Raw genomic sequence first — 45,753 nt, 5'->3', positions numbered from 1 at the left:
AGGAGGACCGGCGCAGCCGGTCCGGGGGACATTCGCGGAACAGAGCGCCCTGGCGCCCGATCCTCGCGAAGCAGCCGCCTGAACCGCGAACGCGAACGACAACCGCTAGCGAAACACAGGGGGCGGTCAGCCCATCCTCTCCCGCATCCAGACAACGCACCGATCCGCGTTCAACCCCGGCACCGCCACCGGTTCCACGTGAAACACGTCAATCGTGGGCGGCAGGGCCAGCAACTCATCCAGGGGATGCTTGCCCTTCAAGGCCATCCACATGCCCCCGATCTGGAGCGCCGACCGTGACCACTGAACGAAGTCGGACAGGGAAGAAAACGCGCGCGACGTCACGACGTCGTAGCCTTCCTCCCCCCGCCCCCGACTCAAGGACTCCACCCGCGCGTGCAGTCCGTGCAGATTGACCAGCCCCAACTCCGCCGACACCTGCCGCAAAAACGCCGCCTTCTTGGCCACCGTGTCCACGCAGGTCACCTCGATCTGCGGACAGGCGATGGCGATCACCACCCCCGGCAGGCCGGCGCCCGAGCCCACGTCGAGCAGCCGCACCGGTCGGCCATCCGTCTCCCTCAGCAAGGGGCCGACCACCGCCAGGCTGTCGAGCAGGTGGTGGGTCAGCATCTCCGTCGGCTCGCGCACCGCTGTCAGGTTGTAGACCTTGTTCCACTTCTCGATGAGCGCCAGGTAGGCCAGCAACATGTCCACCTGCTCATCGTCGAGCGACAACTCCAGCGCCTGCAGGCCGATCTGCAGTTCGTTCCGCAAGCCATCCGTCATGGCGTCTCAGCCGTGGCGCGGGCCGAGGCCAGGCCGCCGTAGCCACCCTTCTTCAAGTGGATCAGCAGGAGCGAAATGCTGGCAGGCGTGATGCCCGAGATGCGCGAGGCCTGGCCCAGGGTTTCTGGCCGGTGCTTGGCCAGCTTCTGCCTCGCCTCGAAGGACAGGGAAGAGACCTTCAGGTAGTCGATGTCCGGCGGCAGCTTCATGTGCTCGTAGTGGGCGGCTCGCTCCACCTCGGCCTTCTGCCGGTCGATGTAGCCGCTGTACTTGGCCGCGATTTCCACCTGCTCGATCACGGGCTCGGCCAACTCGCCCAGGGTTTCACGTGAAACCGTGTCGCTGACGAAAGCGCCGCCGTTCATGCCGACGAGGGAGGCATAGTCCACCCCGGGCCGGCGCAGCAGATCGAACAGGTTGTGCTCGTGCTCGATGGCCTTGCCCAGCACACGCTCACCCTCCTCCGCCGACAGGATTTTCGGGTTCACCCAGACCGATTTCAGGCGCTCGGTTTCACGTGAAACCGCATCGCGCTTGCGGCTGAAGGCGTCCCAGCGCGCGTCGTCGATCAGGCCCAGGCGGCGGCCGTCCTCGGTGAGGCGCATGTCGGCGTTGTCCTCGCGCAGCTGCAGGCGGTACTCGGCGCGGCTGGTGAACATGCGGTAGGGCTCGGTCACGCCCTGGGTGACCAGGTCGTCCACGAGCACGCCCAGGTAGGCCTGGTCGCGCGAGGGCAGCCAGGCCGCTTCGCCCCGGCACTGCAGGGCGGCGTTGATTCCGGCAAACAGGCCCTGGGCCGCAGCCTCTTCATAGCCGGTGGTGCCGTTGATCTGCCCCGCGAAGAACAGGCCGCCGATCTGCTGGGTTTCGAAGCTGTTGCGCAGCGAGCGCGGGTCGAAATAGTCGTATTCGATGGCGTAGCCCGGGCGCAGGATGTGCGCGTTCTCCAGCCCGGGCATGCTGCGCACCAGCGCGTATTGGATGTCAAAGGGCAGGCTGGTGGAAATGCCGTTCGGATAGACCTCGTGCGTGGTGAGGCCCTCGGGCTCCAGGAAGATCTGGTGGCTGTCCTTGTCGGCGAAGCGGTTGATCTTGTCTTCCACGCTGGGGCAGTAGCGCGGGCCCACGCCCTCGATCTTGCCGGTGAACATCGGGCTGCGGTCAAAGCCGCTGCGGATGATGTCGTGCGTGCGCTCGTTGGTGTGCGTGATCCAGCAGGAAATCTGCTGCGGGTGCAGGCCGGCATGGCCCATGAAGCTGAACACCGGCACCGGGTCCAGGTCGCCCGGCTGCTCGGTGCATTTCGACCAGTCGATCGTGCGCCCGTCCAGGCGCGGGGGCGTGCCGGTCTTCAGCCGGCCTTGCGGCAGTTTCAACTCCTTGAGCCGCGCCGAGAGCGACACGGCCGGCGGGTCGCCCGCGCGCCCCGCGCTGTAATTGTTCAGGCCCACGTGGATCTTGCCGTCCAGGAAGGTGCCCGCCGTCAGCACCACCGCGCGGGAGCGGAAGCGAATCCCCACTTGCGTCACGGCGCCCACCACCCGGTCGCCCTCCACCATCAGGTCGTCCACCGCCTGCTGGAACAGCCACAGGTTCGGCTGGTTCTCCAGCCGGCGGCGGATGGCCGCCTTGTAGAGCACGCGGTCGGCCTGGGCGCGCGTGGCGCGCACGGCGGGGCCCTTGCTGCTGTTGAGGGTGCGGAACTGGATGCCACCCTCGTCCGTGGCGATGGCCATGGCCCCGCCCAGCGCATCCACCTCCTTCACCAGATGGCCCTTGCCAATGCCACCGATGCTGGGGTTGCAGCTCATCTGGCCCAGGGTCTCGATGTTGTGGGTGAGCAGCAGCGTGGCGCAGCCCATGCGGGCGGCGGCCAGCGCGGCCTCCGTCCCAGCGTGGCCGCCGCCAACGACGATGACATCGAATTCCTGGGGGTACAGCATCTTGAAGAACTCCAAAGCCCGCGGCGGCACGGAACCGGCGCAGGCAAGCCCGCGATTGTCCCATCAAGGGGGAAGTCCTGCGCGAGCGCGGGCACCCCACCCCGCTCACGCAGAAATCCGGCGCGGGGGCGGTGCCAGAATCCGCCCCATGAGCACGCCGACCCCCCTCCTCGTTTTCGCGGGCAGCACCCGCGCCCAGTCCCACAACCGCAAGCTCGCCCGCATCGCCGCCGAACTCGGCCGCGCCGCCGGGGCCCAGGTCACGCACCTGGAACTGGCCGACTTCGAGCTGCCGCTCTACAACGCCGACCTCGAAGCGCGCGGCACGCCCGAGGCCGCGCGCCGGCTCAAGGCCATCTTCCACGCCCACCCGGCCTGGGTCATCTGCTCGCCCGAGTACAACGGCAGCTACACCGGCCTGCTCAAGAACACCATCGACTGGGTGTCCAGCCCCATCAAGGGCGACCCGGAATGGTCCAGTGGCAGCAAGCCCTTCGCGGACAAGGTGGTCGGCCTGCTCAGTGCGTCGCCCGGCGCCCTGGGCGGGCTGCGCAGCCTGTCGCACCTGTCGCCGCTGCTCCTGAATCTGCAGTGCTGGCTGACGCCGAAGCAGTACGCGCTGAGCAAGGCCGGTGAGGCCTTCGACGACCAGGGTCAACTCATCAGCGGCCTCGCCCAGGCCGCCGTGCAAGGCGTCGTGGAGCAGGCGCTGCGCGGCGCGCGCAAGCTCCACGCACCGGATTGAGCATGGACTGCCGCCCCGGCTGCGCGGCCTGTTGCACCGCTCCCTCCATCAGCAGCCCCATGCCCGGCCTGCCCCAGGGCAAACCGGCCGGCCGGCCTTGCCCACACCTGGACGCGGCCCTGCGCTGCCGCCTGTTCGGTCGACCCGATCGACCCGCTGTGTGCGCCTCCCTCAAGCCGAACCTGGAGATGTGCGGCAGCGAGCGCTCACATGCCATTCACTGGCTCGAGCGCCTCGAGCGGGCGACAGCTCCCTGATCTGGATCAAGGCCGGCGCGCGGCACCCGACGTCCAATGGCGGGGAACATCATCGTTCACTGATGGAGACCACCATGACCCGCAACGTCGGCACCATCGACCGGGGCCTTCGCATCCTCGTCGGCCTTGTCCTCATCGCCCTGGCCGCCACCGGCACCGTCGGCTGGTGGGGCTGGCTGGGCGCCCTGCCCCTGCTCACCGGCCTGATGGGCTGGTGCCCGCCCTACGCCCTGTTCGGCATCAGCACTTGCAAGACGCGCAGCTGAACGCGCCGGCTTGTCGCTGGTCGGACAGCGCAGGCCGTGTCCCAGCGCCTAGAGTGCGTGTCACGCCGCCCCTGAGAGGCGGCGCCGGAGACACGCCATGCACATCCCCTCCCTGAAAGAAGTCGTCAGTGCCGAAGAATGGGCGCTGCGCTGCGACCTTGCCGCCTGCTACCGCCTGGTGGCGGCCTATGGCTGGAGCGACCTCGTCTTCACCCACATCAGCGCCAAGCTGCCGGACAGCGTCACCGGCGGAGAACACCACTTCCTCATCAACCCCTACGGGCTGATGTTCGACGAGATCACCGCCAGCAGCCTGGTGAAGGTGGACATGGCCTGCAACAAGCTGCACGACACGCCCTTCCCCGTGAACCCGGCGGGCTTCGTCATCCACAGCGCCGTGCACGAGGCGCGCCCCGAGGCGCAGTGCGTGCTGCACACCCACACCCGCGCGGGCGTGGCGGTCAGCGCGCAGAAGCAGGGCATCCTGCCGATCAGCCAGCAGAGCAGCTTCGTGCTGGCCTCGCTCGCGTACCACGCCTACGAAGGCGTGGCCTTCCGTCCGGACGAGAAGCCGCGCCTGCAGGCCGACCTGGGGAAGGCCAACTACCTGGTGCTGCGCAACCACGGCCTGCTCACGGTAGGCCGCTCCATCGCCGACGCCTTCCTCTCCATGTACACCTTCGAGAACACCTGCCGCATCCAGATCGACGCGCTGGCCGGCGGCGGCGAACTCACCCAGGTGGACCCCCGCATCCTCGCGGGCATGGCCGACGTCATGCGCGTGGCCACCGCCGGCCAGGGCGCGCAGATCGCCTGGCCCGCGCTGCTGCGCAAGCTCGAGCGCATGGATCCGTCGTACAGGACCTGAGGGCGCGCCTCAGCGCGCGGCCACGAAGGCCGCCATGCCTTCAAGCACCGTGCGCAGGCGCATCAGCTCGCGCGAGGTGTCGAGCCGGCGCGACCAGGCCGCGATGCGCGAGACGCGCTGCAGGCGCGGCAGCAGGTGGGCGATGAAGTCGCGCAGCGCGCGGGCCTGTGACTCGTTCACGTCGGCGTAGGCGTCCAGCACGGCGTGCACGGCCGACGGGCCCAGCGGCTCGATGAGCCGCGCCAGCGAAAGCAGCAGCTGCAGCACGTCGTAGCGCTGCACCATGTCGAGCGCCAGCCCGGGCACCAGGGGCTCCTCGAAGTCCAGGCGCGCGAAGCGCTCGCCGTCCCAGGTGATGTTGCGCGCCTGAGCGCCGCCGTGCCATTGGCCGCGCGCATGGAAGCCCGCCAGGTCGGCGGCGGCTGCGCGCATCAGCGGCAGGCGCTCCCCGGGCGCGCGCTGAAACAACAGGTGATCCAGCGTCGGTCCCACGTCGCTGGTGACCAGGGTGTCGCCATCGAAGCCGATCACGTGCGGCACATGCTCGCCCACGGCGGCCAGGGCCAGCAGGCGCTCGTGCTCGTGCGCCAGCAGGGCGCGCGGATCGGTCTGGCGCGCGGCCGCCCAGGGGATGGGCACGCCAACGAAGTGCGCGAAGAGCCACACACCCGCCGACTTGCGCCAGCTTCGCAGCGGGCGGTCGGTGGTCTTGGTCCAGGTCCGGGTGCCGTCGAGGGTGGTGCTTGGGGAACTCACGCGCGCGATTATCCCGATCGGGCCGCCCTCCCCCGGATCAGGCGTCGGCGTAGCGCGCGAGTTCCCAGGCACTCACCTGCGCGTGGTACTCCGCCCACTCGGCGCGCTTGAGCATCAGGTACTGCTCGAGCAGCGGCTCCCCCAGAGCGGCGCGCAGCGCGGCATCACCCTCCAGCGCCAGCAGCGCGTCGTGCAGGTCGCGCGGCAGGCACTCGGGCAGCGGCTCGCCGCGCGCGTGGCGTTCGTACAGGTCGTCCTTGCAGGGCCTGGGCGCCACCAGGCCCTGATCGATGCCATCCAGCCCAGCCGCCAGCGTGGCCGCCAGCGCCAGGTAGACGTTGCAGCTCGGGTCCGGCAGGCGCCACTCCAGCCGCCCCGCCACCGCGCGCAGCAGGCAGGTGCGGTTGTTCTCCCCGATGGCCTTCCACACCGGCGACCAGGTGGTGCCCGACGCGCTGCGGCTCGCGGCCAGGCGCTTGTAGCTGTTGACCGTGGGCGCGCACAAGGCGGCCAATGCGTCGGCGTGATGCAGCAGGCCGGCCGCGAAGCGCCAGCCCGTTTCGCTCAGGCCCAGGGCGCCCGCGCCGTCGGCCATCAGCGGTACGCCGCTCCCATCCGTCAGACTCACATGGAAATGCAGTCCACTGCCCGGCGCGCCCGCCAGCGGCTTGGGCATGGTGGAGAACACGCTGCCATGGCGCTCGGCCACGGCCTGCGCCGTGAGCTTGAAGAGCTGGTAGCGGTCGGCCGCGGCGAGCGCGTCGTCGTGGCGGTAGTTGATCTCGTACTGCCCGACGGCGTCCTCGTGGTCCATCTGCTGCAGCTCGAAGCCCAGCGCCGTGAGCGCCTGGCGCATGTCATCGAGGAACCCCAGGTTGCGGCCGATGGACCGCAGGTCGTACGAGGGCTTGGCCAGCGTGTCCTGCGCATCGGCCACGCCCCAACCGCCGTCCGCCCCGCGCTTCAACAGGAAGAACTCGGGCTCGATGCCGACCCACAGCGTCCAGCCGCGCTCGCGCAGCCGCGCCACCTGGCGCTTGAGGGCGCCGCGCGGGTCGGTGTCCAGCGGCTCGCCGCCCGCGAAGCCATCGCACACCGCGTGCGCCACGCCGGGCATGAAGGGCAAGGGACGCAGCGTCTCGGGCAGCACGCGGCCGAAGTACTCGCTGCGCGCGCCCATGCGCGGCAGTCCGGTGCCCACGATGCTGGGACCCGCGAAGCCCGCGCCCACGGCCACCGCGTCGGCCAGGCCTTCCAGCGGCACCAGCTTGCCCTTGGGCGTGCCCAGCAGATCGGTGAAAGTGGCCAGCACCGAATGCACGCCCTGGGCCCGCAGTTCGGCCGCGCGCGACTCCAGCGCATCAAGCGCCCGGCCCAGGCGCGCCGCGCTGTCGTTCAAGCGGCCACCTCGGCCAGGGCGGCATCGAAGACCGACAGCCCCTCTTCGAACACCGCGTCCTCGATGGTCAGCGGGAACAAGAAGCGGACCACGTTGGCATTGACGCCGCAGGTGAGCAGCAGCAGGCCACGCTTCAACGCCGCCATCTGCACGTTCTTCGTCGTCTCGGCGTCGGGCGCGCCAGTCTTCGGGTCCACGAACTCGCAGGCCACCATGGCGCCCAGGCCGCGCACGTCACCGATGCGCTTGTGCACGGCGCGCTTGGCGGCGAGGTAGGCGATGAGCTTGTCGCCCAGGTGCTGGGCGCGCTCCACGAGCTTTTCCTCCGCCATCACGTCCAGCACCGCGTGCGCCGCCGCGATGGCCAACGGGTTGCCCGCGTAGGTGCCGCCCAGGCCGCCGGGCGCGGGCCCGTCCATCACGGCCGCCCGGCCGCACACCGCCGACAGCGTGGTGCCGCCGGCCATGCTCTTGGCCAGCGTCATCAGATCGGGCTTCGCGCCGAAGTGCTCCATCGCGAACATGCGCCCGGTGCGCCCGAAGCCGGTCTGCACCTCGTCGGCGATGAGCAGGATGCCGTGCGCGTCGCACAAGTCGCGCAGCCACTTCACCGCCGCGGGCAGGACGGGGTTGAAACCGCCCTCGCCCTGCACCGGTTCGAACACGATGGCGGCGACCCGCCGGGGCTCGATGTCGGCCTTGAACAGGTGCTCCATGGCCTGCTTCGCCAGCTCGAAGGAATCGGCGTGCATGGGGAAGGGCACGTGGTAGACCTCGGGCGCGAAGGGCCCGAAGCCGGCCTTGTAGGGCTGCACCTTGCCCGTGAGCGACACCGCAAACAGGCTGCGCCCGTGGAAGGCGCCACCGAAGGCGATGATGCCGCTGCGCCCCGTGGCCGCGCGCGCGATCTTCATCGCGTTCTCGATCGCCTCGGCACCGGTGGAGAAGAAGGCCGTCTTCACCGGCCCGTCGATGGGCACGATGGCGTTGATGCGCTCGGCCAGCGACACGTACTCGGCGTACGGCACCACCTGGTAGCAGCTGTGCGTGAAGCGCTGCAACTGCGCCGCGATGGCGGCCTGCACCTTGGGGTGCACGTGGCCCGTGTTGAGCACCGCGATGCCGCCCGCGAAGTCGATGAAACGGCGGCCCTCGATGTCCCACAGCTCGGCGTTCTTCGCGCGCTCGATGAAGAAATCGCCGAACACCCCCACNNGAACACCCCCACGCCGCGCGGCGTGGCCGCGAGCCGGCGCTGATGCCAGGCGGCGTTGGTGTGCGGGGCGTTCAGGGTCTCGGGCTTCTGCGGGGCGTTCATGGCGCTCTCCTCAAATAGGGCTGTCGATCCGTATCCACGTGGTTTTCACTTCGGTGTACTTGTCGAAGGCGTGCAGCGACTTGTCGCGGCCCACGCCGCTCTGCTTGAAGCCACCGAAAGGCACGGTGATGTCGTCCTCGTCGTACTGGTTCACGTGCACCGTGCCCGCGCGCAGCGCGCGCGCCACGCCATGCGCCTTGTTGATGTCGCGCGTCCACACCGCCGCCTGCAGGCCGTAGATGTTGCTGTTGGCCTGCTTCACCACCTCGGCCGCGTCGGTGAAAGACAGCACCGACAGCACCGGGCCGAAGATCTCCTCGCGTGCAATGGTCATGTCGTTCTTCACGCCGTCGAAGATGGTGGGCAGCACGTAGCAGCCACCCTTCACGGGCTCGGCCGCCTCGCCGCCTGCCAGCAGCTTCGCGCCCTCCTTCTTGCCGCTGTCGATGTAGCGCAGCACGGTGTCCATCTGCGTCTTGTCGACGATCGCGCCCATCACCGTGGCCTTCTCCAGCGGGTTGCCCGGCTGGTACTGCGGCACCAGCTTCAGCGCCTTCTCGAGAAAGGCCTCCTTGATGGACGCTTCCACGAACAGGCGCGAGGGCGCGTTGCAGCTCTCGCCCTGGTTGAAGAAGATGCTGCCCACCGCGGCCTCCACGGCCTTGTCGATGTCGGGACAGTCGGCGAACACGATGTTGGGCGACTTGCCGCCCAGTTCCGTCCAGGCGCGCTTGAGGTTGCTCTGCCCCGCCATCACGTGGATCTGCTTGCCCACGCGCGTGCTGCCGGTGAAGGCGATGCAGTCCACGTCCATGTGCAGCGCCAGCGGGCTGCCGGCCTCGGGGCCGAAACCCGGCACCACGTTGAACACGCCCGGCGGAATGCCGGCGGCCAGCGCGAGTTCGGCCAGGCGCAGCGCCGTCAGCGGGCTCTTCTCGCTGGGCTTCAAGACCACCGAATTGCCCGCGGCCAGGGCCGGCGCGATCTTCCAGGCCGCCATGATCATGGGGTAGTTCCAGGGCACGATCACGCCCACCACGCCCAGGGGCTCGCGCGTGATCAGCGCCAGCGCCGTGTCGGGCGTGGGCGCGATCTCGTCGTACACCTTGTCGACCGCCTCGCCGTACCAGCGGATGCAGTTGGCCGCGCTGTTCACGTCCACGGCACGCGCGTAGCGAACGGGCTTGCCCATGTCCAGCGTCTCGGTCAGCGCGAGTTCGTCGGCGTGCTGCTGGATCTGGTCGGCGAAGGCCTGCATCACGCGCTTGCGTCTGGCCGGCGGCAGGCCGGCCCAGCGGCGGTCCTCGAAGGCCTCGCGCGCGGCCGCCACGGCGGCATCGATGTCGGCGGCCTGTCCGCGCGCCACGGGGGCCAGCAGGCGCCCGTCCACGGGCGAAAAGCAGTCGAAGGTCTGGCCGTCGCGCGCGGCAACGCGCTCGCCGTTGATGAAGGCGCGGCCGTCGAGGGACAGGGAGGGGGCTTGGAGCGAGGTGGTGGTCATGGCGAGGGGCGCGCAGGGAACAACAGTGGTCCCATGCTACGCCCCTTGGTCGTTGGCGTGAACAGCCACTTTGCGCAGGGGCTGGCCGTCCACTGGGTCGCTCAACCCCGGATCGCCGCCGCCATCTCCCGCTCGCGCTTGCGCGTGGCGCGCGCCACCCACACCGCGTAGGCCACCACCACGATGGTCACGGTCACGATGAGGATCGTGGCCGCCGCGTAGATCGTCGGGTTGATGCCCCGGCGTGCGTAGCCGAAGATCACCTGCGGCAAGGTGCTCACGCCCGGGCCGCTCAGGAATTCGGTGATCACCACGTCGTCGAACGACAGCGTGAAGGCCAGCAGGAAGGCCGCCAGGATGGCCTGGAAGATGTTGGGCAGCGTGACCAGGAAGAACACCTGGTGCGGCCGGGCGCCCAGGTCCATGGCCGCCTCCTCGATCGAGCGGTCCATCTCCAGCAGGCGGCTCTGGATCACCACCATGCCGTAGGCCATGCCCAGCAGCGTGTGGCCCAGGACGATGGTGAGCATGCCGCGCTGCGGCCAGCCGAAGAGGTTCTGCGCCCCCACGAACAGCAGCAGCAGCGACAGGCCGGTGATCACCTCGGGCATCACCAGCGGCGCGTTCACCATGCCGCTGAACACCGTGCGGCCCAGGAAGCGCCGGTAGCGCACCAGCACGAAGGCCGCGAAGGTGGCCAGCACCGCCGACAGCAGGCCCGTGACCGCGGCGATCTTGAGCGAGAGGAAGAAGCCGTCGACGATCTTGCTGTCGTTGAGCAGGGCCTCGTACCAGCGCATCGAGAAGCCGGTGAAACGCGCGTCGGTGCGCGTGCTGTTGAACGAGAACAGCACCATGAAGGCCAGCGGCAGGTACAGGAAGCCGAAGACCACCAGCAGCCAGACCTTGCCGAAGTGCTTTTCGAGGACGGGTTTCATGCGTGTGCCTCCTCAGCGTTTCTCGGCCTGCTCGCCCGCGTACTTGTAATAGAACGCCAGCGGAATCACGATGATGGCGATCATCACCACAGCCAGCGCGGTGGCCTTGGGCCAGTCGTTGGCGGTGAACATCTCGTCCCACACCACGCGGCCGATCATGTAGTTCTCGGGTCCGCCCAGCAGCGAGGGGATCACGAATTCGCCCACGCAGGGAATGAACACCAGCATGAAGCCCGCGATGATGCCGGCCTTGGACAGCGGCACCGTGACGAGCCAGAAGGCCTTGAACGGCGTGGTGCCCAGGTCGTATGCGGCCTCCAGCAGGCGGAAGTCCATCTTCACCAGGTTCGCGTACAGCGGCAGGATCATGAAGGGCAGGTACACGTAGGTCATGCCCACCAGCATGGACACGTTGGTGTACAGCATTGGGATGGGTTCGCTGGTGATGCCCACGGCCATCATGAAGCGGTTGATGACGCCCTGGTCGGCCAGCAGGCCCTTCCACGCGTACACACGCAGCAGGAAGGATGTCCAGAACGGCAGCATCACCAGCAGCAGCAGGGCGGGCCGCACGCTGGCCGGCGAGCGCGCGATGAAGTACGCGAAGGGGTAGCCGATCACCAGGCAGAAGATGGCCGTGAGCAGCGCGTACCAGATGGAGCGCAGGTAGGAGTCGATGTAGAGCGTGCGAAACAGCGGTGCGCCCTCTTCCGTGCGGAAGATGTCGAGGTAGTTCTCGTACTTCAGGTGCAGCACGCCGGAGACCGGGTCCCACAGCGGCTTGAAGGGGCTGATGTCGCCGCCCATGTCCACGAAGCTGATGTACAGCAGGATCAGGAAGGGCAGGAAGAAAAACAGCAGCAGCCAGCCATAGGGCACGCCGATGACGAAACGCTTGCCGGGCATGGGGAGGTTCATGGTCAGTCCCTCAGAACGACGCCCGCCGTGTCGGACCACCAGAAGTTCACCTCGTCCTCCCAGGTGATGTCGGAGAGGTCGTGGCGCGAGGTGTTGGCCTCGGTGATCTTCACGCGCTGTCCGTTGGCGGCCTGCACGATGAAGGTGTTGTGCGCGCCGAAGTAGGCGATCTCCTTGACTTTGCCCTTGAACACGTTGGGACCCGCGTCGGGCGGCGGCGGCGCCTTGCTGATCTCGATCTTCTCGGGCCGCACGGCCAGCGCCACCGGCATGCCCAGGGTGCCCGGCATGCCGTGCCCCACGTGGATCTCGCCGATGCCGCTCGCCACCGCGCAGCGGTCGGGCTCGTCCACGCTGAGTTTGCCCTCGAACAGGTTCACGTTGCCGATGAAGTCGGCCACGAAGCGGTTCACCGGGTGCTCGTAGATCTCGGCCGGCGTGCCCACCTGCAGCACGCGGCCCTTGCTCATGATGGCGATGCGGCTGGCCATGGTCATGGCCTCTTCCTGGTCGTGCGTCACCATCACGCAGGTCACGCCCACCTTCTCGATGATGTTGACCAGCTCGAACTGCGTCTGCTCGCGCAGCTTCTTGTCCAGCGCGCCCAGCGGTTCGTCGAGCAGCAGCAGCTTGGGCCGCTTGGCCAGGCTGCGCGCCAGCGCCACGCGCTGCTGCTGTCCGCCCGAGAGCTGGTGTGGTTTGCGTTTGGCGAACGGCGTGAGCTGCACCAGCCCCAGCATCTCGTCGGTGCGCTGCTGGATCTCGGCCTTGGGCAGGCCCTCGCGCTTCAAGCCGAAGGCCACGTTCTCCCACACCGTCAGATGAGGGAACAACGCATAGCTCTGGAACATCATGTTCACCGGTCGCTCGTAGGGCGGCACCGCCGCCACGTCCTGCCCGCCGAGCAGGATGCGCCCGGACGTGGGTGTCTCGAAGCCCGCGAGCATGCGCAGCAGCGTGGACTTGCCGCAGCCCGAGCTGCCGAGCAGGGCAAAGATCTCGCCCTTGCGGATGGACAGGGACACCTCGTCGACGGCCAGCGCTTCGTCGAAGCGCTTGACCACTTTCTCGGTCACCAGGTAGCCGGGGGTATCGGACATGAAGGGGCCTCCAGAAAAGCGAAGGGGCTGTTCGTCCTGGTGGATGAACAGCCCCGGTGTGTGCCGAGCGGGTGCCGGACTTACTTGCCGCGCTTGAACGCGTTGTAGGTGTCGTTGAGGGTGCCGGAGATCTCGTTCGAGAAACCGCCCGTGGGGATCAGGCGCGCCGTGTCCTCGGGGCCCAGGAAGATGGTGTTGTTGCTCTTCACCTCATCCTTGATGTCGGGCAGCGCGGCCTTGTTGCCGGTGGGGTAGTTCATCTCGTTGGCCATGGCGGCGGCGTTGGCGGCGCGCAGGTAGAAGTCGATGAACACGTGCGCGTTGTTCACGTGCTTGGCGTCCTTCGGAATGGCCATGGTGTCGATGAACACCAGACCGCCGCCGGTGGGCAGCAGCGGCACGATCTCGTCCTTGCCGCCGGTTTCCTTCACGCGGTCGGCGGCGATGTTGATGTCGCCCGACCAGCCGATGAAGGCGCAGGCCTTGCCGCTGGCGATGTCGTCGATCATGGTGCTGGAGAACAGGCGCACGTCCTTGCGCACCTTCATCAGCATCTCACGCGCGGCCTTGAAGTCCTCGGGGTTCTCGCTGTACGCGGGCTTGCCCACGTAGTGCAGCGCCACGGGCAGGATCTCGCTGGGCGAGTCCAGGTAGGCGATGCCGCAGGAGCGCAGCTTGCTCGAGTACTTCGGGTCGAACACCAGGTCCCAGGCGTTCTCGGGCATGGCCATGCCACCCAGCGCCTTCTCGACCTTCTGCTTGTTGATGCCCACGGTGGTGAAGCCCCAGGCCCAGGGCACCAGGTGCTTGTTCTCCGGGTCCACGCCGGCGATCTTGGCCATGAAGTCCGGATCGAGGTTGCCGTAGTTCGTGAGCTTGCTCTTGTCGATGGGCTGGTACAGGCCGCCGTCGATCTGCTTCTTGGCGAAGCCGGCCGTGGGGATCACGATGTCGTAGCCCGAGTTGCCGGCCACCAGCTTGGCGTGCAGGGCCTCGTTGTTCTCGAAGGTGTCGTAGTTCACCTTGATGCCGTACTCCTTCTCGAAGTCGGCGATGAGGGTCTCGGTGATGTAGTCGGGCCAGTTGTAGACGTTGAGGACCTTCTCGTCGTCGAGCACCGGGCCGGCCGGGGCGGGCGCGGGCGCCGGGGCGGTGGCCACCGGTGCCGGTGTGGGGGCAGGAGCGGGCTCCTCCTTCTTGCCGCAGGCGGCGACCATCACGGCCGCCATCGCGAGAACCAGAACGTGCTTCTTCATGGTGATGCTCACTCCAAGGGAGGTGGGTTGGGACCAAAACCGCTCATGCAGGCGGCGGATGACCCGCCCAGGGCATGCAAGTTCCAGACCCGGGAAGCCCGTTCCATCGACCGCCGTGCCCCAGAAAAGGGATCGGCGGTCATTCTAGTCATGCGTGCAGGCCTTTCTGGCGCAATTCGCTCAGTGTGTCGTCCAGGCATCGGCGGATCAGGGCCACCATCTCGTCGATCTGCTCGCGCGTCATCACCAGCGGCGGCGCGATGATCATGCGGTCGCCCACGGCGCGCATGATCAGCCCGTTGCGGAAGCAGTGGGCGCGGCACATCATGCCCACGGCCAGTTCCGGGTCGTACATCGCCTTCGAGGCCTTGTCCTTCACCAGCACCAGGCCGGCCACGAAACCGCAGGTCTCGGCCAGGCCCACCAGCGGGTGTTCGGCGATCTCGGCGAAGCGCTTGGCGAGATGGGGCGCCAGTTCCTCGCGCACCTTGCGCGGCAGCTCCTCGCGCTCCATCAGCTCCACGTTGGCCAGGCCCACGGCGCAGGCCACCGGATGGCCGCTGTAGGTGTAGCCGTGGTTGAACTCGCCGCCTTTCTCGATCAGCACCTTCGCCACGCGGTCCCCCACCATCACGCCACCCAGGGGGATGTAGCCGCTGGTCACGCCCTTGGCAAAGGTCACCAGGTCGGGCCGGTAGCCGAACTTCTCGTAGGCGAACCAGTGCCCCAGACGGCCGAAGGCGCAGATCACCTCGTCGCTGATGAGCAGGATGCCGTACTGGTCGACGATGCGCTGGATCTCGGGCCAGTAGGTGGCCGGCGGGATGATCACGCCGCCCGCGCCCTGCACCGGCTCGGCGATGAAGGCCGCCACCTTGTCCGGGCCGATCTCCAGGATCTTCTCCTCCAGCGCCCGCGCCGCGCGCAGGCCGAAATCCGCTTCGCTCTCGCCGGGTTTGGCGTTCTCGAAGTGATAGGGCTGGTCGATGTGCACGATGCCCGGGATCGGCAGGTCGCCCTGCGCGTGCATGCCGCTCATGCCACCGAGCGAGGCCCCCGCCATGGTGGAGCCGTGGTACGCGTTGTGGCGGCCGATGATGGTCTTGCGCTGGGGCTGGCCCATCAGGTCCCAGTAGCGGCGCACCAGGCGCACGTTGGTGTCGTTGCTCTCGCTGCCGCTGGAGCTGAAAAAGACATGCTCGAACTTGCGGCCCTTCACCTCGGGCGCCAGCGCGGCGAGCTTGGCCGCGAGCTGCACCGCCGGCACGTTGGTGGTCTGGAAGAAGCTGTTGTAGTAGGGCAGCGTCATGAGCTGCTGGTAGGCCGCGTCGGCCAGCTCCTTGCGGCCGTAGCCCGCGTTCACGCACCACAGGCCGCTCATGGCGTCCAGGATCTTGTGGCCCTCCGAGTCCCAGATGTAGATGCCCTGGGCCTGCGTGATCACGCGCGCGCCGCGCGTGGCCAGGTCGCCGTGGTCGGTGAAGGGGTGGATGTAGTGCGCGCTATCGAGCGCCTGGATGGCCTTGGTGTCGTGCTGCTCGGCGCGGCGCACCAGCGCAGGCGGAGCGATCAGGGGGTTGGGGTTCATCGCAGAAATTCCAGTTCACACATGGAGCAACAGGTGTTCGCGCTCCCAGGGCGAGATGACCTTCATGAACTCGTCGAACTCGAGTTCCTTGATCTCGGTGTAGATGGTCACGAACTCGTGGCCCAGCACCTCGTGCAGGTCGGGCTCGCGGCGCAGCCAGTCCAGGGCCTCGCCCAGGCTGCGCGGCAGCGCGTAGGGCGAGAGGTAGGCATCGCCCTTCATCTCGGGTTTGGGCTTGATCTTGTTCTTCATGCCCAGGTAGCCGCAGGCCAGCGTCATCGCCATGGCCACGTAGGGATTGGCGTCGGCGCCGATCACGCGGTTCTCCACCCGGCGCGCTTCCGGCGAGGCGATCGGCGAGCGGATGCCCACGGTGCGGTTGTCGTGCCCCCACTCGATGTTGATCGGCGCGGCCGTGTGGCGGGAGAGGCGCCGGTAGCTGTTCACGTACGGCGCCACCAGGGCCATGGCCGCCGGGATGTAGCGCTGCAGGCCGCCGATGTAGTGGAAGAACTCGTCGGAGGCCGTGCCATCGGCGTTGCTGAAGATGTTCTGGCCCGTGGCCTTGTTCAGCACGCTCTGGTGCATGTGCATGGCGCTGCCCGGCTCGCCCGCCATGGGCTTGGCCATGAAGGTGGCGTACATGTCGTGGCGCAGCGCGGCCTCGCGCACGGTGCGCTTGAAGAAGAAGACCTCGTCGGCCAGGCCCAGGGGGTGGTCGTGGAAGAAGTTGATCTCCATCTGCCCCGCGCCGATCTCGTGGATCAGCGTGTCCACGTTCAGGCCCATGAGGTTGCAGTACTCGTAGATCTCCTCGAACAGCGGATCGAACTCGTTCACCGCGTCGATGGAGTAGGCCTGGCGCGAAGTCTCGGCCCGCCCGCTGCGGCCGATGGGCGGGCGCAGCAGGGTGTTGGGGTCGGTGTTGCGCGCGGTCAGGTAGAACTCGAGCTCGGGCGCGATCACCGGGTCCCAGCCCTCGGCCTCGTACAGGCCGCAAATGCGGCGCAGCACGCTGCGCGGCGCGTAGGGCACCAGCTTGCCCTTGTGGTCGAAGCAGTCGTGAATGACCTGCGCCGTGGGGTCCGTGGCCCAGGGCACGATGCGCACCGTGGTCGGGTCGGGGCGCAGCTGCATGTCGCGGTCGGTCGGCTCCACCACGTCGTAGTAGGGGCCGCTGGCGGGCTGCTCGCCCGTCACGCTCATGGCCACGATGGCGTGCGGCAGACGCATGCCGCGGTCCTCGGTGAATTTCTCGCGCGGCAGGATCTTGCCGCGCGCCACGCCGGTCAGGTCGGGCACCAGGCATTCCACTTCGGTGACGCGGTGTTCGTTGAGCCAGCTCTCCAGCTCGTTGAAGTTCTTGGGGGCGCTCATGGCCGGTTCCTCGGGTTGGTTTCGGTTCGGGTGTCAGGGTACGTGAATCGAACCTACCCGGGCTGGCTGCGCGCCAGGTCGTTCGCCTGCAAGCGCAGGCTGCGCCGCTGGCGGCAGGCGCGGCCGAAGGCCTCGAAGATGTTGGCGTAGAACGGCGTCTCCCAGCAGCGCCACTCGGGGTGCCATTGCACGGCGTAGGCGAAGGTGCGCGCGCCCTTCACCCAGAAGGCCTCGACCAGACCGTCCGGGGCCCAGGCCAGCGGCGTCAGGCCCTCGGCCAGGCGCGCGATGCCCTGGCCGTGCAGGGAATTCACCTCGGCCTCGGTGCCGCCGGCCCACTCGGCCATCACGCTGTCCGGGGCGATGCGGATCGGGTGGCGCGGCGCGTACTGCTCGTCGGGCGGCGCGGTCTTGGGCTCGCGGTGGTCGTTCATGCCGGGCACCTGGTGCACGCGCTGGTAGAGCGCACCGCCCAGGGCGACGTTGATCTCCTGGAAGCCGCGGCACACGCCCAGCAGCGGCACGCCCTGGTGCACGCAGGCCTTCACCAGCGCCAGCGTCAGCAGGTCGCGCTCGGCGTCCAGGGGCAGGCTGGGGTCGGCCACCTCCTCCTGGAAGTGCGAGGGATGCACGTTCGACGGCGACCCGGTGAGCATCACCCCGTCGACCATGCCGAGCAACTCGTCGATCTGCTCGACCTCGGCCAGAGGAAACATCACGGGCTGGGCCTGGGCGCCGACCTTCACGGCCCGCGCGTACTTGTCGCCCAGCAGCAGAAAGGGCATCTGATGCCCGTGGTCGCCCAGCAGTCGGTGGTCGGCTGGCAGCCAGACCATGCATGGCGGCTTGTTCATGGGTTCTCCACTTTCTCCAGGCATTGTGGCCAGGGAATTGGATCACAATGGGGGCCAGTTGTGCCCATCACGTGGTGCCACTTACCCCTACCCGGTACAACATGCTGTCCGAATACCTGCTCGCCGAGATGACCCGCCTGGGCGCGCAAGACGCCCTGCCCCTGCACCGCCAACTCTACGAAGCCCTGCGCCGCGCCATGCTGGACGGCAAGCTCGGTGCCGGCGAGCGCCTGCCCTCCAGCCGCGACCTCGCGGAGGACCTGAACCTCTCGCGCAACACCGTGGTGGCGGCCATCAACCAGCTCAGCGTGGAAGGTTATCTGGCCAGCCGCGTGGGCAGCGGCACCTACGTGAACGACCACGTGCCGCGCAGCGGCCTCTCGCGCGGCCCGCGCGCGCCGGGCCAGGCGCCGCAGCATCAGCCGGCGCGCCTGTCCGCGCGCGGGCATTCGCTGGCGCACAGCTTCAGCGCCGGGGCGCTGGAGGTGCAGCCCTTCACCCCGGGCATCGCCGACTTCTCAGCGTTCCCCCTCACCCTGTGGCAGCGGCTGCAGAACAAGCACTGGCGCATGACCTACCCGGACATGCTCGACTACAACACCTCGGGCGGCTACGCGCCGCTGCGCCGCGCCATCGCCGACTACCTGCGCGTGTTCCGCAGCGTGCAGCTCGACGCCGACCAGGTCATCGTCACCACCGGCACGCAGCAATCGCTTGAGCTCTGCGCACGCCTGCTGGCCGACCACGGCGACACCGTGTGGGTGGAAGACCCGGCCTACTGGGGCGCCATGAAGGCCTTCATCGCCACCGGCCTGGCCGTGCACCCCGTGGCCGTGGACGAACAAGGCATCAGTCCCACGCCGGCCGACGATGCGAAGCCGCCGCGCCTGATCTACGTCACGCCCTCGCACCAGTACCCCGTGGGCGCGGTCATGTCGCTGGCGCGCCGGCACCAGTTGCTGGCCACGGCACGCGCGCACGGCGCCTGGGTCATCGAAGACGACTACGACAGCGAGTACCGCTTCAGCGGCCCGCCGCTGTCCAGCCTGGAGGGCCTGGACCCGGACGGGCGTGTGCTCTACATGGGCACCTTCTCCAAGGTGCTCTACCCGGGCCTCAAGCTGGGCTACCTGGTGGTGCCCAAGGGCCTGGTGGAAGCCTTCCGCCAGGCGCACTACGACCTCAACCGCCCCGGGCAGATGCCCACGCAGGCGGCACTGGCCGAGTTCATCGAAATGGGCCACTTCGCCAGCTCGTTGCGCCGCGCGCGCCAGACCTACGCCGAGCGCCGCCACTGCCTGCTGGAGGCGCTCAGGCCCGTGTTGGGCGACGGCCCCGACGCGCCGCGCATCAGCGGCGCAGAACAGGGCCTGCACCTGTGCCTGCGCCTGCCGCTGGCGGTGGACGACCAGGCCCTGGCGCGCCAGCTCGCGCAGCAGGGTCTCACCGTGCGCCCGCTCTCGGCCTACTGCCTGCAGCGGCAGGATTTGCGCGGGCTGGTGATCGGCTACGGCTATGCGGCGCTGGAGGAGATCAGGCGCTGCGGGCCGGTGGTGGCGGCGGCGGTGAAGAGCGTTTGACATGAGCGACGGCTCGACCGTGGATGCCTTGAGCCCGCCGTCGTAGATCGGGGTGGTACTAACATCCGCGACCCAGCAACCGAGCCGCTGAATTTCTTCGCTAGCCCACAGGAGACGCCCATGCCCACCGTATCGCCCAAAGAAGTAGCCGAGTCACTGACAGAGCTGTGGTCCCCGCGGGTCGTCGGTGAGGTCGATGACGCCTACATCAAGGTCGCCAAGATCCATGGCTCGCTGGCTTGGCACAGTCACGAGAACGAAGATGAGCTGTTCCTCATCCTGAAGGGCCGTCTGCGCATCGAGATGGAGAGCGGTGCGATCGAACTCAAAGAGGGCGAGATGTTCATCGTTCCCAAGGGCGTTCGCCACAATCCCGTAGCTGAGCACGAGTGCCTTCTCATGCTGATTGAGCGCAAGTCCACGCTCCATACCGGTGATGTCACAACCGAGAAGACACGAAGTCTTGCTGAGCAGTTGCGGCCGCTGTGAGCGCCTCATACGACCTGCGGGGCAAGCTTGCTCATGAGAGTGCACGTGCCGGCTAAGCCATCGTTGCACCCGACGCACCACGGCTGGCCTCTCCGACCTCCGCCCGCAGGTGAACTCCAAGGTGGCGCCACTGGATTCCAGCGTCAGCTCCCACGACGCTGAGCAGCGCCGGCGAGAGATTCTTCGGCCTGTTAAGCCAGTCCGCCAAACTCTCGCCAGCCGCTCACGGCGACACCTTCGCGCTCGTAGCGCCCCGCGCCGCCAAACACCAACTGTGGCGCGGCCGTTCGCTCACCCTGCTGCTCGGCCAGCGCCGCCCACCGGCGCAGACCATCGAACCAGTCGCTGGCCACCGTGCTGCCCGACTTGAGCTCCACCGGCCGCAGGCCCGAAGGCTCTTCAATCAGCACATCCACCTCATGGCCGATGTGGTCGCGCCAGAAGAACAGGTCGCTGGCCTGGCCGTCGTTGTAGCGCCGCTTGAGCAGCTCGCTCACCACCCAGGTCTCGAACAGCGCGCCGCGCGCGGGATGCGTCTCCAGCGTCTGTACGTCGCGGATGCCCAGCAGCCAGGCCATCAGGCCTGTGTCCAGGAAGTACAGCTTGGGCGTCTTGACCAGGCGCTTGCCGAAGTTGCGGTGGTGCGGCAACAGGCGGGTGGCGAGGTAGCTGGTCTCCAGCACCGAGACCCAGTCGCGCGCCGTCGGGCCGGTGATGCCGGCCTCCGCGCCGAGTGCGGCCAGGTTGAGCAACTGCCCGGAGCGCGCCGCGCACAGGCGGATGAAGCGCTGGAACTGGCCCAGATCCCGCACCTCGATGAGCTGGCGCACGTCGCGTTCCACGTAGGTGGCCGCGTAGTTCGCGAACCAGTCGCCGGGCGCCAGCGGGCGGTCGTGCAGCGCCGGGTAGCCGCCTAGCAGCAACCACTCGTCCAGGCGCGCGGGCGCGCGCTGCGGCCCCAGTTCGACAACGGCAGAAGCTCCACCCGGCCGACCCGGCCCGCCAGCGATTGCGTGATGCCCGCCATCCGTTCGAATTGGGCCGATCCAGTAAGCACGAACTCGCCCATGCGTCGGTGCTCATCCACGATGCTCTGCAGCCAGGACAGCAGCTCGGGGCAGCGCTGCACCTCGTCCAGCACGGCACCGTGCGGAAAACGCGCGAGGAAGCGCTTGGGGTCGTTCAGCGCGAACTGCCGCTCCTCCGGGTTCTCCAGACTCACATAGGGCTTGTCGGGAAACACCGCGCGCGCCAGCGTGGTCTTGCCCGACTGGCGCGGGCCGGTGAGGGCGACGATGGGGAAACCTTGGGCCAGGCGCTGCAACGCCGCGGCCCCTTGGCGCGGGATCATTTACAAATCTAAAGTTGAATTTCAGATTTGTAAGACTGCCGCGTCACACCGCGTCGCGCAAGCACCGTCGTCCCCGTGCTCATGCTGGCACTCGAGCCGGCCTATTGCGCCCTGAACTACGACGCTGCAAGCACATCACACATCTGCATCCTGAGCAGGATTCTTGAATCTATGCCAAAAGAGGCGCAGCGCACGCGCAGCGTCGTTGTCATCCCCCAGCACGTGGTAGTACCGATCATGGACTTCCTGCAGATAGTCCGCGACGAAACTGAGCTGCTCTGCACTGAATGTCCTCAGGATTGGCAACAAACGATTGTCGAGCTCGCCGTTTGCCATTTCCAAAAAGTCGCTAACCACCGTAACGGTCAACGTAGGAGTTTCGCCGCGTTCGTAGTCTTCGAGCGCCACTTTCATAAACGCGGGAAGAAAGAACACGTAGGCCTCGTCATTGAGAAGACAAGGGGCAATCGACCAGTCCTTTCGGTACTCATTAGCAAGTGACTCGTAGTTGACCTCTTTGGCAAGCCGCCCTCGAAAGAAGCGTTCCGCCTCGTCACCTTCCCATCGGTCTCCGACGCGTGATGCTTGAGCTGCAGGTCGGTCGATGGGGTATCGACCACGTTCAAAAATGTCGTAGTTCATGGGAGCTTCGACAAGATGGATTCACAATTTGCGACAGCCTTCCAAGCCTTAGCTGCCTCATTGCGGTGGTCCGCATCTCCCCCCGCAAAGCACTTCTTATTTAGCTTGTCTCGCGCAGTCCCACACGCCCTTCCGTTTTCCAGTCTCTCGTTCAGTTCGCTTCTGACCATTCCCGCTCGACATGCTCTGGGGACCGCCTTACACCATTGATCAACCTGGTCCTGCAGTTGACGATGATCGTTAGGCGTGCAATTTCCCGGAGGCGGCACACACGACTGCGGACTAACCAGCAGCCCAGCCTTGTCGTATGTCGGGGGAGAAGGTACAGATGATGCTTGGGATTGCCCCGAGAGAACGATGCCGACCTGCGTGAGCCATCCTATACCGGCCACAGACGGAATGGAGCCTGATGCACTCGCGCTTTGGCCCGCGCCGCCCTGGCAGTTGGCTCCGCAGCCCGCCGCATTGGAACCCGGGATACCCGCAGCGTTGAGGCGATTGGCTTCAGCCACGGACATGATTCCCAACACCACACCAGCCGGCACCAGCACCAGCACCGGGTTGGCGTGGACCGGTGGCAAGAGCATCTGCGCGATGCGATCACCCCGATCGCTCAACCATTGAGCCACCCGCTGCATGAGGCGCTGCGGGTCCAGGCCTTCCGTGTCGCTGCTGGCGATCTGCTCCACCAGCCCGGAGCTGTCGCGGATCTCGATGAGCTGCTGCGCCGGGCTGTAGCTGTAGCGCACCCAGCGCCCATCACTGAAGCGGATTTCGTTGATCAGGTTGCGCGCGTCGTGGACGTAGGTGATGTTCCCGCCCGGCGTATAGGCCGCCGTCATCTGCCCGCGGCTGTTGGCCGTGAAGCTGGCCTGCGCGCCGTTGCTGGCGATGAGACGGCTCAGGCGCCCGTTGCCGTCGTGCTCGAGCGTGGCGCTCTGGCTGGGCGCCATCGCGTCGGTGACGCTCACGAGATCGCCCTGCGGGCTGTAGCCGTAGTCCCATCGCTGGCCGAGCACGCCATCGCTGAACTCGCTGATGCGCTGGGGCAGTGATTGGGCGCTGTAGAGCGTCTCGGTGCGCTGCAGCGCACCGCTGGGAGCGGCGTTGAAGCCGGCCGCGCCTGTCAGGTCGCTGGTGGCCTGCGTGGTGTGGGCCGTAACGCCACTGGCGCTGTAGGCGTAGGTACTGATGCGCCCGGGCTCGGCCACGCGCGTGGGCAGGTTCCAGGTGCCGTGCCATTCGGTGGTGGTGACGGCGCTGGCGTGGCTCAGCGCAGGGCGGGTGCTGGCGCTGGCAAAGCTGGCGGGGAAGCTGGCGCGCTCGGTCTCCTGCCCGCGCGCGTTGTATTGGTGGAAGACGACGCTGCCGTCGTGCTGCACTTCGCGCAGCTTGCGCCCGACGCTGTCGTAGGCGATGGCCTGCGCGGTGTTGCCGCACAGCGGGCAGGGGGCGCTGGCGCCGGCTGGGCGCAGCACGCGGCCCTGCAGGGCGAAGCGGTGCGTGCGGCTGCTGGGTGCGCCCGAGCCGAAGTCGGTGATGGTGGTCTGCGGCGCGCCGCTCGCGTCCTGCCCGTAGCTGAACTGCAGGCGGTCCACGCCGCCGGCGCGCTGGGTCTCGATCACGCGGCCCTGGGCGTCGTAGGTGTAGCTGCCGATGCGCTGGCCGGTCTCGTCGGTGATGCCGGTCAAGGCCCTCGGGAAGCGACTGTCTTCGTAGTGGTAGCGCTTGACGTTGCCGTCGGGCCAGGTGATGGCGAGCAGATTGCCCTGCGGGTCGTGGCTCAAGCGCGTGACGTTCGCGTCCGGGGTGGTGATGGCCGCGAGCCAGCCGTTGGCGTCGTATTGCAAGCGCAGTTGCCGCCGAAAGGCGTTGTAGACCGCCTGCAGCCGCCCCGCGTCGTCGTAGACGAGGCGGCTCGCCCAGCCGTTGCGCGCGGTGATCTTGAGGAGTTTGCCGTTGTGATCGTAGGTTTCACGGCTGTCGTCTTGCTGGCGGTGCAGCTCCCAGCTCACCGCGTCCGGGTCGCTGGCGGCGATGCGTTTGAGCGTGTCCGCGGACTCGGTCGATGCCCAGGTGTTGGCTGCTGCGCCTGGAATGAAGCGCAGCACGTGTCCGTCCGGGCCGAGAGCGTGCACGTCCGAGGGGCCGATGTGCAGGCGCGCCGAGTAGCTGTGCAGCCAGCTGCCCGGTGGCAGCAGGGCGCGAGCCGAATGGCGCGAGCGGTAGTGCAAATCGAAGACCAGCGCCGAGGCAAAGTCGGCGACGTAAATGCCTTCTCGATGGACCTTGACGCCAAGGCCGGCAAGCGTGGGGTTGCCCACGGCGCAAGCGGCTTCTTCCCAGTGGTTCGGATCGCTGCCGTCTGCGAGGCCCCCGCCCGGGAGCGCGGCCACACAGCTGTTGGTCAGCGGTGACAGGGTGCTTCCCGAAGGGCAGACGCAGCCCATCTCGTGACCCGTGCCGTCGCGGCAAAGACCGCCGTTGGTCACGATCGGGTCGCAATAGCGCCAGGCCAACCAGGCCGAGGCGGGGCCTTGCACCACGCGAAAGGGACCCGGCAGGTGGCCACACACATCGTCATTGCCCAGGCGCTGGCAGCGCGCGAACTCGGCGTCCCAGGCGCTTTGCCAAGTGAATCGAATGCCTTCGAGTTGCTGCAGTACGGGGGCCGGGCAGGTGGCGTGCGCGAGGCTGGAATGAAAGAACAGGCTCAGTACAAGAAGGACGAACCGGACCGGATGCGGGAGTTTCATGCCCGCATTGTTCGATGGTCAACGCCAGCACGCCGTGATGATGTCGTGACCCCACAAGCTGCGAACTTCACCAATCACATCACGTCGCGCAAGCGGTGCCACAGCATCCCCAGCGCCAGACTGGGCGTGCGCAGCAGCGCGCCACCGGGGAAGCGGCGGTGCTTCAGGCGCGCGTACAGATCGAAGCGCCCTGCCTGACCCGCCACCGCCTCGGCCACGAGCTGCCCGGCCAGGCCCGTGAGCGCCACGCCGTGGCCGCTGAAGCCCTGCAGGTAGTACAGGTTGTGCCCCAGGCGGCCGAAGTCGGGCGCGCGGTTCATGCTGATGTCCACGAAGCCGCCCCACAGGTGCTCCACCGGCACCGCGCGCAGCTCGGGGAAGACGGCGGCCATGCGCGCGCGCATGGTCTCTTCCAGGTGGCGTGGCGTCATGGTGGTGTAGCTCACGCGGCCGCCGAAGAGCATGCGGCGCTCGGCGCTGAAGCGGAAGTAGTCGAGCACGAAGTTGTTGTCGCAGACGGCCGCATCGCCGGGGATCAGGCGCTCGGCCAGGTCGGCCGCCACCGGTGCCGTGCCGAGGATGTAGGTGCCCACGGGCATGATGCGCGCCGCGATCTCGGGCGCCACGGCGGGGCCGTACTCGGGCAGCATGCAGTTGCCCGCCAGCACGCCGAAGCGCGCCGAGACCTGGCCGTGTGCGGTGCGCGCGATCAGCGTGTCGCCGCGCTGCAGCGCGGTGACGGCCGAGTGTTCGAAGACCCGCACGCCGGCGGCCTCGGCCGCGCGCGCCAGGCCCAGGGCGTATTTCAGCGGGTGCAGATGGCCGCTGCGCTGCTCGCGCGCCGCCGCCGCGTAGTGGTCGGTGCCGATCAGGCGGCGCGTCTGCGCGCCCTCGGCCCAGTCCACCGCGACGCCGCGCGCGGCCAGGCCGTCCATTTCCTCGCGCAACTCGCGCGCCTTGCGCGCGCTCTCGGCCACGTAGACGTAGCCGAAGCGGCGGTCGCAATCGATGCCGTGTTCGGCGATGCGCCGGTCGATCAGGTCGATGGCCTCCAGCGACATCGCCCAGGCGCGCTCGGCGTCCTCGCGACCCAGTTGCTGCTCGAACGGGCCCTGCCCGCTCGCGTAGCCCACGATCGCCTGCCCGCCGTTGCGGCCGCTCGCGCCGCTGCCGATGCGATCGGCTTCCAGCACCGCCACCGACAGGCCGCGTTGGGCCATCTCCAGCGCGGCCGACAGGCCCGAGAAGCCCGCGCCCACCACCAGCGCGTCCACCTTCAGGTGCTCCTGCAGCGGCGCGCGCGCCGAGCCGCGCTGCACGCTGGCCTCGTAGTAGCTGCGCTGATTCAGTTGCGTGTCCGAGCCAATGAGGGACATCACGCTGCCGCCCGGGCCACGCGACCCGCCAGGTACGTCCAGACGAAGCAAGCCGCCGCGTTGCTGGTGAGCTCGGCGTGGTCGTAGGCCGGGGCCACCTCCACGCAGTCCATGCCGATCCAGTTCAGCGGCGCCAGCTCCTCCAGAAAGGTGAGCACCTGCGAGCTCGTCAGCCCACCGGGCTCGGGCGTGCCGGTGCCGGGCGCAAAGGCCGGGTCCAGCACGTCGATGTCGAGCGTGAGGTACACGGGGCGCCCGGCCAGGCGCTCGCGAATGGCGGTGACCACCGGCCGCAGGGCCGCTCCGTCCAGCCCGCGCAGCTCGCGCGCGGTGAAGATCTGCCCCCCCTGGTCGGCCACGTAATCGCGCGCGGCGCGCTCACCGCTGGACCGCGTGCCGATCTGCACCGTGTGCGCCGCGCTCACCAGGCCCTCCTGGATGGCCTCGTAGGTCCAGGTGCCGTGGCCCGAGGGCTCGCCGAAGTGGTCGCTCCAGGTGTCGCAATGCGCGTCGAAGTGCACCAGGGCCAGCGGCTCGCCGCCGTGGCGCGCCTTGGCCGCGCGCAGCAGCGACAGCGTCACCGAATGGTCGCCGCCCAGGAACACGCAGTGGTGCTTCGCCATCAACTCCGCCGCCTGGCGCTCGATGTGCGCACGCACCTCGGGCAGTGGCGAGGCGTTGGGCAGGCGCATGTCCAGGGCATCGCCCAGGTGCTCGAGCGGCGAGACGTCGAACACCGGGTGGATGCCGTCGCACAGCATGAGGCTGGCCGAGCGGATGGCCTGAGGCCCGAAGCGCGCGCCGGGGCGGTTGGTCACCACGCCATCGAAGGGGATGCCGCACACCGCGTACGGCTGGTCGGCCAGCGGCGCGCAGGCCAGGAACCGGTTGCTGTTGTTGGCGTAGGCGAACTGACCAAGGGCCATGGGTGAACGGGGTGTTGTCTGCGGATCGCCATGCGGCGGGAGGGGCGACGATAGCTCCGTGCCCGCCCGTCGCAGGGGGCCACTTGGGCGGCGCCTCCGCCGTCCACCCCGCATCCCGCCAGACGGCACGGCGCGGCTCCCCTCGCTCCCCGCCTAACGCGCCAGTTCCAGCCGGTAGCTGAAGGCCTCGGGCCGGTAGGTGCTGGCCTCGAAGTGCAGCGGCCGGTCGTCCGTGGTGAACACCGTGCGCTCCACCCGCAGCACCGCCGCCGGCTCACCCAGGCCCAGCAGCTTGCGCTGGCGCGCCGTGGCCAGCGCCGCGCCGATGTCCACGGCCGCGCGCGTCACGCGCAGGTTGAGCGCGCTCTCGTAAATCGTCAGCAGGTCGGTCTGCGCCAGCGCGGCCTCGTCCAGCGTGTCGCCCACGGTGGGTTCGATCCAGATGCCGTTGAGCGACAGCGGCTGCCCGTCGGCGAAGCGCAGGGTCTGCAGCTCGACGCAGGGCGTGCCCGCCGGCAGGCCCAGGGCCTGGGCGGCGCGCGCCGGAAGTCCGGCCCGGCCCAGCGAGAGCACGCGGGTAAGCACCTCGCGCCCCTGCCCGCCCAGGGCCTCCGACAGGCCCTGCAGGCGCGAGAGCTCCTGGCGCACCGGCGCCGGCGCCACGAAGGAGCCCTTGCCCTGCACGCGCACGATCAGGCCATCGCCCGCCAGGTCGGCCAGCGCCTGGCGCACGGTGATGCGGCTGACCCCGTGCCGCTCGATCAGCTCGTTCTCGCTCGGCAGGCGCTCGTGGGTGCGCCAGTCGCCGCGCAGAATGCCCGTGCGCAGCGCCTCGCGAACCTGGGCGCGCAAGGTCAGGCCGTTGCCCGCGGGTGTCGCTGATCCTGGAACGGTGTTTGCTTCACTTGTCATGACTTGTTATATCAAGTTGAATCCGACCACCCGCCGGGTGCCCCTCCACTTTGTCAGGAGTTTCACATGTCCACCCCGTTCCGCGCCCTTTCCCGCCGCCTCATCCTCGCCGCCGCGCTGGCCAGCGCGGCCGGCACCAGCCTGGCGCAGGCCGCCGGCTACCCCAGCCGCGCCGTCACCGTCGTGGTGCCTTTCGCACCGGGCGGCAGCGTGGACGCCGCCGCGCGCCTCACCCTGCAGGCGCTGAGCGAGCGCATGAAGCAGCCGTTCGTCGTCGAAAACGTGGCCGGCGCCTCCGGCACCATCGGCACCCAGCGCGTGGCCCGCGCCGCGGCCGACGGCTACACCCTGCTGTTCGCCGTGGCCAGCCCGATCAATGTGGCACCGGTCGTCAAGCCCTCCATCGTCCGCTACGACGTCTTCAAGGACTTCGCGCCCATCGCCACCGTGGCCAGCTCGCCCTTCGTGCTCATCGGCAGTCCGAAGCTCGGCGCCGCCGGCACGACCGAACTCATCGCCGCCGCGCGGCAGGCGCCCGGCAAGCTCAACTACGGCACCGACGGCGTGGGCACGTCCATGCACCTGACGGCCGAAATCATCAAGCTCGGCGCAGGCGTGGACATCGTGCATGTGCCTTACAAGAACGGCCCACAGGTGCTCACCGAGTTGTCGGCCGGCCTGATCGAACTCGCGGTCATGCCGATCTCGCTCGCGCAGCCCTTCATCAAGGACGGCAAGGTGAAGGCCTACGGCGTCACCACGCGCCAGCGCTGGCCGTCCATGCCGGAGATCCCCGCGCTGGCGGAGACCCCCGCCCTGAAATCGGTCGACGTGGACGCCTGGTACGGCCTGTTCGCGCCCGCCGGCACGGACGCGGCCATCGTGCAGCGCGTGGCCGATGGCCTGCGCGACGTGCTCAAGGACCCGGCCGTGGTCGAGAAGATGAACACCGCCGGCCTGCGGCCCCTGAGCGTGGAGCGCGACGCGTTCGGCGCCCTGCTCAAGCGCGAGCGCGAGACCCTGGCCGCCGCCGTGAAGGCCGCCGACATCAAACCGGAATGACAGACCCTGCATGACCGGCACCGAAGCCCTCGCCTGGGCCGTGATCGCGCTGGCCGGCGCGGCCATCGGCGCCACGTCCATCGGCGGCGTGCTGGTGGTGCCCGCGCTCAGCAGCCTGTTGGGCGTGCCCCTGCCCGAGGCCATTGCCGCCTCCAGCCTGGCCTTTCTCGTCACCGGCGCCTACGCGCTCACAGGCAAGGCCTCGGGCGCGCTCGCGCACCTGCAACGCGACGCGCCGCTCATGCTCACGGCCCTGCTCGGCGCGGGCGCGGGCGCCGCGCTCGCCGCCTGGGCACCAGGCGACGCGGTGCGCGGCTGGATCGGCCTGCTCGCGCTGGCCTCAGGCGCGCATGCGCTGTGGCGCCTGCACCGGCCCTACCCCCGCGCCGACCACCCCTGGCCCGGCCTGGGCGGGCAGATCGCACTGGGCCTGGGCGTGGGCCTGGGCTCGGCGCTGTCGGGCACCGGCGGCCCGGTGATGCTGCTGCCCATCCTCATGCTCATGCGACGCCCGCTGTCGCGCGCCATCGTCGCCGCACAGGTCATCCAGTTGCCCATCGCCGTCGCCGCCAGCGGCGCGCACGCCCTGGCTGGCCGGCTCGACTGGCGCCTGGGCGCCACCATCGCCGTCGCCCTGCTGCTGGGCGCCTGGGCCGGCCGCCGCCTGGCGCGCCGCGCCAACCCCCGGCCGCTGCAGGCCGCCACGGCCGCCGTGCTGCTGGCCACCGGCGCCTGGTTCCTTCTCGCCTGACCACGAAAGCCCGCCATGGACCTGAGAACCGCCCTCGGCGCCCCTGAAGCGCTGCTGCGCCCCGAACTCACCCTCATCGACGAGGTGCCGCAAGCCGGCCTGGCCGTGCTGCTGCGCGATGGCCATTTCGCCGACATCGGCCCCACCGATGAGGTGGTGCAACGCCACCCCGGCCTCACACCCGTCGACCTGCCGCGTCGCCTGCTCATGCCGGGCTTCATCGACACCCACCACCACCTCACGCAGTCCTTCGGCAAGGCCCTGGCCTTCGGCGAGCCGTCGGAGATCTTCCGCCGCATCTGGGTGCCGCTGGAGCAGCACCTGAGTGAGGAGGCCCTGCACGTCTCGGCCCGCCTGGCCGCGCTGGAGGCGCTGCGCGGCGGCTTCACCACCGTGTGCGACGCCGGCACGCGATCCGAGCTGGGCCTGCAGGCGCTGGAGGCCGCCGTGCGGGAAAGCGGCATCCGCTGCGTGCTCGCGCGCACCTGCAACGACGCCGGCCTGGACGAGGCGGCCGCAGCGAACATCGTGCGCGAGGCCGAGCGCCACCTGAGCGCCCACCACCCCGAGGGTCTGCTCCACGCCTCGCTGGCCATCTCCATCCCCGAGGCAGCCGGCGACGCCATGCTGGCCCGCGTGGCCGCGTTGTGCCGCGAGGCCGGCGCGGTGTTCCAGGTGCACCTCAACGAACACCTGGCCTCCATCGAACGCTCGCTCATCGCGCGCGGCCGGCGCCCGCTGGAAGTGCTGCACCAGGCGCGCGCCCTCGGCCCCGAGCTGCTGGCCGCACACGCCACCATGGTCACGCCGCACGAACTCGCCCTGCTGCGCGACAGCGGCGCGGCCGTCAGCTACAACCCCGTGGCCAGCAGCTGGAAAGGCAACGCCGTGGCGCCCGCGCTGCTGATGCACGGCCTGGGCATCCGGATGGGCCTGGGCACCGACGGCACGCGCAGCGACGGTTTTCGCCTGATGGACGCGGCCGAGACCGCGCAACGCCTCACCAGTGGCATGGACGTGGGCGATTTCTCCACCGGCGCCGGCTGGACCTGGCTCGCCATGGCCACCGCTGCGGGCGCCGACGCGGCGGGCCTGGCGCGGGTCACCGGGCGCATCGCCCCGGGCCTGGCGGCCGACGCCCTGCTCATCGACCTCGACGTACCCGAGCTCACGCCGTCCTGGGACCTGGGCTGGGAGCTGGTGCGCCTGGCCCACCGCGGCCAGATCGAGGCCGTGCTGGTGCAGGGCCGCCTGCGCCTGTGGCAGGGCTGGCCCGTGGACTGGGATGCGCGAGCCCTGATGCACCGCGCCCGCGAGCTCGCCCGCGAGGCCGTGGCCGCCGCGCCGATCCAGCGCATCCATCCGACTTCTGCGCAGGCGCCGCGCGCCATGTGATCACACCTCCGTCATGATTGCTCGCGCCTCTTGCGCGAGACTGCGCCCCCGAAGCAACAGGGTGGGGACGAGCGCATGGACGCATGGCACAGGCACTGGCTCGGCCGGGCACAGACCGCAACGAACCGACAGGAACTGACGTCGATCGCCAGCGACGCCGCGCAAGCGCTCGGCTTCGAGCGCTTCTGCTATTTGCAAAGCACCTGGCTGCTGCACTCGCGGGCGGTGGTGCTCACCCTGCACAACCACCTGATCTCGCGGCCCCCGCACGACCTCAGCCGCGCCGACGCCGATCCGGCCATCGCGCACTGCCGGTTCTCCAACCTGCCCTTCGTGTGGCGGGCATCTGCCAACGGCGCGGGCTGGGCGCAGGGCGTGTCCTCCCCCCGTGCCCTCGGTGTGCGCGGCATCTTCAGTCTCACACGCGAGGGGCCGCCGCCCGACGATGGCGACCTGCAGCACGTGGAGCCACTGCTGTCCCTGGTCAGCAAGGCCATCCACGACGCCATGCTGCGCATCGAACGGCCCACCCGCAGCGCCACCCTCACCGAGCGCGAGCGCGAGGTGCTGCGCTGGACCGCCGTCGGCAAGACCTCCACCGAGGTGGCTCAAATCCTCACCATCTCCGAGAACACCATCAAGTTCCACATCAAGAACGCCACCCACAAGCTAGGCGTGGCCAACAAGACGGCGGCCGTGGTCAAGGCCGTGCTGATGGGCCTGCTGCACTGAGCACGGGCGAGTGCCCTGCGCGGGCCGCGCCACTGCCCGATCAGGTAGTAGGCGGTGCCCGGCCAGGGTGCTCGAATGCGGCCCCGCCACCTCCCACCACCGCCCGCCATGACCCCATCCGCCACCGCCTGCAGCAAGGGTTTGAAGCTCGTCGCCGAGCGCGAGTCCAACGCCCGCACCTACGCGCGCACGTTCGACCGCCTGTTCACGCGGGGTTCGCTCTCCACCATCTGGGACAGCGATGGCCGCGACTACATCGATCTGCTGGCCTGCGCGGGCGCCCTGCCGCTGGGCCACAACCACCCCACCGTCATGGCTGCGGTGGGTGAATTCCTCGGCGCCGGCCACCTTCAGCAGGGGCTCGACCTCGCCACACCCAGCAAGCTGGACTTCATCGAGCAGCTCCTGAGCACCCTGCCCCCCGCCTTCGCGCGCGACTGCCGCCTGCAGTTCTGCGGCCCTTGCGGCGCCGACGCCGTCGAGGCCGCGCTCAAGCTCTTCAAGACGGCCACCGGGCGCCACGCGGTCATCGCCTTCCACGGCGCGTACCACGGCATGACGGCCGGTGCCATGGCGCTCATGGGCAACCTGGGCCCCAAGACGCCCGTGCCGCACTCGGGCGCCGGCGTGCACTTCTTTCCGTTCCCCTTCCCCCACGCGCGGCATTGCCCCTTCGGCGTCGGCGGTGAAGAAGGCGAGACCCTGAGCCTGCGCTACCTCGACCGCGCGCTCGGCGACCCCGAAAGCGGCATCACCCCGCCCGCCCTGGTCATGGTCGAGGCCATCCAGGGCGAAGGCGGCTGCATCCCCGCCTCGGCCCGCTGGTTGCGCGGGCTGCGCGATATCACCGCGCGCCATGGCGTCCCTCTTGTCATTGACGAGGTGCAGACCGGCTTCGGCCGCAGTGGTCAGATGTTCGCGCACGAGATCGCGGGCATCGTGCCCGACGCGATCGTGCTGTCCAAGGCCCTGGGTGGTGGCTTTCCGCTCGCGGTGCTTGCCTACCACCAGCGCCACGACGCCTGGCTGCCCGGTGCGCACGCGGGCACCTTCCGCGGCAACCAGATCGCGCTGGCCGCTGGCGCGGCCACGATGCGCTTCCTGCGCGACCACGACCTGCCTGCGCGCGCCGCCGCCAGCGGCGAGCGGCTGCGCCAGGGCCTGCGTGAACTCGCCGGCACCTTCCCCTGCCTCGGCGACATCCGCGGCCGCGGCCTCATGCTGGGCCTGGAGATCGTGAGCCCTCGCGACGGCGCGCCCGACGGCGCCCTGGCCCGCCGCCTCAAGCGCGCCTGCTTCCACCAGGGCGTCATCGTGGAAACCGGCGGGCGCCACGGTGCCGTGATGCGCCTGCTGCCGGCGCTCACGATCAGCGACGACGACATCGACAAGGCCATGCAACGCATCGGGGAGGCCCTGCGGGCCTGTGCAGCCGAACGCGAACCTGCCGCCGCCTGATCTCCCTTCATCACACCCCCCGCACGTACCCACTCCGAAACCAGTCCCATGTCCGACCCCATCCGCCCCTACGCCCGCTTCACCGTTCCACCGCTGTCCGACGACGCCATGCGCGAGTTCGACACGCTCCCCCTCGACCCCTATACCGGCGGCTCGCAGCGCTACCGTCGCTTCTCACAGTTCCGTCTCTGGTACGAAGGAGACGACTGGCGCACGGAACGGCTGCCGCACCGGCCCTTCATCCAGTCCCGCCAGTACAACGGCGTGGTGGGCGGCGTGCGCCGCGAGTTCGAGCCGATCCGCTTCGACCCCACGCCCCAGGTGGCGGCGGGCGCCCGCGCCGCCTGGCTCGAACAGGACCGGCTCTACCAGATCAACGTGCACCAGGTGCGGGTGATCACCTCTACCGACATCAAGGGCATCGCCGTGCCCGAAGGCCCACACCGCGACGGCCACGACTTCGTCATGAACGCCATCTTCTCGCGCCACAACATCACCGGCGGCGTGAGCCAGCTCATGCCCACGGGCGGCGGCCCCTGCTTCTTCGAAGACGTGCTGCAGCCGCAGGAAGCCATCGTCATGGCCGACGACAGGATGTGGCACCACGCCACCGACATCCTGCCCGCTGGCCCGGGGCCGGGGCATCGCGACATCATGATCGTCTCGTTCAATGCCTGGGAACGGCGCCGCTACGGCGAGGAATTCGAGCGCCGGCTGGGCGCGCTGAACCACGAGCCCGTGCCCGCATGAGGAGCGCCTTCCGGTGAGCACCCGGCGCCTGACGGCTCTGCTGTGGACCATCAACCTGTCCGCCATTTCGGCGAGCATGTTCGTCTACCTCTACCTCGCCCAGCACGCCTACCACACGCTCGACAATCTGCTGGTCTCCGAGTTCGTGCTCGTCGCGCCCCTGGTGATGCCCGTGCTGCTGGCCTTTCAGCTCAACCAAGTGGCCGCGCGCGTAGGGCCGCGCCCTCTGCTGTTCGCAGCCAACGCGGCAGGCGCGTGCGGCTGCGCCGTGTTGTTCCTGGCCACCACCCTGAGCACCTGGAGCGTGCTGATCGGCGCGGCCGTGGTGGGCACGCTCGATGCCCTGCAGCGCGTGGCCCGCATCGTGGCCATCAAGCGCTACTTCAGCGCGCAGGACGTGCGCCACACCGTGCCACTCACCCTCACCGCGCAGTTCATTGCGGGCGCCCTGGCCGGTGCCCTCCTCGCCTTCTTTCCGGGCCGGCTCACCCTCTCGGGCGCCGCCCTCGCCACCACCTCGCTCATGGGCCTGGCGGCCGCCTGCGCGCTGTGGCTGCCGCACCCGGCGCCCGATGCCACCGGCGAGCGCTCCACCGCCAGCCTCACGCACGCCGTGGCGCTGCTGCGGCACACCCCCGCGCTGCGCGACAGCCTGCTGGGCTTCGTGCTGCTCGGCGCCTGCTTCCAAGGCTTCTACAACCTCTCCCGCGTGGCCTTGCCCGCCCACCACCTGGGATTGCCCGGAACCTTCCATGTCGGCGTGCTCCAGATCACCGCCAGCCTCGCGGCGGTGTTGGGGGCACTGGCCTACAGCGCGCTCAGCCGCCGTCAGCGCGCACCGGGCCTGGCGGTGGTCACCCCCGTCTGTGCCATCGCCATGCTCGCGGCCTGCGAGCTGCCCGGCGTCGCCGCCAGCTTCACCAGCTACTTCGTCTACTTCTTCTGCTTCGAACTCGCCTTCTTCCGCTTGCAGAGCGACATCGTGCTCGCCACGCCTCCGGCCAACATGCCGCTCGTGGCCACGCTGCAGTACGCGCTCGTCTATGCAGGCCTGATGCTCACCGGAGGCGTCGGTGCCCTGCTCATCGGGCCCATCGGCCTCAGCGGCACGGCCCTGTGCCTGGCGCTGGGCTACTTCGCCGGCCAGGCGCTGTTGCGGTGGCTGGCACGCCGCGTCGTCACGCCTGCCTCCGCCCATCCCACGCTGCCCGAACCATGAACCTTCCCCACATCGCCTTCGTTGACTCGACCATCGCCGGACTGAACGCCTTCCGCTCGGCACGCGAATTGGGGTGTCGCGTCAGCTTCATCGAACCACGCGACAGCTCCTTCCTCGCCATCTCCAGTGCCGACGCGGCGCGTCTGCGACCGCACTTGATCCACCTGCACGAGCACCTGCGCATTCCCTCCCTGGGTGGCGACGGGCTCGTCGACGCGCTGCGCGAACTCGGCGAGCGCCACGGCAGGCTCGACGCCGTGATCACCACCTCCGAGGCCGCCATCCTGCCCGTGGCACGGGCGGCCGAGGCCATCGGGGTCCTCACGCCGGGCGCCAACGCCCTGGAGAACGCCGTCTTCAAGGACCGCTGCCGCGCTGCGCTGCGACGCGCGGGCCTGCGCTCACCCGGCTTCGAGGTGATAAGCGAGGACCAGTTGCTGGCCGGGCAGGCGCCGCGCCTGCGCGCCCCCCTGGTCGTCAAGCCCACGCGCGGCTTCGGCAAGCAGTTCTCGGCTGTGTGCCGCACCGAGAGCGATTTCCAGCGCTTCGTCGCCACGCTGCAAGACGCGCGACGCCAGAGCGACCCCATGATCAACCACATCGTCAACCGCGAATACATCCTCGAAGCCTACGTCAGCGGCTCGCTGCATTCCGTCGAGGTCGTCGTGGTCAACGGCGACGTGCGCATCTACGCCACCACCACGCGCTACCGTTCGCGCCACAACGAGCTGCTGGAAATCGGTTACTGCATGCCCTCGGGGCTGAGCGCCGAACGCCGGGTGGCCCTGGAGGCGTATGTGCGCGAGGTGTTCCAAGCGGTCGATCTGCGCTTCGGCCTGTACCACGTGGAGGTGATCCTGGAAGAGGATGGACCCTGCCTGGTCGAGATCAACGGCCGCATGATGGGTGGCGTGGGGCCACAGGCCTACGAATCGGTCTCAGGCCAGGACGCGTTCCGCTGGCTGGTGCGCCTGCACCTGGGCGAAGACATCACGCCCGACCCGGCCGCCATCCAGGGCGCAGCCACCGTCGTACTCATCGGCGCGCGCGAGGCGGGCACCGTGTCCGGCGCTTTCACTCAGGCCCGGCTGGATGCGCTGCTGCAACGCCACGGCATCGGCTTCTGCACCTTGAACCTCGCACCCGGCCAAGCGCTGAGGCGCTTCGAAGGCAATGTCTCGGTGCTGGGCCACGCCATCGTGCCCGGTCCGGACGCCGCCGCATCCGCTCGTCAAGGCCAGCGCTTTCTGCACGAACTCGACGAACTGCTGGGCGTGGAAGTGGCCAAGTACGAGCTGGACCCCGAAGCGGGACACTGACCCACAGCCCGGCCGGCGCGGTGCCTACCGCTTTCCGCCGAACAGGTCCTTGATGCCCTCACCCAGGCGGTCCCCGAGGTTGGCCCCCGCCCCCGTGCCCACCCCCGGCATCACCGCCGTGCCGATGGCCGCGCCCAGCAGCGCCGCACGCGTCAGCGTCACCTGCGGGTCGTCCAGGGTGCCGCCCACGGCCAGCGGCACGCCCACCACACCGGCCGTGGCGCCGCGCGTCACGTCCACGCGCACCCGGCCCGACAGCGCGCGGCTCGGGGAAATCGCCACGTCGCCCGTGGCCGCCAGCAGGCCCGAACTCGCCACCAGGTTCGACAGCTGGATGGCCTTGCCCCGCGTCGACACCTGACCCGCCAGCGTGTCGAGCTGCGTGAGGCCGCCGCTGGACAGGCCCACCGTGCTCACGGCCCGCACCAGGTCCAGGCCGTGCAATGTGGCGCCGGTCACCGTGAAGCGCGTGTCGCTGCGCAGGGCCGTGACCAGTGCGTCCGCGCTCACGCGCTCGGGAAAGCGCGCACCCAGCGTGGTCTCGGCCTGCAGCCGCCCCGTGAGCGGCTTGCTCGGCGCCGTCAGGGCCGACACCTCCACGTTGTCGGTGCGCAGCGAGCCTTCGAGCACCACGCGCCGCTCCGCCGCGCCAGGCCCGGGCAGTTTCACCTCGACAGGTCCGCGCACCCGGCCACCACCGACGCGAGCGTCCAGCGCCCAGGCCGTGGCCTCGCCCTCGCGCCGCAACGTGGCCGTGGTGCCGCGCAGCGCCCCGCCCACGATGGCCAGATCCGCCTTGGCCGGCCACCCGTCCTCGGCGAAGCGCAGATCGGCGTTCACGGTGGTCCGCGCGCCATCGGCCGCCAGCCAGCTCACCTCGTCGAGCACCAGCTCGCGCGGCAGCAGCGAGAAATCGATCGCTTCATCGCCGTCCGCCGGTGCTGGCTTGGCGTTCGCCGCTCCGATACGCGCGCCCAGGAGCGCGATGGTGGCCTCGGGCAGCACCGCCTGGCGCACCACCAGGGTCTGCACGCGCAGTTGCCCGGCCAGCAAGGCCGACCAGCGCGGCCGAAGTTCCACCCGCTGCAACGACAGCGGCGTGCGCGCCTGCACGCTCAGGCCGTCCACCGCGACGCCCGGCACCGGCCACAGCGCCAGGCCGATGGCCTGTGCGCGCACCGGCGCCCCTAGCAGCTCGCTCGCCTCGGCGGCCAGGCGATCGCGAAAACCCTCGCCCGTCACCCAGCGCTGCAAGGCCAGCAGCAGGCCCGCCAGCACGAGCAGGGGCAAGAGGAACCACAGGGCGAGTCGGGTGAATCGGCGCATGCCGAAATTGTGCCCAGGGAGTCCCGCCAAAGGAGGCAGGGGCCCTGCCGTTCGCGGCGCCGCCACGCCCTCACAGCGGGCGTTGACGCCACGCGAACAAGGCCCCCACGGCCAGCGCCACGGCAGAGAACACCAGGCCACGCGCCAGGCCGCCCGGGCCGTCGCTGATCAGGCCCGTGAGCACCGGGCCCACGATGTGCCCCACCGCGAAACAGATGGTGAAGCGGCTGATGCCACGCGCCCACGCCGCCGGCGGCAGGTTGTGGCGCACGAAGGCCGTGGTCGAGGCCACCACCGAAAGAAAACAAACGCCGAACAGCAGGCCCGACACCAGCGCCACCACCCACCCGCTGGCCAGCACCGGCAGCAAGGCGGCCACCGCCAACAAGGCGTTCAAGCGCGCGAAAGCCCCACCGCCGCGTTCGCGATCCAGCAGGCTGGCCCACACGCGCGGCGCCACCACCACCGCCACGCCCAGCAAAGTGAAGTAGGTGGTGATGCCCGGCGCCGACAGGCCCTGCTCGCGCAGCAGCGCCACCGAGAAGGTCATGTAGCCGATGTAGCCCGCGCCGAACAGGCCATAGCCCATCAGCAACCAAGCCATGTCGCGCAGGCTTGCAGACGTTTGGCCGATCGCTGCGCCAGGCACCTCGCTCACGGGCGGCGCCGATCCGTCCAGCACCCGCACCGGCCAGGCCATGAAGGCCGAAGCCAGCGCGCACAGCAGCGCCAGCCCCCACCAGGCCCAGGCCCAGGCATGCGCCTGGGCGGCGGCGGCGTGCAACAGCAGCGGCACCGCCAGCGCCGAAGCCACGATGCCCAGGCCTGCACCGCCGTAGTACAGGCCCAGCAGCAGGCTGCCACGCGCCGTGTCGCGCGCGGCCAGGCGAGCCGCGAGCAGCCCGCCCGCGATGAACTGGAACGCGCTCAGCACCCCCGCCAGCAGGCGTTGCGCGAGCAGCGCCCCCGGCTCCACCAGAAAGCCCGCCACACCCATCAGCAGCGTGGCCAGCCAGCCGCCCCACAGAAACAGCGCCGACGGCCCCAGGCGGCGCATGAGCAGCGGCGTCAACAGCGCGCCCAGCAGGTAGCCCACCGCGTTGACCGTGTTCATGCTGCCCGCCAGGGTGTAGCTCCAGCCCAGGTCGTCGCGCATGGGCGGCAACAACAGGCCGTAGGAAAAGCGCGTCACGCCCAGCGACACGGCGGCGCCAAGCGAAAGGGCCAGGGCCAGGCGCATCAGCGGCAGCGGTGTCGGCGGGTGCATGGCCGGCATTGTGGATGCCGGCCCTGGCACGCGCTGTCGCGCCGGTCCTTCGACCCCGCCACGCACTGGCCCTGTGCCGATCGCGCCGCAGGCCGTAGAGTGGCCGCATGAACGCCCCGGTCATCTCCTCCGAACGGCTCGTGGCCCTGCGGCGCCAGGAGTCGGAACGCTTCGTCGCCACCCACCCGCGTTCCATGGCCCAGGCCGAGGCCGCGCGCGCCCACTTCCTGTTCGGCGTGCCCCTGCACTGGATGCGCGACTGGCCAGGCCCCGCCACGCTGGCGGTCGAACGCGCGCAGGGCGCCACGCTGTTCTGCGCCGACGGCCTGCGCTACAGCGACTTCTGCTTGGGCGACACCGGCGCCATGTTCGGCCACAGCCCCGAGCCGCTGGCGCAAGCCATTGCCCAGCAGGCCGAACGCGGCCTGACCTGCATGCTGCCGTCCACGCACGCCCTGGCCGTGGGCGAGGCCCTGCAGCGCGTGTTCGGCCTGCCCGTCTGGCAGCTGGCCCTGTCGGCCAGCGACGCCAACCGCTTCCTGCTGCGCTGGGCGCGCGCCACCACCGGCCGGCCCCAGGTGCTGGTGTTCGATGGCTGCTACCACGGCGCGGTGGACGACACCCTCGTGGACCTGGACGCGGCCTCGGGCACCACCGTGCGCCGCCCTTCCCTGCTGGGCCAGGTGCACAACCACCACGCCCACACGCGCGTCGTGCCGTTCAACGACCTGGCGGCGCTCGAAGCCGCGCTCTCGCGCCACGACGTGGCCTGCCTGCTGGCCGAACCCGCGCTCACCAACTGCGGCCTGATCCCGCCCAACACGGGCTATTGGCCGGTGGCGCGCGAACTCTGCCGCCGGCACGGCGCGTTGTTCGTGATGGACGAGACCCACACCATCTCCACCGCCCTGGGCGGCTACGCCCGCGCCCACGGCCTCGAGCCCGACGCCCTCGTGGTCGGCAAGGCCGTGGCTGGCGGCCTGCCCTGCGCGGTGTACGGCGTGACGAGCACGCTCGCTCAGCGCATGGTGCGTGCCAAGGAGGCCGCGCCCGAGGGCCACAGCGGCATTGGCACCACCCTCTCGGGCAACGCCCTGGCCCTCGCCACACTGGAAGCGTCGCTCACCCACCTGCACACCGAGGCGAACTACGCGCACATGCTGGCCATCGCCGCCTTGCTGCAGGACGGCCTGGTGAAGCGCCTGCGCGCCGCCGGCCGCCCCTGGACCGTGACGCGGCTGGGCGCGCGGCTGGAACTGCACTACATGCCACGCACACCGCGCCACGCGCAGGACGTGCGCGAACTCGCCCAAGGCGAACTCGAATCGCTGACCCACCTCTTCATGCTCAACCGAGGCGTTCTGCTCACGCCCTTCCACAACATGATGCTCGCCAGCCCCGCCACCACGCCGGCGGACGTGGAACGGCTGCTGAGCGTGTTCGACGAACTGCTCGCCGCGCTGGCCGACTGAGCCTCAGCCAACGCCCACGGGCGACGGTGCCAGGCGAACGATGCGCGTGAACAGCCGGTCGAAGGCCGGGTCGCGCGAACCCTCCGGGCTCAAGGGGTCCACGTGGTTGGCAAAGGCCGCGTCCAGCGCGCGGCGGTCGGCCTCGTCAAGGCATTGCTCGGCGGCGGGCAGCACCACCTGCTCCTCCAGCTTCATGTGGGCCAGGTAGAAGTTCACATAGTCCTTCGCCTCGCTCACGAACTCGCGGCGCCGGGGCTCGCCCAGGTACTCCCAGGCCAGCAAAAGGTGCATCAAGCCGCGCACGCGGTTCTCGCCACCCAGGTGGTCCTTCTCCAGGCGACGGATCGCCTCCATGGTCTGTGGTGCGGCCCGCGCCACGCGGGGAAACAGCAGGTCCGACTCCTTCGGGTGATGCAGCCGTTCGGGAAATTCGCCGATGTAGAACAGCATCGCGCGCAGCACATCGAAGAAGCGCTCGGGACCGTCCGTCTCCGGCCCCCGTTCGATCATCACGAGCATGGAACGCAGCATGGCCGACAGGCTCGCGTGTTCGTCGCGGATGGTGCTCAGGGCGTCGCGCTTCATGGTGTGTCTCCTCGGACTGGGGGTCCACAGCTTCCCACGCGATGGCCGCCCGGGCCTTGACACAGGTCAAGCCCATGAACACATCGCTAACCCGCACGCTTGACCTTGACACCATGTGAAGCTTGAGAATGCCTTTACCCCAACACAGGAGCCATTCCATGAACCAGACCTTCAACGTGCAAGGCATGACCTGCGGCCACTGCGAGCGCAGCGTCACCAACGCCATCAAGCAGCTCGACCCGCAGGCCGAGGTGCGCATCGACCGGCCCCAGAACCGCGTCGAGGTCGACAGCACCGCGTCGCGCGAGAAGATCGCCGCGGCCATCCGCGAAGAAGGCTACACGGTCGCGGCGTGATGGACACCCACGCCACCACCTGGCCGGTCAACATCGGCCAGGCCGCGCAACTCAGCGGCATCTCGCCCAAGATGCTGCGCCACTACGAGGGCCTGGGCCTGCTCGGTGCGGTGCACCGCACCGACAGCAACTACCGCCAGTACGCCGAGTCCGACGTGCACACCCTGCGCTTCATCCGCCGCGCGCGCGACATGGGCTTCACCCTCGACGAGATCCGCGACCTGGTGAACCTCTGGCACAACCGGCGGCGCAGCAGCGACACGGTCAAGCGCATCGCGCAGAAGCACATCGACGACCTGGCCGAACGCATCGCCGCGCTGGAAGCCATGCGCCGCACCCTTCAGGACCTGGTGCAGCGCTGCCCCGGCAACGACCGGCCCGACTGCCCCATCCTGGACGACCTGGGCGGCGGCATCGACACGGATCTTTACAAGAACCTCACAGAGCCTGCCACTTTGCTGCACAGAGCCCGCGCACAGTGAGACCCACGCCACCAGCCGGTGGTCCCAACGTCTCACAGGAGTGCCCATGAAACCCTCGATCTTCGGCCGCCGCGCCTTCGCCGTGACCGCCGCCGCCACCGCCATCACCGCCCTGTCCTTCGGCGCCCTGGCCCAGAGCACCGGTGCGCCGGCCCAGCCGGCGCCCGCCGCCAGCGCCACCCTGTCCCAGGCGCAGACCCCGCGCCACGACCCGCAACGCCACGCGCAGCGCATGGAGCGGATGCAGCAGCGCATCGCCGAGCACCAGTCGCGCCTGAAGGACAGCCTGCAACTGCGACCCGAGCAGGAAACGGCCTGGAACGACTTCCTCGCCAAAACCCGACCCACCGCCCGGCCCGCGGGTGAACGCCTCAGCCGCGCCGATTGGGCCAAGCTCAGCACGCCCCAGCGCCTGGACCGCCTGGACGCCATGAAGGCCGAGCGCGACCGCCAGATGGCCCAGCGCCACGACGCGATCCGCCAGTTCTATGCCCAGCTCACGCCCCCGCAGCAGAAGGCCTTCGACGCGCAGCGCGGCATGGGCATCGGTGGCATGCGGCACGTGGGCCACCACGGACCCACGGACCGGATGCACCGCATGGACCACGGCGGCAAGGGCTTCAAAGGCCATGGCGAACCGCGCCAACCCCGTCTCTGACTTCTTCTTACTGAATCAATTACTTAAATTAGTCGTAGTAGATAAGGGGCGCCGTCCGCTGTGGACAAGCGCCCCTTGTCCTTTCGTGACAAGGATTTTTCGATCCTGACAAGTCTGTGTGAAGTACCCGCCTGAACGCGGCACACGATTGGGGACAAACCGCGGTGGGGGCCGCCGGCTGTGGACAAGTCATGGCTTGTCCCGGAATTGCCCACAAAGTTGTTCCAGCGTCCGGTGACAGTTGCTCACCAAAGGCCGCGACACCCGCTGCTACACTGCGCGGCTTTCGCCCGCCCGCCTTTCGCAATGCCCGTGTCCCTCGGCGGCCAAGCGCCCGCCAGCTTCGACCTCAAGAGCGTTCACCTGCCGCTGCTGGCGCTGCTGCTCAAGTCGGGCGACCTCGATCTGCTGCGCCGCGAGTTCGGCCAGCGCTACGGCGACCAGCCCGACTTCTTCGACCACGACCCGCTACTCATCGACCTGCAGGGCCTGAGCGGGGACGAGGCCCTGCCCGACCTGCTGCAGGTGAGCGAGCTGCTTCGCGCGCACCGCCTGCACCCCGTGGCCGTGAACGTGGCGGGCGAGGCGCAGCGCGCCGCGGCCCAGGCCGCCGGGCTGCCCCTGGCCGACGCCCCGCTGCTCACGCGCCAGGGCAAGGCGGCCGAACCGGCCGCCAGTGCGGCGCCCGCGCCTGCGCCGCCACCCGTTCCGGCGCCCGGTGCCCTGGTCATCGACAAGCCCCTGCGTTCGGGCCAGCAGGTGTACGCGCGCGGGGGCGACCTCGTGGTCATGGCCATGGTCAACCCGGGTGCCGAGGTCATCGCCGATGGCCACATCCACGTTTACGCGCCGCTGCGCGGCAAGGCCATGGCCGGCGCGCGCGGCAATGCGCAGGCGCGCATCTTTTCCCTGGCCATGGCGCCCGAACTCATCTCCATCGCCGGCGTCTACCGCACCAGCGAAGTCCCCCTGCCTGAATCCCTGCTGGGCAAGCCCGCCCAGGTGCGCCTGCACAGCAACGCCGAGGGCGACCGGCTCGTCATCGACGCCCTGCCGACCTGAACCTTCACACGCATCCACGGAGCCATTCCATGACCCGAATCGTCGTCGTCACCTCCGGCAAGGGAGGGGTGGGCAAGACCACCACCAGCGCCAGCTTTGCCACCGGCCTGGCCCTGCGTGGCCACAAGACCGCCGTCATCGACTTCGACGTCGGCCTGCGCAACCTCGACCTCATCATGGGCTGCGAGCGTCGCGTGGTGTACGACCTGATCAACGTCATCCAGGGGGAAGCCAACCTCAACCAGGCGCTCATCAAGGACAAGCAGGTCGACAACCTGTTCATCCTGGCCGCCAGCCAGACGCGCGACAAGGACGCCCTCAACCAGGAAGGCGTCAAGCGCGTGCTCGACGACCTCAGCGGCATGGGTTTCGACTACATCGTCTGCGATTCGCCCGCCGGCATCGAAGCCGGTGCGCTCATGGCCATGCACTACGCCGACGAGGCCCTGGTGGTGACCAACCCCGAGGTCTCCAGCGTGCGCGATTCCGACCGCATCCTGGGCATGCTGTCCAGCAAGACCCGCCGCGCCATCGAAGGCAAGGACCCCATCAAGGAGCACCTGCTCATCACGCGCTACAACCCCACGCGCGTGGCCGACGGCCAGATGCTCTCGCTGCAGGACATCCAGGACATCCTGCGCATCCCGCTCATCGGCGTCATCCCCGAAAGCGAATCGGTGCTGACCGCGTCCAACCAGGGCACGCCGGCCATCCACCTCAAGGGCAGCGACGTGGCCGAGGCCTACGGTGACGTGATCGATCGTTTCCTCGGCCACGACAAGCCCCTGCGCTTCATCGAAGCCGAAAAAGCCGGCTTCTTCAAGCGCCTGTTCGGAGGGAAATGAGGCATGTCCCTGCTGTCCTTCCTGCTGGGTGAGAAGAAGAAGACCGCGTCGGTCGCCAAGGAGCGGCTGCAGATCATCCTGGCGCACGAGCGCTCGGGGCGCAGCGCCGCCGAACCCGACTACCTGCCCTCCCTGCAGCGCGAGCTGGTGGCCGTGATCGGCAAGTACATCCGCATCAATCCGGACGACATCAAGGTCCAGCTCGAGCGGCAGGACAACCTCGACGTGCTCGAGGTCAAGATCGAGCTCCCCGAGCGCCGCTGAGCCTCGACCGGTAAAATCCTTGGGTTTTGCGCGCGCCACCGCGCACCAGGCCCGGCCCCCCGCCCCGGGCCGATCGCCGGCCATCGCCCCCAGATGGCCTTTTTCACGCCCCCTGCCACCGTGGCCGATTGCCGGTCGCGGGCGCCGCCTGTGTGCCGGGCGCGTGCAATCTATCGAAAGGACCGCATGGCCAAGGAAGAACTGATCGACATGATGGGCATCGTCAACGAGGTGCTGCCCGACACGCGTTTTCGCGTCACCCTCGACAACGGGCACCAGCTCATTGCCTATTCCGCCGGCAAGATGAAGAAGAACCACATCCGCATCCTCGCGGGTGATCGCGTCTCCCTCGAACTTTCGCCTTACGACCTCACCAAGGGCCGCATCAACTTCCGCCACCTGGAAGGCCGTGGCCCCGCGACGCCGCGCCGCCGCTGAGCGGGCAAAGCGTCACGCTCCCGCCCCGATCGGTCACTGAACCCGATCGGAGGCTTTCAGCGCACCGGGTCAACGGCCGAGAACATGGCCAGGGCTCCACCGGAGCCAACGTGTTCAAGGTGACCCATGTTCGTGCGCTCCCCCGGCTTCGGTTTCGTTTCGGCCCTGCTGGCCCCCCTGGCCCTGGGCCTGCCTCTGGCGGTCAACGCGGCCCAGGACGATGGCGCCGCACCGGCCACCGCCGCCAGCGCGCCCGAGATCTGGCTCAACGTGGGCGGCTTCTCCCGCCACTTCGACCGCAGCAACCGCTACAACGAGCGCAACTTCGGCTTCGGCATCGAGTGGCGCACCTCCGAGCAGGTCGCCTTCATGGCCGGTGTCTACGACAACAGCCTGGGCAAGCACTC

Annotated in this window: 45 protein-coding genes and 1 pseudogene (1 of these 46 cut by a window edge); 23 read left to right on the top strand and 23 right to left on the bottom strand. The window is 69.1% G+C overall.

The window, feature by feature from the left end; translation table 11 throughout:
• Window positions 1-126: 126 nt before the first annotated feature.
• Both rsmG and mnmG read right to left on the bottom strand, forming a co-directional pair.
• A complete protein-coding gene (gene rsmG / locus GTO19_RS04330) occupies window positions 127-789 on the bottom strand; it encodes a 16S rRNA (guanine(527)-N(7))-methyltransferase RsmG (protein WP_291017475.1) in 663 nt (220 codons plus the stop codon).
• Window positions 786-2,732 carry a tRNA uridine-5-carboxymethylaminomethyl(34) synthesis enzyme MnmG gene (gene mnmG, locus GTO19_RS04325; RefSeq protein WP_291017472.1) on the bottom strand — a complete coding sequence of 649 codons (1,947 nt, stop codon included), beginning with the start codon at window positions 2,730-2,732 and terminating at the stop codon, window positions 786-788. The genes rsmG and mnmG overlap by 4 nt, the downstream gene beginning before the upstream one ends.
• A 148-nt stretch (window positions 2,733-2,880) precedes the next feature.
• Here mnmG and GTO19_RS04320 point away from each other — a divergent pair, with 148 nt between their 5' ends.
• The 4 genes from GTO19_RS04320 (at window position 2,881) to GTO19_RS04305 (ending at window position 4,868) form a co-directional block, all read left to right on the top strand.
• Complete coding sequence (locus GTO19_RS04320) at window positions 2,881-3,477, top strand: NAD(P)H-dependent oxidoreductase (protein WP_291017470.1); 597 nt, start codon at window positions 2,881-2,883, stop codon at window positions 3,475-3,477.
• A gap of 2 nt (window positions 3,478-3,479) precedes the next feature.
• Complete coding sequence (locus tag GTO19_RS04315) at window positions 3,480-3,734, top strand: YkgJ family cysteine cluster protein (RefSeq protein ID WP_291017468.1); 255 nt, start codon at window positions 3,480-3,482, stop codon at window positions 3,732-3,734.
• Window positions 3,735-3,808: 74 nt separating this feature from the next.
• Entirely contained in the window at window positions 3,809-4,000 is a 192-nt protein-coding gene (locus GTO19_RS04310) for a DUF2892 domain-containing protein (protein WP_291017466.1), read from the top strand.
• Between the two features lie 97 nt (window positions 4,001-4,097).
• On the top strand, window positions 4,098-4,868 hold the full coding sequence (locus GTO19_RS04305) for a class II aldolase/adducin family protein (protein ID WP_291017464.1): 771 nt from the start codon (window positions 4,098-4,100) through the stop codon (window positions 4,866-4,868).
• Between the two features lie 9 nt (window positions 4,869-4,877).
• On the opposite strand, the gene GTO19_RS04300 is transcribed toward GTO19_RS04305, so the two are convergent.
• The 11 genes and pseudogenes from GTO19_RS04300 to GTO19_RS04250 form a co-directional block, all read right to left on the bottom strand.
• Window positions 4,878-5,624 (bottom strand): hypothetical protein, encoded by a 747-nt coding sequence (locus GTO19_RS04300; protein ID WP_291017462.1) that lies wholly within the window; start codon window positions 5,622-5,624, stop codon window positions 4,878-4,880.
• A gap of 37 nt (window positions 5,625-5,661) precedes the next feature.
• Window positions 5,662-7,023 (bottom strand): type III glutamate--ammonia ligase, encoded by a 1,362-nt coding sequence (locus GTO19_RS04295; RefSeq protein WP_291017459.1) that lies wholly within the window; start codon window positions 7,021-7,023, stop codon window positions 5,662-5,664.
• A pseudogene (gene gabT, locus GTO19_RS04290) lies at window positions 7,020-8,341 on the bottom strand (4-aminobutyrate--2-oxoglutarate transaminase). The gene GTO19_RS04295 and the pseudogene gabT overlap by 4 nt, the downstream one beginning before the upstream one ends.
• 10 nt (window positions 8,342-8,351) lie before the next feature.
• Window positions 8,352-9,842: an aldehyde dehydrogenase gene (locus tag GTO19_RS04285; protein ID WP_291017457.1), complete on the bottom strand. Its 1,491-nt coding sequence runs from the start codon at window positions 9,840-9,842 to the stop codon at window positions 8,352-8,354.
• Between the two features lie 101 nt (window positions 9,843-9,943).
• Window positions 9,944-10,780 (bottom strand): ABC transporter permease, encoded by an 837-nt coding sequence (locus tag GTO19_RS04280; protein ID WP_291017455.1) that lies wholly within the window; start codon window positions 10,778-10,780, stop codon window positions 9,944-9,946.
• A 12-nt stretch (window positions 10,781-10,792) separates the two neighbouring features.
• On the bottom strand, window positions 10,793-11,698 hold the full coding sequence (locus GTO19_RS04275; RefSeq protein WP_291017453.1) for an ABC transporter permease: 906 nt from the start codon (window positions 11,696-11,698) through the stop codon (window positions 10,793-10,795).
• 2 nt (window positions 11,699-11,700) lie between these two features.
• Entirely contained in the window at window positions 11,701-12,798 is a 1,098-nt protein-coding gene (locus GTO19_RS04270; protein WP_291017451.1) for a polyamine ABC transporter ATP-binding protein, read from the bottom strand.
• An 80-nt stretch (window positions 12,799-12,878) separates the two neighbouring features.
• The gene (locus tag GTO19_RS04265) at window positions 12,879-14,054 is read right to left on the bottom strand and encodes an extracellular solute-binding protein (RefSeq protein WP_291017448.1); all 1,176 of its coding nucleotides are present in this window, start codon (window positions 14,052-14,054) and stop codon (window positions 12,879-12,881) included.
• A 148-nt stretch (window positions 14,055-14,202) separates the two neighbouring features.
• Window positions 14,203-15,642, bottom strand: a complete 1,440-nt coding sequence (locus GTO19_RS04260; RefSeq protein WP_291017445.1) for an aspartate aminotransferase family protein — start codon at window positions 15,640-15,642, stop codon at window positions 14,203-14,205.
• A 15-nt stretch (window positions 15,643-15,657) separates the two neighbouring features.
• Complete coding sequence (locus GTO19_RS04255) at window positions 15,658-17,019, bottom strand: glutamine synthetase family protein (protein WP_291017442.1); 1,362 nt, start codon at window positions 17,017-17,019, stop codon at window positions 15,658-15,660.
• A 53-nt stretch (window positions 17,020-17,072) separates the two neighbouring features.
• Entirely contained in the window at window positions 17,073-17,873 is an 801-nt protein-coding gene (locus tag GTO19_RS04250; RefSeq protein WP_291017439.1) for a gamma-glutamyl-gamma-aminobutyrate hydrolase family protein, read from the bottom strand.
• A 101-nt stretch (window positions 17,874-17,974) separates the two neighbouring features.
• Between GTO19_RS04250 and GTO19_RS04245 the strand changes: the two genes are divergently transcribed.
• Both GTO19_RS04245 and GTO19_RS04240 read left to right on the top strand, forming a co-directional pair.
• On the top strand, window positions 17,975-19,453 hold the full coding sequence (locus GTO19_RS04245; RefSeq protein ID WP_291017436.1) for a PLP-dependent aminotransferase family protein: 1,479 nt from the start codon (window positions 17,975-17,977) through the stop codon (window positions 19,451-19,453).
• A gap of 120 nt (window positions 19,454-19,573) precedes the next feature.
• Window positions 19,574-19,942, top strand: coding sequence for a cupin domain-containing protein (locus tag GTO19_RS04240; protein ID WP_291017433.1), 369 nt, complete (start codon window positions 19,574-19,576; stop codon window positions 19,940-19,942).
• Between the two features lie 191 nt (window positions 19,943-20,133).
• Here the strand turns inward: GTO19_RS04240 and GTO19_RS04235 are convergent, their stop codons facing one another.
• The 7 genes from GTO19_RS04235 to GTO19_RS04205 all read right to left on the bottom strand — a co-directional run bounded on the left by GTO19_RS04235 (window position 20,134) and on the right by GTO19_RS04205 (window position 27,905).
• On the bottom strand, window positions 20,134-20,865 hold the full coding sequence (locus GTO19_RS04235) for a DUF4143 domain-containing protein (protein WP_291017431.1): 732 nt from the start codon (window positions 20,863-20,865) through the stop codon (window positions 20,134-20,136).
• Window positions 20,856-21,293, bottom strand: coding sequence for an AAA family ATPase (locus GTO19_RS04230; RefSeq protein WP_291017430.1), 438 nt, complete (start codon window positions 21,291-21,293; stop codon window positions 20,856-20,858). The genes GTO19_RS04235 and GTO19_RS04230 overlap by 10 nt, the downstream gene beginning before the upstream one ends.
• Before the next feature lie 135 nt (window positions 21,294-21,428).
• Complete coding sequence (locus GTO19_RS04225) at window positions 21,429-21,935, bottom strand: DUF6714 family protein (RefSeq protein WP_291017428.1); 507 nt, start codon at window positions 21,933-21,935, stop codon at window positions 21,429-21,431.
• Window positions 21,932-24,691 (bottom strand): hypothetical protein, encoded by a 2,760-nt coding sequence (locus GTO19_RS04220; protein WP_291017425.1) that lies wholly within the window; start codon window positions 24,689-24,691, stop codon window positions 21,932-21,934. The genes GTO19_RS04225 and GTO19_RS04220 overlap by 4 nt, the downstream gene beginning before the upstream one ends.
• A 74-nt stretch (window positions 24,692-24,765) precedes the next feature.
• A complete protein-coding gene (locus GTO19_RS04215) occupies window positions 24,766-26,067 on the bottom strand; it encodes an FAD-binding oxidoreductase (RefSeq protein WP_291017423.1) in 1,302 nt (433 codons plus the stop codon).
• On the bottom strand, window positions 26,067-26,993 hold the full coding sequence (gene speB / locus GTO19_RS04210; RefSeq protein WP_291017420.1) for an agmatinase: 927 nt from the start codon (window positions 26,991-26,993) through the stop codon (window positions 26,067-26,069). The genes GTO19_RS04215 and speB overlap by 1 nt, the downstream gene beginning before the upstream one ends.
• A 153-nt stretch (window positions 26,994-27,146) precedes the next feature.
• The gene (locus GTO19_RS04205; protein WP_291017418.1) at window positions 27,147-27,905 is read right to left on the bottom strand and encodes a GntR family transcriptional regulator; all 759 of its coding nucleotides are present in this window, start codon (window positions 27,903-27,905) and stop codon (window positions 27,147-27,149) included.
• A 66-nt stretch (window positions 27,906-27,971) separates the two neighbouring features.
• Between GTO19_RS04205 and GTO19_RS04200 the strand changes: the two genes are divergently transcribed.
• From GTO19_RS04200 to GTO19_RS04165, 8 genes are all read left to right on the top strand, one after another.
• Window positions 27,972-28,967 (top strand): tripartite tricarboxylate transporter substrate binding protein, encoded by a 996-nt coding sequence (locus GTO19_RS04200; protein WP_291017416.1) that lies wholly within the window; start codon window positions 27,972-27,974, stop codon window positions 28,965-28,967.
• A gap of 10 nt (window positions 28,968-28,977) precedes the next feature.
• The gene (locus GTO19_RS04195; RefSeq protein WP_291017414.1) at window positions 28,978-29,718 is read left to right on the top strand and encodes a sulfite exporter TauE/SafE family protein; all 741 of its coding nucleotides are present in this window, start codon (window positions 28,978-28,980) and stop codon (window positions 29,716-29,718) included.
• A 15-nt stretch (window positions 29,719-29,733) separates the two neighbouring features.
• Entirely contained in the window at window positions 29,734-31,113 is a 1,380-nt protein-coding gene (locus tag GTO19_RS04190; protein ID WP_291017412.1) for an amidohydrolase family protein, read from the top strand.
• A gap of 75 nt (window positions 31,114-31,188) precedes the next feature.
• Entirely contained in the window at window positions 31,189-31,845 is a 657-nt protein-coding gene (locus GTO19_RS04185; protein ID WP_291017410.1) for a LuxR C-terminal-related transcriptional regulator, read from the top strand.
• 108 nt (window positions 31,846-31,953) lie between these two features.
• Complete coding sequence (locus GTO19_RS04180; protein WP_291017408.1) at window positions 31,954-33,303, top strand: diaminobutyrate--2-oxoglutarate transaminase family protein; 1,350 nt, start codon at window positions 31,954-31,956, stop codon at window positions 33,301-33,303.
• A 48-nt stretch (window positions 33,304-33,351) separates the two neighbouring features.
• Window positions 33,352-34,053: a 2OG-Fe dioxygenase family protein gene (locus GTO19_RS04175; protein ID WP_291017406.1), complete on the top strand. Its 702-nt coding sequence runs from the start codon at window positions 33,352-33,354 to the stop codon at window positions 34,051-34,053.
• Window positions 34,054-34,066: 13 nt separating this feature from the next.
• Window positions 34,067-35,272, top strand: a complete 1,206-nt coding sequence (locus GTO19_RS04170) for an MFS transporter (protein ID WP_291017404.1) — start codon at window positions 34,067-34,069, stop codon at window positions 35,270-35,272.
• Entirely contained in the window at window positions 35,269-36,591 is a 1,323-nt protein-coding gene (locus GTO19_RS04165) for an ATP-grasp domain-containing protein (RefSeq protein WP_291017402.1), read from the top strand. Before GTO19_RS04170 ends, GTO19_RS04165 begins: the two co-directional genes overlap by 4 nt.
• A gap of 24 nt (window positions 36,592-36,615) precedes the next feature.
• On the opposite strand, the gene GTO19_RS04160 is transcribed toward GTO19_RS04165, so the two are convergent.
• Complete coding sequence (locus GTO19_RS04160; protein ID WP_291017400.1) at window positions 36,616-37,917, bottom strand: AsmA family protein; 1,302 nt, start codon at window positions 37,915-37,917, stop codon at window positions 36,616-36,618.
• Between the two features lie 70 nt (window positions 37,918-37,987).
• A complete protein-coding gene (locus tag GTO19_RS04155) occupies window positions 37,988-39,193 on the bottom strand; it encodes a YbfB/YjiJ family MFS transporter (protein WP_291017398.1) in 1,206 nt (401 codons plus the stop codon).
• A gap of 98 nt (window positions 39,194-39,291) precedes the next feature.
• Here GTO19_RS04155 and GTO19_RS04150 point away from each other — a divergent pair, with 98 nt between their 5' ends.
• Window positions 39,292-40,656 (top strand): aspartate aminotransferase family protein, encoded by a 1,365-nt coding sequence (locus GTO19_RS04150; protein WP_291017396.1) that lies wholly within the window; start codon window positions 39,292-39,294, stop codon window positions 40,654-40,656.
• A gap of 3 nt (window positions 40,657-40,659) precedes the next feature.
• Here the strand turns inward: GTO19_RS04150 and GTO19_RS04145 are convergent, their stop codons facing one another.
• Complete coding sequence (locus tag GTO19_RS04145; protein WP_291017394.1) at window positions 40,660-41,241, bottom strand: hemerythrin domain-containing protein; 582 nt, start codon at window positions 41,239-41,241, stop codon at window positions 40,660-40,662.
• Between the two features lie 158 nt (window positions 41,242-41,399).
• Here GTO19_RS04145 and GTO19_RS04140 point away from each other — a divergent pair, with 158 nt between their 5' ends.
• The 8 genes from GTO19_RS04140 to GTO19_RS04105 form a co-directional block, all read left to right on the top strand.
• A complete protein-coding gene (locus tag GTO19_RS04140) occupies window positions 41,400-41,597 on the top strand; it encodes a heavy-metal-associated domain-containing protein (protein WP_291017390.1) in 198 nt (65 codons plus the stop codon).
• Window positions 41,597-42,079 carry a Cu(I)-responsive transcriptional regulator gene (gene cueR / locus GTO19_RS04135; protein WP_291017388.1) on the top strand — a complete coding sequence of 161 codons (483 nt, stop codon included), beginning with the start codon at window positions 41,597-41,599 and terminating at the stop codon, window positions 42,077-42,079. The genes GTO19_RS04140 and cueR overlap by 1 nt, the downstream gene beginning before the upstream one ends.
• Before the next feature lie 46 nt (window positions 42,080-42,125).
• Window positions 42,126-42,737 carry a Spy/CpxP family protein refolding chaperone gene (locus GTO19_RS04130; protein ID WP_291017386.1) on the top strand — a complete coding sequence of 204 codons (612 nt, stop codon included), beginning with the start codon at window positions 42,126-42,128 and terminating at the stop codon, window positions 42,735-42,737.
• Between the two features lie 306 nt (window positions 42,738-43,043).
• A complete protein-coding gene (minC, locus tag GTO19_RS04125) occupies window positions 43,044-43,799 on the top strand; it encodes a septum site-determining protein MinC (protein WP_291017384.1) in 756 nt (251 codons plus the stop codon).
• A gap of 29 nt (window positions 43,800-43,828) precedes the next feature.
• Window positions 43,829-44,644: a septum site-determining protein MinD gene (gene minD / locus GTO19_RS04120; protein ID WP_291017382.1), complete on the top strand. Its 816-nt coding sequence runs from the start codon at window positions 43,829-43,831 to the stop codon at window positions 44,642-44,644.
• Window positions 44,645-44,647: 3 nt separating this feature from the next.
• Window positions 44,648-44,908: a cell division topological specificity factor MinE gene (minE, locus tag GTO19_RS04115; protein ID WP_009515173.1), complete on the top strand. Its 261-nt coding sequence runs from the start codon at window positions 44,648-44,650 to the stop codon at window positions 44,906-44,908.
• Window positions 44,909-45,094: 186 nt separating this feature from the next.
• Window positions 45,095-45,346 carry a translation initiation factor IF-1 gene (gene infA, locus GTO19_RS04110; protein WP_035622498.1) on the top strand — a complete coding sequence of 84 codons (252 nt, stop codon included), beginning with the start codon at window positions 45,095-45,097 and terminating at the stop codon, window positions 45,344-45,346.
• A 126-nt stretch (window positions 45,347-45,472) separates the two neighbouring features.
• Window positions 45,473-45,753: the 5' portion of a hypothetical protein gene (locus GTO19_RS04105; protein ID WP_291017374.1), read on the top strand. The gene runs 232 nt beyond the window's last position; 281 of the gene's 513 nt are visible here — the first part of the coding sequence; it begins with the start codon at window positions 45,473-45,475; its stop codon lies beyond the right edge, outside the window.

Source organism: Hydrogenophaga sp., from assembly GCF_011772445.1.
GTDB lineage: Bacteria > Pseudomonadota > Gammaproteobacteria > Burkholderiales > Burkholderiaceae_C > Hydrogenophaga.
The sequence above is the reverse complement of the archived record's forward strand: the minus strand, read 5'-3'. Positions and strand labels throughout refer to the sequence as shown.

What these genes read in the sequence shown, in the direction of transcription:
- GTO19_RS04190 (WP_291017412.1), top strand. Translation starts at nt 29,734, where the DNA reads ATGGACCTGAGAACCGCCCTCGGCGCCCCTGAAGCGCTGCTGCGCCCC.
- GTO19_RS04185 (WP_291017410.1), top strand. Translation starts at nt 31,189, where the DNA reads ATGGACGCATGGCACAGGCACTGGCTCGGCCGGGCACAGACCGCAACG.
- GTO19_RS04175 (WP_291017406.1), top strand. Translation starts at nt 33,352, where the DNA reads ATGTCCGACCCCATCCGCCCCTACGCCCGCTTCACCGTTCCACCGCTG.
- speB (WP_291017420.1), bottom strand. Translation starts at nt 26,993, where the DNA reads ATGGCCCTTGGTCAGTTCGCCTACGCCAACAACAGCAACCGGTTCCTG.
- GTO19_RS04145 (WP_291017394.1), bottom strand. Translation starts at nt 41,241, where the DNA reads ATGAAGCGCGACGCCCTGAGCACCATCCGCGACGAACACGCGAGCCTG.
- GTO19_RS04260 (WP_291017445.1), bottom strand. Translation starts at nt 15,642, where the DNA reads ATGAACCCCAACCCCCTGATCGCTCCGCCTGCGCTGGTGCGCCGCGCC.
- GTO19_RS04195 (WP_291017414.1), top strand. Translation starts at nt 28,978, where the DNA reads ATGACCGGCACCGAAGCCCTCGCCTGGGCCGTGATCGCGCTGGCCGGC.
- GTO19_RS04165 (WP_291017402.1), top strand. Translation starts at nt 35,269, where the DNA reads ATGAACCTTCCCCACATCGCCTTCGTTGACTCGACCATCGCCGGACTG.
- GTO19_RS04250 (WP_291017439.1), bottom strand. Translation starts at nt 17,873, where the DNA reads ATGAACAAGCCGCCATGCATGGTCTGGCTGCCAGCCGACCACCGACTG.
- GTO19_RS04160 (WP_291017400.1), bottom strand. Translation starts at nt 37,917, where the DNA reads ATGCGCCGATTCACCCGACTCGCCCTGTGGTTCCTCTTGCCCCTGCTC.
- infA (WP_035622498.1), top strand. Translation starts at nt 45,095, where the DNA reads ATGGCCAAGGAAGAACTGATCGACATGATGGGCATCGTCAACGAGGTG.
- GTO19_RS04180 (WP_291017408.1), top strand. Translation starts at nt 31,954, where the DNA reads ATGACCCCATCCGCCACCGCCTGCAGCAAGGGTTTGAAGCTCGTCGCC.
- GTO19_RS04155 (WP_291017398.1), bottom strand. Translation starts at nt 39,193, where the DNA reads ATGCCGGCCATGCACCCGCCGACACCGCTGCCGCTGATGCGCCTGGCC.
- GTO19_RS04205 (WP_291017418.1), bottom strand. Translation starts at nt 27,905, where the DNA reads ATGACAAGTGAAGCAAACACCGTTCCAGGATCAGCGACACCCGCGGGC.
- GTO19_RS04240 (WP_291017433.1), top strand. Translation starts at nt 19,574, where the DNA reads ATGCCCACCGTATCGCCCAAAGAAGTAGCCGAGTCACTGACAGAGCTG.
- GTO19_RS04270 (WP_291017451.1), bottom strand. Translation starts at nt 12,798, where the DNA reads ATGTCCGATACCCCCGGCTACCTGGTGACCGAGAAAGTGGTCAAGCGC.
- minD (WP_291017382.1), top strand. Translation starts at nt 43,829, where the DNA reads ATGACCCGAATCGTCGTCGTCACCTCCGGCAAGGGAGGGGTGGGCAAG.
- GTO19_RS04305 (WP_291017464.1), top strand. Translation starts at nt 4,098, where the DNA reads ATGCACATCCCCTCCCTGAAAGAAGTCGTCAGTGCCGAAGAATGGGCG.
- minE (WP_009515173.1), top strand. Translation starts at nt 44,648, where the DNA reads ATGTCCCTGCTGTCCTTCCTGCTGGGTGAGAAGAAGAAGACCGCGTCG.
- GTO19_RS04230 (WP_291017430.1), bottom strand. Translation starts at nt 21,293, where the DNA reads ATGATCCCGCGCCAAGGGGCCGCGGCGTTGCAGCGCCTGGCCCAAGGT.
- GTO19_RS04310 (WP_291017466.1), top strand. Translation starts at nt 3,809, where the DNA reads ATGACCCGCAACGTCGGCACCATCGACCGGGGCCTTCGCATCCTCGTC.
- GTO19_RS04200 (WP_291017416.1), top strand. Translation starts at nt 27,972, where the DNA reads ATGTCCACCCCGTTCCGCGCCCTTTCCCGCCGCCTCATCCTCGCCGCC.
- GTO19_RS04245 (WP_291017436.1), top strand. Translation starts at nt 17,975, where the DNA reads ATGCTGTCCGAATACCTGCTCGCCGAGATGACCCGCCTGGGCGCGCAA.
- GTO19_RS04225 (WP_291017428.1), bottom strand. Translation starts at nt 21,935, where the DNA reads ATGAACTACGACATTTTTGAACGTGGTCGATACCCCATCGACCGACCT.
- GTO19_RS04280 (WP_291017455.1), bottom strand. Translation starts at nt 10,780, where the DNA reads ATGAAACCCGTCCTCGAAAAGCACTTCGGCAAGGTCTGGCTGCTGGTG.
- GTO19_RS04215 (WP_291017423.1), bottom strand. Translation starts at nt 26,067, where the DNA reads ATGTCCCTCATTGGCTCGGACACGCAACTGAATCAGCGCAGCTACTAC.
- GTO19_RS04150 (WP_291017396.1), top strand. Translation starts at nt 39,292, where the DNA reads ATGAACGCCCCGGTCATCTCCTCCGAACGGCTCGTGGCCCTGCGGCGC.
- minC (WP_291017384.1), top strand. Translation starts at nt 43,044, where the DNA reads ATGCCCGTGTCCCTCGGCGGCCAAGCGCCCGCCAGCTTCGACCTCAAG.
- GTO19_RS04315 (WP_291017468.1), top strand. Translation starts at nt 3,480, where the DNA reads ATGGACTGCCGCCCCGGCTGCGCGGCCTGTTGCACCGCTCCCTCCATC.
- GTO19_RS04285 (WP_291017457.1), bottom strand. Translation starts at nt 9,842, where the DNA reads ATGACCACCACCTCGCTCCAAGCCCCCTCCCTGTCCCTCGACGGCCGC.
- GTO19_RS04220 (WP_291017425.1), bottom strand. Translation starts at nt 24,691, where the DNA reads ATGAAACTCCCGCATCCGGTCCGGTTCGTCCTTCTTGTACTGAGCCTG.
- GTO19_RS04320 (WP_291017470.1), top strand. Translation starts at nt 2,881, where the DNA reads ATGAGCACGCCGACCCCCCTCCTCGTTTTCGCGGGCAGCACCCGCGCC.
- rsmG (WP_291017475.1), bottom strand. Translation starts at nt 789, where the DNA reads ATGACGGATGGCTTGCGGAACGAACTGCAGATCGGCCTGCAGGCGCTG.
- GTO19_RS04255 (WP_291017442.1), bottom strand. Translation starts at nt 17,019, where the DNA reads ATGAGCGCCCCCAAGAACTTCAACGAGCTGGAGAGCTGGCTCAACGAA.
- GTO19_RS04130 (WP_291017386.1), top strand. Translation starts at nt 42,126, where the DNA reads ATGAAACCCTCGATCTTCGGCCGCCGCGCCTTCGCCGTGACCGCCGCC.
- mnmG (WP_291017472.1), bottom strand. Translation starts at nt 2,732, where the DNA reads ATGCTGTACCCCCAGGAATTCGATGTCATCGTCGTTGGCGGCGGCCAC.
- GTO19_RS04265 (WP_291017448.1), bottom strand. Translation starts at nt 14,054, where the DNA reads ATGAAGAAGCACGTTCTGGTTCTCGCGATGGCGGCCGTGATGGTCGCC.
- GTO19_RS04275 (WP_291017453.1), bottom strand. Translation starts at nt 11,698, where the DNA reads ATGAACCTCCCCATGCCCGGCAAGCGTTTCGTCATCGGCGTGCCCTAT.
- GTO19_RS04140 (WP_291017390.1), top strand. Translation starts at nt 41,400, where the DNA reads ATGAACCAGACCTTCAACGTGCAAGGCATGACCTGCGGCCACTGCGAG.
- cueR (WP_291017388.1), top strand. Translation starts at nt 41,597, where the DNA reads ATGGACACCCACGCCACCACCTGGCCGGTCAACATCGGCCAGGCCGCG.